Origin of the sequence: Streptomyces ochraceiscleroticus, from assembly GCF_000720485.1 — a bacterium.
GTDB lineage: Bacteria > Actinomycetota > Actinomycetes > Streptomycetales > Streptomycetaceae > Streptomyces > Streptomyces ochraceiscleroticus.
In genome coordinates this window covers 1-56,732 of record NZ_JOAX01000049.1, presented here as the reverse complement: position 1 = coordinate 56,732, position 56,732 = coordinate 1, and the positions used below count along the sequence as shown (strand labels likewise).

Genomic DNA, 56,732 nt, shown 5'->3' with positions numbered 1-56,732 from the left:
CGGGTCCAGGTGCTCGCCCTCGCCCTCGTCGCTGGGCATCCGGCTCTCGGAGCAGGTGCGGCACAGCAGGCGGACGGAGGAGGACCAGTCCTCGGCGGCGTACCCGGCGTCCGCTGCCAGTCGCTCCAGGGCGTCCCGGTCGGCCTCGCCGGCGGCCTCCAGGAGGACGACCCAGGTGGGCACCGGCGAGGGCGCCCACAGCTCGATCTCGTCGAAGACGGGGTAGGAGGGCCCGGCCGTGGTCGTGCGCTCGCCGTGCGGGACGCCGTCGTGGAGGACGACCTCGCCCCAGCGGCGCCCGGAGGACGGCAGCGGGATGGAGAGCACCTCGATGCGGGCGGGGTCCAGCCGGCGGCCCCAGACGACCTCGGCCTCGCCCTCGGGCGAGAGGCGGACCGCGGCGCTGCCGAGCTGCATGCCGCGCGGCTCCCCGGAGGGCGCGCCCTCGCCGGGCACGTGCAGGCCGTACGCCTGCCAGGCGCGGCGGGCCAGCGGCCAGTCCTGCAGGGCGGTGGCCGCGATGCCCACGTTCCACCAGTCGGGGGCCCCGGCCTCGCGCTCCAGCAGGGCGACGGCGCGCAGTCCGGCGGTGCGCGCCTGCTCCCAGTCGTGCCGGAATTTGTGCAGCAGGGCGAGGTTGAACCAGGACTCCGACAGCCACGGCTCCATGTCGGCGGCGCGGGTGAGCAGCGCTCCCGCGTCCTCGTAACGGCCGTCGCCGATCAGCGTGAAAGCGCGGTCGGTCGCCTGCCGCCACGAGGCGGAGGGCCGGTGCCGTACCTTGCCGAAGATCTTCACGATTCCCGCCTGCCGATTGCTTCCTTGGTGCCGTCCGGCGGACGGCCGAGGGCTCACTCGACAACCTGCCACAGTTTGCCGCCGGGCTCAGCCCGATGACCGGCGCCCCCTGCTGCTCCTTGCCTCGCGAAGCCCCCTGGGCCCCGCTCCCCGGGGCCTCCTTCGCATCCAACCATGCCCATATCCGAGGCCGCTCATTACCCATCGGTTCTTTGACCTTGAACCGGTACCCCGATACATGACGGCTACCCCTGTGGGCACCGCGCACACGGCGGGAAGGGCCGGTCAGGCCGGGCCGAGGGGCCGGGAGAGCACTCGGGCGAGGGCCTCCACCACACGGGGTTCGAAGTCCTGTGCGGTCGACAGGCGCAGCCTTTCCAGGGCGCGCAGCGTGCCTCCGGGGCCGCCGTCGCCGCCCGCGAGGTCGTCGTAGGCGTTCACGGTGCGCACGATGCGGGCGGGCAGCGGCTGCTCCCGGAAGGGATCGGCCTGCCGCTCGACGATCACGGCCACCTCGGCGGGTACCCCGGTCTGGCGGACGACGGCGCCGCCGAGCAGGGCGATCCTGCGCTGTTCGGCGGACGGCAGCCCTGCGGTGGCGCCGCCGGTCACCGGGTCGACCAGGGAGAGCTGTCCGATGTCGTGCATCAGGGCCGCGTACTCCAGGACGTTCAAGTCGGCCTCTCCGAGGCCCAGTTCCCGGCCGACGGCGCGGCTGAGGACGGCGACCCGGCGGGCGTGGCCGGGCGGGGTGTAGCCGGCGATCTCGGTGGCGCGGGCTAGGGAGGCGATGGTCTGCCGGTACGTGGCGCGGACGGCGGCGTAGCGACGGAAGGAGAACTGGGTGAGGAGGAGCGGCAGACAGAAGACGGGCAGTGCCCAGAGCCCGGCGACGGCCGTGGCCAGCGCGATGACCAGGCCCGATGCGCAGATCGCCGAGCCGATGCCCAGCAGTGAGCGCAGCTCGTCGCGGAGGAGGGGGCCGTACGGCCAGCCGGTACGGGCCCTGGCCAGGGCCGCGGCGAGCACGGCGTCGCACAGGGCGGTGAGCACGAGGATGCCGAGGAGGTAGCAGGTGTAGTACGTGCCGTCGCCGATCCAGGCGGCCAGCCGGCCGGTGTTGTACAGGGGCTGGAAGCAGGTCGCGGCGAAGCCGACGGTCAGGACGCGGCGGGCGATGTGGTCCAGGGCCGGGCCCCTGCCGAGCGCCACATGGGGAACGAGGCCGATGAGCCCTGCCGCGACGACGACGGCGACGGTCTGCAGGACGCCGTGCGAGGTGGGCCGCCCGGCGACCTCGCCGAGCAGGGCGTAGGCCAGAGCTCCGGCGACGCCGAGCGGGGCGCTCTCGCGGTCGCCGGGCAGCGCGCCGGCGCCGCCGCGCGCGGGCGGCCCCGCGCCCCAGCGGGCCAGCTCGCCGACCGCTATCAGGGCGCCGAAGGCGAGCGCGATGCCGGGGTCGGTGAGGCCGTGCCAGAGGGTGTGGCCCAGCGCGAGGCAGGCGAGGGCGCCGGCCGCGGCGTGGACCAGGGCGACGGCGCGGGGGGTGCCGGTGCGGTGCGGGACGGGGGGCGGGTCGGCGTGGTCCGCCGCGGCCGTCCGCGGCGCGGCGCCGCTCACCGCTCGCCCTTGGCGGCGCCGGGGTGCGGCGTCACGGCCGTTCCGGGCAGCGCTGTGGTACCGGGTGGGGGTACGGCAGCCGGGGCCGGGCGCCTGCGGAGGGGGACGCCCGCGCGCCGGGGCGGCGGCAGGGCGGGCCCGTCGGCGCCCGCGGTGACGACCTCGGGCTGCCAGCCGTGCCGGGCGAGCGCGGCGACCAGGGCGCGGACCATGCGCGGGTCGAGCTGGGCGCCCGCGCTGCGGCGCAGCTCGGCGACGGCGGCGGCGACCGGGCGGGCGCGGCGGTAGGAGCGGGTGGAGGTCATCGCGTCGAAGGCGTCGGCGACGGCGACCACCCGGGCGAATTCGGGGATCTCGCGCCCCCGGAGGCCGTAGGGGTAGCCCTTGCCGTCCATGCGTTCGTGGTGGTGCAGGATCGCGGCCCTGGCCTCGCCGAGGAAGCCGATGCCGCGGACGATTTCGTGGCCGTACTCCGGGTGCAGCTCGATGACGCGGCGCTCTTCGGAGGTGAGCGGGCCGTCCTTCCGGAGCAGCCGGGTGGGCACGCCGAGCTTGCCGACGTCGTGCAGGATGCCGGCGAAGCGCAGTACTTCGAGGCGGTCCTCGGCCATGCCCAGCTCGCGGGCGATCATCACCGAGGCGCGGCCGACGCGTTCGCTGTGGCCGCGGGTGTAGCGGTCCTTGAGGTCGACGGCCTGGACGAGGGCGCGGATGGTGGCCTGATGCGCCGCGCGCTCGCGGTGGTACTGCGCGAAGACCCAGCAGGAGATGTACATGGGCAGCAGGACGAGGAGAGCGGCGGCGGGCCCGTAGGAGCTGCGCCAGAGGACGGCCATCATCAGCCCGGCCAAACCGTGCACCAGGTGCGGGGCGAGCGAGCGGAGCAGCAGGCCGCGCCAGGCGGTGCGCGGCGCGTGCCGCTCGGCGGCGACCAGGACGCCGCCGTCCAGGACGGCCAGGACGGCGCAGAAGGCGGTGGTGGCGGCCGCGGCGGGCAGCAGCGCATAGGGGAATTCGGGGGCGAGGACGGCGCGGCTGCCGCCCGCGCCGAAGACCTGGGCGGCGGCCCAGGCGGCCAGGGCGAGTTCTGCGGCGTGCCAGACGCGGCGGGCAGCGGGCGAGCGCTCCGCGGTACCGGAGAGGAGCGCGCCCGGCAGAGCCACCAGGGCGGCAGCGGCGGGCGGCAGCAGGAAGACCCCGGCGAGCAGCACGGGGCAGCCCCATCGGGGCGGCATGCCGTCGCCGTGCGCCGGCGCGCCGCCGGCCGGGGCACGGCCGCCGGTCAGCGGGCAGTTGCGCATCCGCTCGCAGGCCGCGTAGAGCACGGCGAGCAGGGCCACGGTGGGCCAGGGGGTGCCCGCGGCGGGCAGGGCGGCGGGGGCGGCACAGCCGACCGCCGCCAGGACAGCACATCCGATGTACGCGTACGCGCCCATGGGCAGCTGCCGCATGGCGCCCTCCTCCCCGTACCGAGCGATGTCGCTTCAGGTGCGGTGAGCTTAGAAGGCGTGGGCGGCGCGTGCGGGCGCATCCGGGGATTGGGTGGGGCTCTTCAGCCTGCCCTCACCCGATGGAGTGACCCGGCGCGTTGTCGGGCGCGTTATTCGGCGCGCGCCGCCTCGGTGCGTGCATCGGTTTCGGTCGGTCCGGCCTGGTGCCCGGGGCCCTCGGCAGCGGCCGATTCCTGCGCCTGTTCGAGCACGCTCTTCTCGGGCACGGCCTCGCCGGACCGGATCAGCTCGATCCGCCCCATGACCTTCGAGCGCAGGTCGGTGGGGACGTCGTCGTGGCCGCAGCAGCGCTTGACGAGCTTCTTGACGGCCTGTTCGAGGCCGTACTTCTCCAGGCAGGGCGAGCACTCGTCGAAGTGCTCCTCGAACTTCGTGCACTCCCCGTCCGGCATCTCGCGGTCGAGATACTCGTACAGGTGGTCAAGGACCTCGGAGCAGTCCGTCTCGTGCGGGTCTCCGCAGCTCATGATGTGGAGCCTTTCCGATCGTGCGGCTGCTTTCCCGAAGCAGCCGCAGCACCCGCCCCGGCCGGGACCAGCCCGCGGTCACGGGCGTAGTCCTCGAGCATGCCGCGCAACTGGCGGCGGCCACGGTGCAGGCGGGACATCACCGTGCCGATGGGGGTTCCCATGATGTCGGCGATCTCCTTGTACGCAAACCCCTCCACGTCCGCGAGGTATACCGCTATACGGAATTCCTCGGGGATCGCCTGGAGGGCTTCCTTCACGTCCGAATCGGGCAGGTGGTCCAGCGCCTGCGACTCGGCGGAGCGCAGGCCCGTGGACATGTGCGACTCGGCGCGCGCGAGCTGCCAGTCCTCGATCTCCTCGGCCGCGCTGCGCTGCGGCTCCCGCTGCTTCTTGCGGTAGGAGTTGATGAAGGTGTTGGTCAGGATGCGGTACAGCCACGCCTTGAGGTTGGTGCCCTCGCGGAACTGGTGGAAGGACGCGTACGCCTTGGCGTACGTCTCCTGCACCAGGTCCTCCGCGTCCGCCGGATTACGCGTCATGCGCAGCGCGGCGGAGTACATCTGGTCCAGGAACGTGAGCGCGTCGCGCTCGAAGCGCGCATTGCGCTCGGCCTCCGACTCGCCCTTCGTCTCCGTGCGGGCAGCCTCCGGCTCGCCCTCGTTACGTGCTTGTGCCGTGCCGTCGGTCCCTGCGTCGGTACCGCTGACCGGACCCACCTCCTCCAACACCGTGCCGGATCCGGTTGCGGATCCGCTCGAATCGGAGAATAGACGACGATCCCGTACCACCGCCGCTCCAGCCGTGACGTGGTGCCCCGCGTGGAGCTGTGCCGGATCCGGCACCGTCCAGCCGGTGCCCTGCGGTCGGGCCGGGCATGCGATCCCCATGCGGTGGACTCCCATTCCTCGTGCGTACCAGTACGTACCTGCCTACGCACCGGACAACAGGGCGGGGGCGCCGCGCATTCCCGCGCCTCTTCAGAGGCAGCGCGCCGGCCTCTGCGGAGACGCCGCGCCGGTCAGTCGGGCAGCCCGACGAGCCACTCGGCGGCCGCCTCCACGATCAGCATCAGCGCCTCGTCCTGGCTGATCGGGGCCTTCTTCGGTACGGCGAAACCATGATCGGCGTGCGGTACCTCGACGATCCCGGTGCCCTCGGGGAACTCCTCGGGGCGCCCGAAGGGGTCGCGGCCGCCCTGGATCACCAGGGTGGGCACGCCGGCGCCGGTGAGCTCGTCGGCGCGGGACTTCTCCGGCTTGCCCGGCGGGTGCAGCGGGAAGCTGAGGGCGAGCACGGCGTGCGCGCCGAGCTCACGCGCCGTACGGCAGGCCACCCGCGCCCCCGCGCTGCGCCCGCCCGCGACGACCGGCAGCCCGGGCTTCCGCAGCGCGGGCCACAGCGCCGTCCAGCCCGTGTCCAGGGTCTTCGGCGCGGGCGCCAGCTTCTTGCCCGCCACCCGCCAGGGCTGCTCGACGAGCGCGACCGTGACGCCGCGCTCCGGGAGCGCCGCGGCCAGCGCCGCCAGGTCCCGTGCCTCGATGCCGCCGCCCGCGCCGTGGCTCACGGCGAGCACCGTGCGCGCCGTGCCCTGGGCATGGTGCCAGGTGATCCGGGCCTCGCCCGCCGGTGTGCCGACCGTCTCGCTCTCACTCATGGGGCCATCCTGCCCCCGGCGGCCGCGCCCACGGAGGCGGGGCACGGTCAGAAGAGCGTTTCCTCCTCCGGCGCCGCCAGCTCCTTCACCAGCTCGGGGCTGTTGTTGCGGACGTTGCTGACCTCCGTGGAGACGGGGTAGGCCCGCATCATTCCGGCGGGCGGCTGCGCGAGCAGCTCGCGCAGCTCCTCGATGTCCGTGGTGGCCGGGTCCAGCCAGGCGTCCCAGCGGTCCGGCGGGAGGACCAGCGGCATCCGGGGGTGGATGTCGGCGAGCGACTGCGGGCCCGCTTCACCGGAGGCGCCGGCCAGCGGCGTGGTCTCGGCGGCCGTGGTGACCACCGAGCAGGTCGCCCACCACGCCTGCGGGTGGTCCGGCGGCAGCGTGGGGTCGCGCCAGAACTCGTACAGCCCGGCCATCGCCATCACCGCGCCGTCGGCCGGCGTGACGAAGTACGGCTGCTTGCGGGGGCGCTTCTTCCGCCCCTGCTCCTCGAGCTGCCGCTCCCCCACGCCGGTCACCCACTCGAAATAGCCGTCGCCGGGGAGCAGGCAGCGGCGGGCGGCGAAGGGCTTCTTGAAGGACGGCTTCTCGTGGACCGTCTCCGCCCTGGCGTTGATCATCTTCACGCCGACGTCGGGTGATTTCGCCCACGACGGGACCAGGCCCCACTTCAGAGGCCGGAGCTGGCGAACCGGCCGCCGGTCCTCAGCGTCTTTGACGGGGCGTTCGAGCACCGCGTAGACGTTCTTGGTGGGGGCGACATTCCAGTCGGGTGCCAGGGTTTCCTCGGGCTCCCACTTCTCGACCTCGAAGATCCCCACCAGATCCTCGGGCCGCCTGCTCGCCGCATACCGTCCGCACATGTATGCCACAGTGCCATGGCACAGCAAGGGGAGAGATGGACACCGAGCACATCACCGACGTATGGGACCGGGTTTTCGCCACACAGCCCGATCCGTCGTTCTGGCTGGTCGTGGCTACGGCCGTGGTCGCACTGGCGGTGATGCTCCCCTACAGCGCCTGGCGGATATCCCGTAATGCCATCACGATCGCGCACGAGGGCGGGCACGGCCTCGTGGCCCTGCTGACCGGCCGGAAGCTGGACGGCATCCGTCTGCACTCGGACACCTCCGGGCTGACCGTGAGCCGCGGCAAGCCGCACGGCCTCGGCATGGTCCTGACCGCCGCGGCCGGCTACACCGCGCCCTCGCTGCTCGGCCTGGCCGGTGCCGCGCTGCTCGCCGCCGGCCACATCACGGCCCTGCTGTGGGGCGCGACGGCCCTGCTGCTCGCGATGCTGATCATGACGCGGAACGCATACGGCGTCCTCACCGTGGTACTCGCTGGTGCCGCGTTCTTCCTGGTCTCCTGGCTGACCACCGCGGAGGTGCAGGCGGCGTTCGCGTACGCGGTGGTGTGGTTCCTGCTGCTGGGCGGGGTCCGGCCGCCGTTCGAGATCCAGGGGAAGCGCAGACGCTCCGGAGGTCGGGTGGACTCCGACCCGGACCAGCTCGCCCGGCTGACGAACGTGCCGGCGGCGGTCTGGCTCGGCTTCTTCCACCTGGTGGCACTCTGCTCGCTGTTCGGCGGCGGCCGGTGGCTGCTGGAGCTGTGAGACATACGCGGCTCCGCTTTACCAGTGCCATGTTTCGTACAGGTTGCACCCCATTTGATCAAGATCCGCACCCCTGGTGAGCCATTAAAGTGAGCTACATGACCGAGAGCCCCGCACACTCCGCCCTCTGGCCGGCCCCCACCGCTTCCGGAGCGGTCGACGCGACCGTCACCGTGCCCGGCTCCAAGTCGGTCACCAACCGCGGCCTGGTCCTGGCCGCGCTCTCCTCCGAGCCCGGCTGGCTGCGCCGCCCGCTGCGCTCCCGCGACACCCTCCTGATGGCCCAGGCGCTGCGCACGATGGGCGTGGGCATCGAGGAGACCATCTCCTCCAACTCCTCCCCCGCCGGCGAGCCGGACGGCACCGGCGAGGCGTGGCGCGTGATCCCCGCCGGGCTGCACGGCCCCACCACCGTCGACGTCGGCAACGCCGGCACGGTCATGCGCTTCCTGCCGCCGGTCGCGGCGCTGGCCGACGGCCCGGTCCGCTTCGACGGCGACCCGCGGTCGTACGAGCGTCCGCTGGGCGGCGTCATCGAGGGGCTGCGCGCCCTCGGCGCCCGCATCGACGACGACAAGCGCGGCGCCCTCCCGATGACGGTGCACGGCAAGGGCGGCCTGGACGGCGGCCGGGTCGAGATCGACGCGTCCTCCTCCTCGCAGTTCGTCAGCGCCCTGCTGCTGTCCGCGCCGCGCTTCAACCAGGGCGTGGAGGTACGGCACGTGGGCGCCACGCTGCCGTCCATGCCGCACATCCGGATGACCGTGGACATGCTGCGAGCGGTCGGCGCCCAGGTGGACACCCCCGAGTCCGGCGGCGAGCCGAACGTCTGGCGGGTCACCCCGGGCGCGCTGCTCGGCCGCGACCTGGTCGTCGAGCCGGATCTGTCCAACGCGCAGCCGTTCCTGGCCGCCGCGCTGATCACCGGCGGCCGGGTCACGATCCCGGACTGGCCCGAGCACACCACTCAGCCGGGTGACGCGCTGCGCGAGATCTTCACCGAAATGGGCGGTTCCTGCGAGCTGACCGAGCAGGGGCTGACCTTCAAGGGCAGCGGCCGCGTGCACGGCATCGACATCGACCTGAGCGAGGTCGGCGAGCTGACCCCGGGCATCGCGGCGGTCGCGGCCCTCGCGGACTCCGAGTCCGTGCTGCGCGGCGTCGCCCACCTGCGGCTGCACGAGACCGACCGGCTCGCGGCGCTCACCAAGGAGATCAACGGCCTCGGTGGCGACGTCACCGAGACCGCCGACGGCCTGCACATCCGGCCGCGCCCGCTGCACGGCGGCGTCTTCCACACGTACGACGACCACCGCATGGCCACCGCCGGCGCGCTGCTCGGCCTGGCCGTCAAGGGTGTCGAGGTGGAGAACGTCGCGACCACGGCCAAGACCCTGCCCGACTTCCCCGAGATGTGGACGGACATGCTCAGCCCGGCGGCCCCCGCCCGGAGAGCTTGAGAGTCCGCCCCGATGCGCCGCTACGGCAAGAACCCCGACGAGGACGACGTCCGGGTCCGCCCGAACCGCAAGGGCAACCGTCCGCGTACGAACATCCGCCCGAAGCACGAGGACGCCAGCGAGGGCCTGGTCCTCACGGTCGACCGCGGCCGCATCACGTGCCTGATCGAGGACCGCACGGTCACCGCGATGAAGGCACGTGAGCTGGGCCGCAAGAGCGTGGTGGTCGGCGACCGGGTCATGGTCGTCGGCGACCTCACCGGCGCCAAGGACACCCTCGCCCGCATCGTGCGGGTCCAGCCGCGCACGTCCGTGCTGCGGCGCACGGCCGACGACGACGATCCGTTCGAGCGCGTGGTGGTCGCCAACGCCGACCAGCTCGCGATCGTCACCGCGCTCGCCGACCCCGAGCCGCGGCCCCGGCTGATCGACCGCTGCCTGGTCGCGGCGTACGACGCGGGCCTTACGCCGCTGCTCGTGCTCACCAAGTCGGACCTGGCGTCACCGGACACGCTGCTGGAGTCCTACGGCGCGCTGGGCGTCCCGTACGTCGTCACCAACCGCGACGAGCTGACCGACGGCGCCGCGGCCGACCGGGTGCGCGAGCGGCTGACCGACCGGATCACGGCCTTCGTCGGCCACTCCGGCGTGGGCAAGACCACGCTGGTCAACTCCCTGGTACCGGCGCGGAAGCGGGCCACCGGACACGTCAACGCGGTCACCGGGCGCGGCCGGCACACGACGACCTCGGCACTGGCCCTGCCGCTGCCGGACGACCGGGGCTGGGTGATCGACACGCCCGGCGTGCGGTCGTTCGGACTGCACCACGTCGATCCCTCGCGGGTCATCCAGGCCTTCCCCGACCTGGTACCGGGCACGGAAGGGTGCCCGCGCGCCTGCAGCCACGACGAGGCGGAGTGTGCGCTGGACCAATGGGTGGCCGACGGGCACGCCGACCCGGCCCGGCTCTACTCGCTGCGCCGGCTGCTGGCCACGCGGGAGCGGCGCGAGGGCGACTGACGGATCGAGGGAGCGGCGCGGGCGATGCACGAAGGTGGCTGCCGCGAGCCCTTGGTAACTGCATAATCACATCAGGACAGGGCGAAGCGGTCACCGAACCGACGGAGGCAAACTGATGGCGTGGCTGCTCGTCGTGGTGGCGGGACTTCTGGAGACGGGCTTCGCGGTGTGTCTGAAGCTCTCGCACGGCTTCACGCGGCTCTGGCCCACGATCGCCTTCTGCGCCTTCGCACTCGGCAGCTTCGGGCTGCTGACTCTTTCGCTGAAGAAGCTGGACGTGGGCCCGGCGTACGCGGTGTGGACCGGGCTCGGCGCGGCCGGCACGGCGGTGTACGGCATGGTCTTCCTCGGTGACGTGGTGTCGACCTTGAAGATCGTCTCGATCACGCTGGTCATCGCCGGCGCGATCGGACTCCAGTTCTCGGGCTCGGCGCACTGATTCCCGGCCCCGACGGCTACTTACCGGTCAATGCGCGGCCTGATGGCGCGGCAGGCCCGCGAACGCGCTGCGGACGAGCCGCCCGACCTCCTCGGGATCGGCGGGCGCGACCACGCAGGACAGCGTGAGCCGGACCGCCGTCGTGCACGCCGTGCCCAGCTCGGTCAGCTCCTCCTTGGGCCAGTCCGCCTCCAGCGCGGCCACCGCCCGGTCACTGAACCGGCCGACCAGCTCGCTCGGCCCGGGCAGCGGCGCCTCGACGGGCGGCGGCACCACGGGGAAGCCCGTGCGGGGTCCGGGCACCGGCAGCGGGAGCGACTGGTCGGCGGGCGAGGGCAGCCGCTCGTTCCAGCAGCCGGTCAGCACGGCCCGTACGAGGGGGTTGGCGCGGGCGGTACGCAGCGTCCAGTCGGCCGCCGCGGCCAGCCTGGCCTGGGCTTCTTCGGGCAGGGACGAGGGGCGCGCGGCCTCCTCGGCGGGCGGGCCGGCGGCGGGGGAACCGCCGGCGGGCCGGGCCAGGATGCGCTCCACGCCCGCCAGATAGCCCTCGGTCTCGCGGCGCACCAGGGCGCGCGCGAGCCCCTGTTTGCTGCCGAACTCGTTGTAGAGGGTCTGCCGGGAGACCCCTGCCGCGGCCGCGACATCGACCATCCGGACGCCTGCCCAGGGCCGTACTTCGAGCGCCGCGTAGGCGGCGTCCAGTAAGGAATCACGCGCTGCGGGCATCGTTGCCTCCCAGGCCGTAGTGCCCATATGGCCGGTGTGCGCACAGAATTGACGCCCCGCCAGGTGGTGTCAAGGGTCCGGACCAAAGGACTGCCGACGGGTGCGGAAGGGATTTCCGGAAGCCGCCACGTTCCGCGGCGACCGCGGGATTTTCCATGCTCAGGTACCGGGAAAGATAGTGTTCGCACATGGCCGACTACCACGATGATCTCCGTCTCGCCCACGTCCTCGCGGACGCCGCGGACGCCGCGACCATGGAACGGTTCAAGGCGCTCGACCTGAAGGTCGAGACCAAACCGGACATGACCCCGGTGAGCGAGGCGGACAAGGCGGCCGAAGAGCTCATCCGCGGCCACCTCGCACGTGCCCGGCCGCGGGACGCGGTGCTCGGCGAGGAGTTCGGCTCCGAAGGGTCGGGGCCGCGCCGCTGGATCGTCGACCCGATCGACGGCACGAAGAACTATGTGCGCGGGGTGCCCGTGTGGGCCACCCTGATCGCCCTGATGGAGCGCGGCGAGGGCGGGGACCGTCCGGTCGTCGGCGTGGTCTCCGCGCCCGCGCTGCACCGCCGCTGGTGGGCCGCAGAGGGGCTGGGCGCCTACACCGGCCGCAGCCTGACCTCAGCCCAGCGTCTCCAGGTGTCGAGCGTCGGGCGCATCCAGGACGCGTCGTTCGCCTACTCCTCGCTCACCGGCTGGGAGGAGCGCGGCACGCTGGGCGGCTTCCTGGACCTGTCACGGGAGGTCTGGCGGACCCGCGCGTACGGCGACTTCTGGCCCTACATGATGGTGGCCGAGGGCTCCGTGGACATCTGCGCCGAGCCGGAGCTGTCGCTGTGGGACATGGCGGCCTGCGCCGTCGTCGTACAGGAGGCCGGCGGGCGCTTCACGGGCCTGGACGGGGCCCCGGGCCCGCACAGCGGCAACGCGGCGGCCTCCAACGGCCTGCTGCACGAGGACCTGCTGACCTACCTTCGGGACTGAGCCCCGCCCCGCGATCACTCCCGCGAGTTTTCAAACGGCGCCTTGGGGCGCGTGACCGGGAGACCGGCCCTCACGCGCCCCTTGTCGCACGCCATGGGGCATGTGAACATGAGCATCCCCCCGCTTGTGCATTTGTGAAATTTTTCTCCAGGCGCTTCCGGCGCCGGGAATTCCCCTGCGGGGTCTCACCAAGGAGGTGGCTCCACTCCATGCCCATGTACGTCCGCGACGCCATGAGCACGGTGGTCCTCACCATCGGGCCCGCACATACTCTCCGGCAGGCAGCACACCTGATGGCGGCACGGCGCGTCGGCGCGGCCGTCGTCCTGGACGCCGACGCCGGCGGCCTCGGCATCCTCACCGAGCGCGACATCCTCAATTCCCTCGGCGCCGGGGAGAATCCCGACCGCGAGACCGCACAGACCCACACCACCACGGACGTGGTCTTCGCCGCGCCGGAGTGGACCCTGGACGAGGCCGCCACCGCGATGGTGCACGGCGGCTTCCGTCACTTGATCGTCCTGGACGACCGGGAGCCGGTGGGCGTGGTGTCCGTACGCGACATCATGCGCTGCCGCTCGGCGGCCCGGGAACGGGCGGCGACCGCCGTACCGGCCTGATCCGCGGCGGGCCGTTGCGCCGGCCCGCAGATACGCCGAGGAGGCCGGCCGCCCGAGGGCAGCCGGCCTCCTCTGTCCGGGGTGAAGGGGCCCCGGACGACGCGGTCCGTGCAGTGGTGACCGGTCAGCCGCGCAGGGCCTGGACCGCGGCCTCCAGTCGCTTGCCGTAGTCCGCGTCCGCCTTGCGGAAGTTCTCGATGGCGCGCTGCGCGATGTCATCGCGCGAGACCTTCGAGATGAAGCCCGCGAGGTTGTCGACCAGGCGGTCCTTCTCGTCCTCCGACATCAGGCGGTAGAGGTTGCCCGCCTGCACGAAGTCGTCGTCCTCGGCGTGCTGGGCCGCCTCGGCCTCACCGGTGGCACCGGAGACGGGCAGCGGCTGCCACAGCGCGCGGCCGGTCTCGGCCGGGCCGCCGAAGCTGTTCGGCTCGTAGTTCTTCTGGCCGCCGTGCCGGCCGTCGTACAGCGCGCCGTCCCGGCCGTGGCTGCGCGCCTCGGTGGCGTGCGGGCGGTTCACCGGCAGGTGGTCGGCGTTGATGCCGACGCGGTAGCGGTGGGCGTCGCCGTACGCGAAGAGACGGCCCTGCAGCATCTTGTCGGGCGAGGGGCCGATGCCCGGCACGAAGTGGTGCGGGGAGAAGATCGACTGCTCGACCTCGGCGAAGATGTTCTGCGGGTTGCGGTTCAGCTCCAGCTTGCCGATCTCGATGACCGGGTAGTCCGCCTTCGGCCAGACCTTGGTCAGGTCGAACGGGTTGAAGCGGTAGTTGGCGGCCTCGGCGGCGGGCATGATCTGCACGCCGACGGTCCAGCTCGGGAAGTCGCCGCGCTCGATGGACTCGCGCAGGTCCCGCTGGTGGCTGTCGGGGTCCTCACCGGCGAGCTTGTTGGCCTCGTCCGTGGTGAGGCACTTGATGCCCTGGTCGGTCTTGAAGTGGTACTTGACCCAGAAGACCTCGCCGGCCTCGTTGTTCCACTGGAACGTGTGCGAGCCGAAGCCGTCCATGTGGCGGTAGGACGCGGGGATGCCGCGGTCGCCGAACAGCCAGGTCACCTGGTGGGTCGACTCCGGGCTCAGACCCCAGAAGTCCCAGACGTTGTCCGCCTCCTGCGAGCCGGTGTACGGGTCGCGCTTCTGGGTGTGGATGAAGTCCGGGAACTTGATGGCGTCCTTGATGAAGAACACCGGGGTGTTGTTCCCGACGAGGTCGTAGTTGCCCTCTTCGGTGTAGAACTTCAGCGCGAAGCCGCGGGGGTCACGCACCGCGTCCGCCGCGCCGAGATTGCCCGCGACGGTCGAGAAGCGGAGGAAGGTCTCGGTCTGCTTGCCGACCTCGGAGAGGAACTTCGCGCGGGTGTACTTCGTCACGTCCGCGGTCACGGTGAACGTGCCGTACGCACCGGCGCCGCGGGCGTGCACGATCCGCTCCGGGATGCGCTCACGGTTGAAGTGCGCCAGCTTCTCGATCAGGAGCTGGTCCTGGATCAGGCCGGGGCCGCCGATGCCGGCCGTCTCGCTGTTCTGGTTGTCCGCGACCGGAGCACCGGTCTCCGTGGTCAGCGGTCCGGTGGTGCTCTCTACCGACACGTGCGCCTCCTGTGTAAATACCTGCCCTTGGCTTGCGCCGAACCCGATCCTACATTGGACAATGTCTAAGTCAAGAAGGATGAGAAATCCGTACCCGATCCGGTCATGGACCACCACTGGTACCCTGGCTCATATCTGACTGATGGGTGATTGGCATGAGTGACCTGCTCGAACGACTCCGGGGACGCGGCTGGCGGCTGACCGCGCAGCGCCGCGTCGTCGCCGAGGTCCTGGACGGGGACCACGTCCACTACACCGCCGACGAGGTGCACGCGCGGGCGTCCGAGCGCCTGCCGGAGATCTCCCGCGCCACGGTCTACAACACGCTCGGCGAGCTCGTCCTGCTCGGCGAGGTGCTGGAGGTCAGCACGGACGGCCGGGCGAAGCGGTACGACCCCAACGCCCACCACGACCATCACCACCTCGTCTGCTCGCAGTGCGGCACGATCCGTGACGTGCACATCTCGAGCGACCCGTTGAGCGCCCTGCCCGAGCCGGAACGATTCGGCTTCGAGGTCTCGGAGGTCTCGGTGACCTACCGCGGCACGTGCCCGAACTGCGCCCGCGCCTGATCCGCACGTCACCACGGCACCTCCCCGCCCCTCCGCTCCGCTTTGCCGATCATTGCAGCCCGCCGCGTTTCGCGGCGGGCTTTTCGGCAGCCGGGCGATCGGAGCGCGCTACTTCGGCATGTCGCGCACGCCTTTTCGGTACACTGCGCGCGCTTCTCCGGCGTACGGCGCATACCGCTTCCGGTTTTTGACGGCCCGTCATATCGCTTTTCGTGCCACGCCGCACGACTGCCGCTCGGTGATCATGTACCCGATGGGCCGTTCCTTGGCCCGGCACGGCGTCCGTACGGACTCCGCTCCTCGGACGTGCTGACCGCGCTGACCGGCGGCGGCGGTCAGCCACCGGCCATGACCCCACTCCGCACGCATGACGAAGGCCCGGATCCTCAAGGATCCGGGCCTTCGTCTTTTAGTAGCGGGGACAGGATTTGAACCTGCGACCTCTGGGTTATGAGCCCAGCGAGCTACCGAGCTGCTCCACCCCGCGCCGTTGTGTTCACAACTCTAACCCCAAGCCGACGACCAGCGCAAATCCGTGCCCGCGGCCCTGCGCACCGGCGTCCGGCCGGCCCCTCGGGGGCCGGCCGGAACTCATGCGCTCAGCTCCTCCTTGAGGGCGTCCCGCAGCCGGGCGGCACGCTGGGTGACCTCCGGCGGCCCCAGCTCCACCGCCCGCGTGCACCACCGCTCACTCTCTGCGAGCGCGCCCCGGCGGGCCGCCAGCAGCGCGAGGCGCAGCGCCGCGCGCCCGTGCCCGGCCTCGGCGGCGCGCGTCCACCACAGGGCGGCCTCCGGGAGGCTGCCCTCGCGGGCCAGCAGCAGCCCGAGGTTGAAGGCCGCGTTGCGGCTGCCGGCCTCGGCCGCCGCGCGGTACCAGTCGGCGGCCGCCACGGCGTCACCCTTGGACGCGGCGAGCATGCCCATCCGCACCTGGGCACCGCGGTGCCCCTGCCCGGCGGCACGCTCGTACCACTCCTCGCTCTCGCCGCCGGACTCCTCCGGGCCGCTGGCCTCGCGGTCCAGCAGCGCGGCGAGCCGGTAGGCCGCCTCGGTGCTGCCCCCTTCCGCCGCCGCGCGCAGATGCCGCTCGGCGTCCTGCCACTCGCCGTCCCGCAGCAGGGACAGGGCCGCCTGGAGTGCGGCCTCCGTGTGCCCGGCCTCGGCGGCCCGCTCGTACCACCTGCGGGAGGTGCGCTCGGCGCCCCGGCCCGCGTGCAGGATGCCGAGGTTGAACGCCGCGTCCACGCTGCCCGCTTCGGCCGCCTTGGAGAACCACGGCTCGGCACCGGACGCGTCGCCGCGCTGCAGCAGAAGGACAGCGAGCGCGTTGGACGCCTCCCGGTGGCCCGCGTAGGCGGCCCGGCGGTACCACTGCTCGCTGCGGCCGTCGCGGCCCTGCTGGGCGCAGAGCAGGCCGATGTTGTACGCGCCGTTGACGTCGCCGGCCTCCAGCGCGGCCCGGTACCAGCGCTCGGCGGTCTGCAGCTCGCCGCGGTCGGCGTGCAGCGCCCCGAGGGCGTTGGCGGCGTTGCCGTCGCCGTCCTGGGCCGCCCGGCGCCACCACTCCGCCGCGCTCTCCTCGTCGCCCGCGTCCTTCAGGAGGAAGCCGAGCGCGCACGCGGCGCGCGGCTCGCCGTCCTTGGCCGCAATGAGGTACCAGCGCCCGGCCTCCTTGAGCTCGCCGCGCTCCTCCAGGAGCGTGCCGAGGTGCAGCGCGGCCCGGCGGTGCCCGCGGGCCGCGGCCTGGCGGTACCACTGCTCGGCGGCGGCGCGCGGCTCCGCGTGCTCGCCGTACGCGGTGCCGTCGGCCTCCCGCTCGTCCAGGATGCGCGCGAGGCGGTACGCCGCCTCACGGTGGCCGCGCTCCGCGGCGGCCACGAACCACTGCTCGGCGCCCTCTTCGCCCCGGTGGTCGAGCAGGTCGGCCAGCGCGTAGGCGCCCAGGCAGTGGCCGGACTCGGCGGCCTGGCGCAGCCAGTACTCGGCGGCGGGCTCGTCGCCGCGCTCGCGGTAGTGCCGGCCCAGCGCGTGCGCCGCGGCGGCGGATCCGGCGACGGCGGCGATGCGCCACCAGCCGGCCGCCTCGTCGGCGTATCCGCGCTGGTGCAGCAGGACTCCGAGGTTGTTGGCGGCGGCCCGGTCGCCCGCGACGGTGGCGGCGCGCAGGCACGGTTCGGCGCCGTCCAGATCACCGCGGCGCAGCAGCATCGCGCCGAGCATGCTCGCTGCCGCCGGGTCGCCCGCGGCGGCGGCCTGTCGGTGGCCCACCTCGTCCATGGCCTCGGTCGCCTCGGGCGACTCCGTGGCGTCGGCCGCATCGGCCGCGTCCCGCGCGGGCGGCGGCAGCTCGGATTCGCGCCCGTCGTCGGGCGCATGCACAAACGGTCCTGTCTCCAACAACCTTGCCTTGTCCCCCATAAGGGCCATCGTCGCACCACCCGAAGCCCGGGTACACCTGGTATACCGCGCCAGTGAGGTCACTACAGCGTTTTGTCGACTTCCCGACACGACGACATGCCAAACGCTCAGGACACCAGTCTCCCCAATGCGGGTGGTTTAACGCGCACATATGTGACGCCACGCATGACGAAGGCCCGGATCCAAGAGGATCCGGGCCTTCACCTTGCAGTAGCGGGGACAGGATTTGAACCTGCGACCTCTGGGTTATGAGCCCAGCGAGCTACCGAGCTGCTCCACCCCGCGCCGTTGTGTATTTAAGGTACCACGGCGCGGAGGCGGAGCCATAATCCGCGGTCAGCCGCCCTGCTTGTCCCCCTCGCCGGCACCGCCCTTGTCCGATGAACCGGCCTTCTCCCCCGCCTTCTTCTCCGCGGCGGCGGCCCGGTCCAGCGCGGCCTTCAGCTTCTTCTGCGCCTCGCCGTAGCCGGCCCAGTCGCCGGACTCGCGGGCCTTCTCGCCGTCCTCGTACGCCTGCTGGGCGTCGTCCAGGGCCTCCTGGACGCTCTGGTCCGAGGGAGGTGTCGTACTGCCCGTGTCCGGCGGCGTGGTGGTGTCCTCGTCGCCGTCGCCGACGTTCGGTGCCTTCTTCCCGAACACCACGTCCAGCGCCTCGCCGAGGCTGTTCTCGAAGGCCGCCTTGTTGCCGTAGCTGACGAGCACCTTCTTCAGCAGCGGGTAGTTGGTGCCCGCGCCCCGCAGATAGACCGGCTCGACGTACAGCAGGCCGCCGTCCAGGGGGACGGTGAGCAGATTGCCGTACTCGATCTCCGAGTCACCCTTCTTGAGGATGTTCAGCGTCTTGGCGACCGTGTCGTCGGAGTTGAACTTCGACTGCACCTGCTGCGGTCCGGGGACCGTGGTCTCGGACGGGAGTTTGAGGATTCTGATCTTCCCGTAGTCCGGACTCTTGGCGTTGGCGTCGACCGCCATGAACGCCCCGAGGTTGTCCCGCTTGTTCGGCGTGAACGTCGTCGTCAGCGAGAACGTCTGGCTCTTCTGGTCCGGCATCTTCATGCTCAGGTAGTACGGCGGAACCGCAGTCGCCGACTTGGTCGTCGGATCGTTCGGGATCTGCCAGCGCTCGCTGCCGGTGTAGAAGGTGTTCGCGTCGGTGACGTGGTACGTCGTGAGGAGCTGGCGCTGCACCTTGAAGAGGTCCTGCGGGTACCGCAGGTGCTCCATCATCCCGTTGCTGATCTTCGACTTGGGCTCGACCGTGCCGGGGAACGCCTTCATCCAGGTCTTCAGGACCGGGTCGTTCTTGTCCCACTGGTAGAGCTTGACCGAGCCGTCGTACGCGTCGACCGTCGCCTTGACGGAGTTGCGGATGTAGTTGACCTGGTTCTGCTGGGCCACCACCGCGCGCTGGCCGTCGGTCAGCGAGTCCGCCGTGGTGTCCCCGAGCGTGGTCCGCGAGGAGTACGGATAGCCGTTGCTCGTGGTGTACGCGTCGACGATCCACTTGATGCGGCCGTCGACCACCGCCGGGTAGGCGTCGCCGTCGATGGTGAGCCACGGCGCGACCGACTCCACGCGCTCCTTGGGCGTGCGGTTGTACAGGACGCGAGAGCCTTCGCCGATGGCACCCGAGTACAGGATCTGCGGCTCGCCGAAGGCCACGGCGTACGCCGCGCGGTTGACCGGATTGGCGAGGTTCACCCCGCTCTTGCCCTTGTAGCTGTAGCTCTTCTCGCCGCTGTCGTCGGAGTAGTCCAGCTCCTGCTGCGGCCCGCCGACGATGGAGTACTGCGTGGTCTTCTCGCCGTAGTAGATGCGCTGCTCGTGCTGGGGGAGGTGGCCCTTGGCAGGCAGGTTCTTCTCGGTGTAGTCCGGCTCGCCCTCATTGACCGTGCCGGTCCCCTTGGCGGTGACCGCGCCGTACCCGTGGGTGTACTTGAAGTGGTCGTTGATCCAGTTGCGCTCGGGGATGCCGGCGATGTTCAGCTCGCGCAGGCCGATGACGGTGTCCTGCTCCTTGCCGTCGCTGCCCTTGTAGCGGTCGACGTCGAGGGTGGCGGGGAACTGGTAGTACCCGCGGACCTGTTGCTGCTGCTGGAAGGTGGGCGAGACGACGTTCGGATCCAGCAGGCGCATGCTCGCCGTGGTGTCCGCCGCGTCCCGCAGCCGCTCGTTGTCCGTCTCGTCCTTGGGCTTGTAGTCGCCCTTGTAGCCGGTGACCTTGGAGCCGTCGATGCCGTACGCGTCCCGCGTGGCCTTGATGTTCTCCTTGATGAACGGGGCTTCCTTGGCCTGCTCGTTGGGCTGGACCTGGAACTTCTGCACGATCGCCGGGTACAGCCCGCCGATGAGGACGGCCGAGAGCACCATCAGGCCGAAGCCGATGACCGGGAGCTGCCAGGTCCGCCGCCACAGGGTGGCGAAGAAGAGCACGGCACAGATGGCGGCGATGAAGAACAGGATCGTCTTCGCCGGGAGGTAGGCGTGCGCGTCGACGTACCGCAGGCCCGTCCAGCCCTCCGCGGACTTCAGGCCGCTGGACTTCACCGCGAGGCCGTACCGGTCGAGCCAGTACGCCATCGCCTTGAGCGACACGAAGATACCCAGCAGCACCGACAGATGGCCGGTGGCCGCCGCGGTGGCACGGGAACCGGGGCTCGTGACGCGCAGGCCGCCGTACAGGTAGTGCGTGAGCGCCGCGGCGATCAGGCACAGCACCACACAGGCGAAGCCGAAGCTCAGCAGGAAGCGGAACCACGGCAGGTCGAAGGCGTAGAAGGAGATGTCCTCATGGAACTGCGGATCCTTCTGGCCGAACGGCACGCCGTTGACCCACTGCAGCCAGGTGCGCCACTGGCTGGAGGCGGACGCGCCGGCGATCAGGCCGACCAGCGCGGTGACCGCGACCAGCACCCACTTCTTGTACGGCGCGATGCTCATCCGGTAGCGGTCCAGGCTCTGCTGCTCCAGCGACATGGCGCTGAGCGGCGGGCGGAGCCGGTGGGCCAGCCAGACGTTGACCCCGATGGCGGCCGCCATCAGCACGCCGAAGAAGAAGAACAGGCCGACCTTGGTCCACAGGGTCGTGGTGAAGACCGAGGAGTACTTCACCGAGCGGAACCACAGCCAGTCGGTCCAGAACCCGGAGAACATCACGAAGAGCATGGCCAGCACAGCCAGCACGCCCAGGGTCAGGAGCCCGGTCCGCATCCGCCGGGACGGGCGGCCCACTCTCGTCCGTGGCCCGGCGGGGCCTGAGCCGCGGTCCGGCATCTGGAAAGCCAAGGTGCGCACCTCGAAGTTCGCTGTCGTATGAAGCGGGCCCGGTGATAGTAGGACCCACTCTTGCAACTTACTAAGGCTTTACCCGGTTCCCGTTTTCCGGGAAGTTCAGGGCACGATATTCCACATGACCAACCTCCCCGTTGACGGCACCCCTCTCGCCGCCGACCCACTGACCCGCGCCGTACTGGAAATCGACGAGTACGCCGCCGGGATCGGCTGGGACCAGCCCGCCCGACTGTTCGCCCTCGTAGACACCGCGCGCCTGCGCAACGAAGAGCCCGCGCTCGCCGCCCAGCTGGGCATCGACGAGAACGCCGACGCCTCCCTGACCCCCGTGGAGCAGGACGAGGTCCCCCCGACCGTCGCGCTCGACGAGTTCCTCGGCACCATCGCCTGGCCCGACGCGGTGGCCGGCTGCGCCATGACCGTGGAGCGGCTGATGCTGCCGCCGTCCGCCGAGGAGTCCGTGCCGGCCGGCATGGACGAGGACGCGCTCGCCAAGTGGGTCGCCGAACACCCCGACCGCCAGGAGGTCCGGATGACCGTGGCGGTACTGCGCGACGGCCGGCGCGAGTCGGCGCTGCGGCTGCGCGAGAAGGACTCCCTCCTGACGGTGGTTCGGGGCGGCTCGGGGGCCCCCGCCCAGCCGCCCAGCCGCCCCGCAAGCGCGCCCGAAAACCCCCCCGAGCCCGCCCCGAACCACCGTCAGGAGTGCGCGGCAGGCGTGCAGCTCGGCAAGTGCGCCGTGTCGCCCTTGCGGATCTTCGTCAGGGCCTGCATCGCGTCGTGAATGGTGTTCACCTTGACGAGCCGGAGGCCGTCCGGGGTGTCCTTGGCCGCGGTCGCGCAGTTGTCCTTTGGAGTGAGGAAGTACTCGGCGCCCTTGTCGCGGGCCGCGACGATCTTCATGGAGATGCCGCCGATCGGCCCGACCTTGCCCTTGTCGTCGATCGTTCCCGTACCGGCGACGAAGTTCCCGCCCGTCAGATCCGCGGGCGTGAGCTTGTCGACGATTCCGAGGGCAAACATCAGGCCCGCACTCGGACCACCCACATCGGCGAGCTTGATGTCGATCTCGAACGGGAACGTGTGATCGAGGCCGGCCTGGATGCCGACGATGGCCCGGCCGTCCGTGGCCTTCTTGGTCGTCAGCGAGACCTGGCGGCCGCCGGAGGGCTGCCGACCCTTCTTCTCCGCCGCGGCCGCTTCCTTGGCCGGGACCAGCGTGAAGGTGACCTTCTCGCCCGCCTTGTGCTTCGTGACCAGCCGTGCGACGTCCGCGGGCTGCTTCACCGCCGTCCCGTCCACCGCCTTGATGACGTCACCGGCGTGCAGCGTGCCGTCGGCCGGGGTGTCCTTCATGACCGAGGCGACCACGACCTGTGAGTTCACCGGGATATGCAGCTCGTCCAGGGCCGCCACCTTGGCGCTCTCCTGGGACTGGCTGAACTCCTCGGCGTTCTCCTGGTCGGCCTGCTCGGCCGTCTGGTTGTCCGGGTAGAGCGTCTTGTGCGGCACCACTGCGCTGTCGTGCGCCAGCCAGCCGTACGCCGCCTCGAAGAGGTTCATGCGGTAGTCGGGACCGGTGACGCGGACCGTCGTCATGTTGAGATGACCGGACGTCGGATACGTCTTGCGGCCGTCGATCTGCAGCACCGGCTCGCCCGCGTGGTCGCCGAGGGTGTTGACCGTGGGCCCCGGCGTCATCTGCGCGTACGGCACGGGAATCAGCACCCCGGCGCACAACAGCGCGATCAGCATGAGGGTCGAAGCGAGGAGCGTCGCGGTCCGGCGTGGCATGGAACGACAGTACGGGACGGGTATGACAAGCGGCCCGCGGGGCCGTCCGTACGGGGCTCAGGCCGCGTCGGAACGGACCTCCGCGGGCGGCACGTCCTCGCGCTCCATGGCCTCCCGGAAACGGGCGTACCCGGCGAGCTCAGCGACGTCCCCTGCCTTGCGGTACCTCGTGGTCCACGTACTCCACACGACGGCAGCCAGTGCGGCGAGAACCGGAATCAGCAACCAGAGAAGCGCACCCATAGCGGCCTCCCGACCCCTTGTACACAACCGCAACGACGAATAAGCAGATTAACCATCCGACAGCTCAACGCTCAGGCCCGGGGGCGGGTTACGCAACCGGAGGATGACATCGGCTGTCCGGCTGATCACCGGGCGTCTGCGGTGGGGCGCCCGTAGGGAGCGCGTACCCAGTTACGGGCAGCTCACCGCTCCCGTGCGCCTCATGAATGCGTCCTACACGCTTTCTTTACGCCATGGGAGCGAACCGACCACTTCGCGCGGGGCCCGAGGGGCGGCACTTCTGCGCCGACCCGCCCTCCACCCCCAGAAGACGGCGCTACGCGCCGACCCATTCTTCGGTCCCGTCCGAAAACGTCTGGTGCTTCCAGATCGGGACCTCGTGCTTGAGGTCGTCGATGAGCCGTCTGCACGCCTCGAAGGCTTCGCCCCGGTGCGCGCAGGACACCGCGACGACGACCGCGAGGTCACCGATGCTCAGATCCCCCACCCGGTGGACCGCGGCCAGCGCCCGGACCGGGAAGTCCGCTGCCACCTTCTCCGCGACCCGGCGGAGCTCCGCCTCGGCCGTCGGGTGTGCGGAGTAGCCGAGCCCGTCGACGTCCGAGCCGCCGTCGTGCGAGCGGACGGTGCCGACGAACAGGGCGGTCCCGCCGGACGCAGCGTCCCCGACGGCCGTGAACACCTCGTCCACGGACAGCGGCGTGTCCCGGATGCCCAACAGCCGGATCGGATCCGCTGTCCCCTGCTCACCGGGGTGGTCGGGGCGCGGCGACGGGTGGTGGTTCGTACCAGACATGTGCCCATCGTGCCCCACGGACGCGGCGCGGGGGAATGGCTGTTTCACCTGGTGTACCGACCGCCTTATGGAGGGTCCTACCAGACCGTAGGGGGACTGCCGCCGCGTACGGACGACGCATTCCCGCCGTCCGGAGGGAGCCACCGGTTCCGTACGGTTCCCGGCATTCCTGTGGTGCGCGTGCCCCGAGAGGCGCCGCCGCGCTGCCTCAGAGGCGCCGCCGGGCCTTACGGGCACGGCGTACGAGCGCGGCGGTACCCAGCAGCGCGACGGTCGCGCCCGCCGCACCGGCGGCGGTGGCGTCCTTGCGGCCCAGCCGGCGCCCGGCCACCGTGTGCCGTCCCGCGACCTCCTCCAGGAGCTCGGCGAGCACCTCCTCATTGGTCCAGCGGGGCCGCCAGCCCGCGTCGTGCAGCCGGCTGCCGCTGACCACCCACGGGTGCATCGTGTACGCCAGGTCACCGGCGGGCGAGGGCGTGAGCCCGATGCGGTGCAGCCGGGCCGCGGCGCCGAGGGCCACCGAGGAGGGCAGCTCCATCCTGCGGATACCGGTGAGCTCCTCGACCTCCTCCTGCTCCAGCCAGCCGTCGCAGCCCACCGCGAGCTCGCCCTCGACCTTCTCCAGGGCGGCGTACTCCAGTGCGCTGACCAGGTCTTCCACGTGGCAGAACTGCCACGTGGGGCGGGAGCCCGCGACGACCAGGAGGCGCGGCGACTCGAAGTACCGGGTGAGCGCGGTGTCGGTGCCGCCCACGAGGACGGTGGGGCGCAGCACGGTGACGTTGAGTCCGGGGTGGGCGCGCGGCGCCCGGTGGGCCAGCCGCTCGATCTCCATGAGGTCGCCGACCCCGGTGGCGTCCGCGGTCGCGCGCAGTTCGGCGTCCTCGGAGAGCGGGACGTCGTTGTCGGGCAGCGCCCCGTAGACCATCGCGGAGGTGCACAGGACGACCCGGTGCACGCCGGCCGCGGCAGCCGCGGTCAGGACGGTCTGGGTGCCGCGCACGTTGTACGCGGTACGGGCGGCCGGGTCGGTCTCCAGGTCGAGGTCGAGCGCGAGGTGGACGACGACGTCGGCGCCCCGGAGCTTCTCGGCGATGGCGGGGTCGCGGACATCCAGTACGTGCCAGTCGGCGTCCTCCTCGTCCCCGCGCCGCTCATCGATGGCCACGACCCGCTTGACCTCGTCGGACTCCAGCAGGGCACGGGTCAGCAGCGCGCCGGTACCGGAAGCGGCGCCGGTGACCGCCACGACGGGGCGGTGCTGCGGCGCGGCTGCCCCGGGGACGGTCGTATCGGACGTCTTCTCGGGCCTGGCAGCACTGTTTCGCGCTGCGCGAACGGTCGGATCTGGGGAACTCACCGGGCGTCTCCAGCGGTTGTCTTCAGTACGTATGCGCACCGGCGCGTACGGACAGCGTGCGTCCATCCTGCCGCAGGCACCCCGACAGCCAAGCACCGAGCCCCGGAGCGGCGCGGGGTGTCACAGGGGACGTCGGCCCGTCTTCTCCGCGGCCGCGGAGAACGGCCGGACACCCTCTAGGCTGGAAGGGAATGTCGGGCAGCCGCCGTCGGCCCGGGGCCGGCGGCCCTACGAGCCGAGGAAACCCGTGAGTGACAACCCATTCGGATTCGGCCTTCCGCCGGAGGAGCCGGAGGACGGCGACAACGGCAAGCAGAAGGGCGGCCAGGGAGGTAACCAGGGCCCCGCGAATCCGTTCGGGTTCGGCGGCGGGAGCGGCGGCGCGGACAATCCGTTCGCGGCGCTCTTCGGCGGCATGGGCGGGCCCGGGGGCGAGATGAACCCTGGCGACCTCGGAGCCGCCTTCCAGAAGCTCGGCCAGATGCTCTCCTACGAGGGCGGCCCGGTGAACTGGGAGATGGCCAAGGACATCGCGCGCCAGACGGTGGCGCAGGGCGCCCAGGACGGCAGCAAGGACGCCAGCGTGGCCCCGGGCGAGCGAGCAGCGGCCGAGGAGGCCGTGCGCCTCGCCGACCTGTGGCTGGACGGCGTGACGTCGCTGCCCTCGGGCGCGAACACCGTCGTGGCCTGGAGCCGCGCCGAGTGGGTCGAGGAGACCCTCCCGGTGTGGCAGGAGCTGGTCGACCCGGTCGCCGAGCGCGTCGGCGCCGCGATGGGCGACGTGCTCCCCGAGGAGATGCAGGCCATGGCGGGCCCGCTGCTCGGGATGATGCGCTCCATGGGCGGCGCGATGTTCGGTACGCAGATCGGGCAGGCGCTCGGCACGCTGGCCGGCGAGGTCGTCGGCTCCACGGACGTCGGACTGCCGCTGGGCCCGGCCGGCAAGGCCGCCCTGCTGCCGGGCAACGTCGAGGCGCTCGGCTCCGGCCTGGGCGTGCCGCCCGAGGAGGTGCGGCTCTACCTGGCGCTGCGCGAGGCCGCCCACCAGCGTCTCTTCGCCCACGTACCGTGGCTGCGCTCGCACCTCTTCGGCGCGGTCGAGGGCTACGCACGCGGCATCAAGGTCGACACCAGCAAGCTGGAGGACGCGGTCGGCCAGCTCGACCCGGCGCATCCGGAGCAGCTGCAGGACGCGCTGCAGCAGGGCATGTTCCAGCCCGAGGACACCCCGGAGCAGAAGGCCGCGCTGGCCCGTCTGGAGACGGCGCTGGCGCTCGTCGAGGGCTGGGTGGACGCGGTGGTGCACGCCGCCGCTGCCCCGCACCTGCCGTCGGCCGACGCGCTGCGCGAAACGTTGCGGCGCCGCCGGGCGACCGGCGGTCCGGCCGAGCAGACCTTCGCCACGCTCATCGGCCTGGAGCTGCGTCCGCGGCGGCTGCGGGACGCCTCGCGGCTGTGGGCCTCGCTCACGGACGCGCGCGGCCTGGAGGGCCGGGACGCGCTGTGGTCGCACCCGGACATGCTGCCCACGGCGCAGGACCTGGACGACCCGGACGGCTTCGTGCACCGCGAGCAGCTGGACTTCTCCGAGCTGGACAAGATGCTCGGCGAAGCGGCGAGCGGCACGGCCGAGGGCGGCAAGCCGGACCTGACCAAGCGCGAGGGCGCCGAGGGCGAGCGCTCCGAGGGCGACGGTCCCGAGGGCAAGGACGGCGGCGAGGGCGACGGCACCAAGTGACCGTGAGCCTTCATGAGAACGCGGCGCGGGTCCTCAAGGAGTGGCCCGCGCCCGCTGCCGACCAGGAAGAGCTGCGGCTGGCGTACCTGGACCACCTGGCCGCCCACCCGGACGGCATGTGGAAGCCCTGCGGTGACGGGCACCTCACGGCGAGCGCCCTGGTGATCGACCCGTCGCGCGGCCGGGTGCTGCTCACGCTGCACAAGAAGCTGCGGATGTGGCTGCAGATGGGCGGCCACTGCGAGCCCGAGGACGCCACGCTGGCGGACGCGGCGCTGCGCGAGGCGCGTGAGGAGTCCGGCATCGCCCGGGGGCTGACGCTGCTGCCGGGTGGCCCAGTGCGCCTGGACCGCCATCACACGCCCTGCGCGTGGCACTTGGACGTGCAGTACGCCGCGCTGGCCCCGGAGGGCGCCACGGAGGCGATCAGCGACGAGTCACTGGACCTGCGCTGGTTCCCGTACGACGAGGTGCCGGACGTGGCCGACGAGTCGGTGGTGCGGCTCGTGGAGCGGACGAGGGCGCTGCTGTAGGACGGAACGAGCGGGCCCGGCACCTTCCGGTGCCGGGCCCGCTCGCGTGTCCCTGAGACGCGCCCGAAGGCGCCCTGCTCAGTTCGTGAAGATGTTGCCCTGGTTCTGCCCGTGGGCGCCGCGCTGCCCCATCCCGTACTGGGCGGCGAGGCCCTGCCCGATAACCGCGTTCTGCGGCGGCAGCAGCTCGCTGGGCTGGACGAGCGCGTAGCCCTGTCCGAGGAAGCTGAGCTCCCAGCCCTCGCCCGTGCTGCCGCGGCGCCGCCACACGCCCGAGGAATGCGTCTGCGCCTGCATCTGGACGCGCAGCGAGGTCGACCAGGCGACCACCGCGTCCGCGTCGGCGTTGACGTACTTGTCGGGCGTCACCTGCATCATCAGGGGTTGGCCCGAGGTCATCAGCGCGACCTTGCCCCGCCCCGAGATGTTGAGCTGGTACTTGCCGGTGCCCGAGATGCCGTACTGACTGTCCACGGAGATGACCTCCCAGTGGAGCGTGGAGTCCAACGCGAGCACGTAGTTGCTGTCGACGGTCAGCCCGTCGTGGTCGACGTCCACGAGATGGACGTGCTGGGCGAGGTTGGCCAGGTAGACCGTGCCCTGTCCGGAGACGCGCATCAGGTCCAGGCCCTCGCCGGCCCGGGCGCGCCGCCGCTGCTGGTTCGGGGTCTGGTACTCCCCGTCGAATTCGAGCAGCCCCTGATAGGCGACCATCGTGCCCTTACGGGCCAGCAGGTCCTCGTGGCCGGTCAGCGCGACCCGCAGCAACTGCGGGTTCTGCAGCGCGTACCGGTCCTGGGTCTGCGCCTCTGTGTAGGCGAAAAGCGGGCTCTGCATGGTTACGTAAGTCCTCCCCCTCAGCCCCGGGCCCGGAGCCGGTCGGCGCTGTCCTCGCTGGGCTGTACGACCACGAAGCCCTGGCCGGAGAAGCCGAGCTGGTACGCCTCGCCGCTGCCGCGCCCGATCATCGAGGACGCCTTGAAGCTGCGCTTGCCCTTCACGTTCAGGTTGGTCGACCAGGCCACGAGCGCGTCCGGGTCCACGTAGGTCTCGTCCTCGCCGCGGCCGCAGTCGACGACGATCGGAGTGCCGCGCGAGGTCAGCGCGACCCATCCGGTGCCCGCGATCCCCACGTTGAACAATCCCTGTCCCGCGAACTTCGCCATCCCCTTGACGCGCTGCACGCCCCACTGGAGGTGCGCGTCGAAGGCGAGCAGGTTGGTGCCGTTCACGGAGATCGCGTCGTCGTTGAGGTTCAGGCACACGACGTCGGCGCCGTAGTCGGCGAGGTAGAGAAGACCGTCGCCGCTGGCCTTCATCAGGGGCGCGCCCTCGCCGGTCAGCCACTGGGAGGCCATCTGGCGCACGGCCGGCGGGTTCGGCTCGTACTGGACGAAGCCTTCGTAGGCGACCATCGAGCCGGTGCGGCAGAAGACGTCCTGGCCGCTCTGCATGGCGATCTTCACCATCGCACTGCCGTGGTTCTCCATGCGGGCCGCGGGTGCGGTCGGGGTGTAGCCCGAAAGCTGCTGCTGAGTCATGACGGGCTCCCTCAGACCTCGTAGGGCTGGACGACAATGAAGTTGCCGGGAGCGCCCCGGAACTGGAGGTTCACGGTCTCCCCCGAGTGGCCGGGGTACGCGCTGCGGCGCAGTCGCACCTGGCTGGAGATGATCACCTGGGAGGCGGCGGACCACGCGACGATGGCGTTGGCGTCCGCGAAGGTGGTCGGCGTGACGGGCAGTACGACGGGGGTTCCCGCGGTCTTCACGGCCACCGTGCCGGTGCCCTGGAACTGCATGGTGAACAGCGCGCCTCCGGGGATGCCGTGCCCTTCGATGCGGCGCACCTCGTGCTGCAGCGACTCGTCGAAGGCCAGCACGCTCTCGGCGTTGACGCAGATCGCGTCGCCCTGCAGCTCGATGGGGTGCACATGGGCGCTGTTCTCCGCGAAGAAGACCTGGCCCTGGCCGGAGCAGCGCATGAGCTGCATCTCCTGGCCGGTGGCGTTGCCCACGATGCGGCCGCGGAAGCCGGCGCCCTTGTAGCTGAAGTCGACCTTGCCCTGGTAGAGCACCATGCTGCCCTGGCGGGCCAGCACCGGCTGTCCGTCGACGCCGAGGTCGACCCGGATCAGCTTCTCGCTCTGGGGCGTCCAGCGCTGACCTGTGGGGGCTTCCCGGTACTTCTGCAGCGATGCCTCCAGCCCCGGGCCGCCCTGCTGCGGCACGGCGTACTGCCCGCTGCCCTGCGGCGCAGGCTGCCCGTAGGCGGGCGGCTGCTGGCCGTACGGACCGGGCTGGGCGGGCGGCGGCACGGGCTGGCCCGGATGGGGCGCGGGCGCTCCATAGGGGGCCGCCGGGGCAGGGGCTCCGTAGGGAGCGGGCTGCCCCTGGGGCGAGCCGTCCTGCGGCGTACCGTACGGGGCCTGCGGCGGAGTGCCGGCCGGCGGCACCATGGGGGCGGCGATGGTCGGCGCCGCGTGCATCTGGGCCTGCTGGTCCTGCTGCGGGGCCATCGGCTGCTGGCCGACAGCGGGTTCCGGCTGCGAAGCGTACGGCTGCGCGGGCTCCGGGACCGTGGGCTGCTGCGGGGCACCGAAGCCGGGCGCCGGGGCGGGTGCCGGGGCAGAAGCGGGTGCCGGGGCCGGCTCGGCGGCCGCGGGCGGCGCGAAGCCGGGCGCGGGCTCCGCGGCGGCGGGCGGCGCGAAGCCGGGAACAGCGTCCGGCTGCGGCGCGGCCTCCGCCTCCTCGGCGACCTCGCCGCCGAAGTTCTTCAGCAGCGCCTCCAGTCCGCCGTCGAACCCCTGCCCGACAGCCGCGAAGCGCCACACGTCCTTCATGTAGAAGTCGCCGAGCATGACAGCACGCTCGGTACTGAACTCGGTCCCCGTGAAGGAGTACCGCGCGACTTCCTCTCCCCCGGCGACGATCCGGATGTACCCCGGACCGATCTGCGACATCTGGCCCGCACCGTCGATCGCCGCGGTGAAGGACAGCTTCTGTACGTGCTGCGGGATCCGGTCGAGCGTGACCCGGAAGGACTCGGTGTCACCGGCCTGCGCACCGAGCTGCTGGAGGGACTCCTCGGGCGATTTCGGCTGGTTGAAGAAGATGAAGTACCGGTCGTCGGACAGCTTTTCGTCGGCGTCGAGGCCGAAACAGCTGATGTCGAAGGTCAGACCGGGACCGGCGATCCGTACGCCCACGTACAGATCCGTCCCTGCGGTCAGGTCACTGATCCTGGCCTTGTGGCCCCGTTGGAATTCCCTGGCCATACGTAACGACCGTCCCCCATCCGAGCTTGATTGCGTTGCGCGTCAGGCTAACGGCTGGTAGGGATGCGGCACGATGCCGGGGCTCGACGGTTCTGTCACGAAAGTGGCGGACGTGGCGGTCCCGCCGTCATTCGCTGCGCGCTGCGGGCAGATGCGGCAGCCGGTCGGCGGCGACCACTCCTTCGAGGTAGCCGCGCGCCCGCTCCGTACGGGGGTACGCCGTCAAGAGCTCCCAGAAGCTGGGACCGTGTCCGGGCACGAGCAGATGGGCCAGCTCGTGCACGAGCACGTAGTCGATGACGTACTCCGGCATGCCCTGCAGCCGGTGCGAGAGCCGGATGCTGCCCTCAGCCGGCGTGCACGATCCCCAGCGGGTGTTCTGGTTGGTGACCCAGCGCACGGACGCGGGGCGGGCCCGGCCGCCCAGGTACTGCGCCGACAGCCGCTCGGCGCGCTCGGCCAGCTCGTCGTCGCCCAGCATTCGCTTGCTCTCCTGGGCGGCCAGCTTGTCCAGCATGACCGTCACCCAGCGGCGCTCCTCGGCCTCGGACATCCGGGCCGGGATCAGGACGACGGTACGGTCGCCCTCTCTGTACGCGGAGACCGTCCGCCGCCGCCGCGAGCTTCTGCGCACCTCGACCGCGCTGGTGGCGGACGCGCGGCTCTGCGGGCTCGCTACGGTCCTGCGCTGCGGGTCGGCGGCACGGTGCGGTGGGTCGGCGGGCACGCCCCGACGTTACCTTCTGGCGCCGGGCGAAGTCCCGTCTCCGAGCCGGGTCGCGGGCGAAACCCTCCATGCCGGGTACAGAGACGCTCAGCACTTGTACGACTAATCGCGCCTTCTGTGGATAACTTCAGGCACCGATCCGGCCTTTGCCGCATGCTCGAGCCGTACGCCAGATCCGGACCTCCGCGGACGGCCGGAAGACCACCGCGAAGCCCAAGATCACTGACCGGAAGTCCGTGACCATCCGACCCATCCAACGACACCACCGACCGGCACCGCAGCACCAACGGGGGACGACATGCCACACCCACAGCTGACCATCTCACCACCCACACCTTCCTCACCACCGAAACCGCGGAAATCCACCTCCCGTCCCCATCCCTCTCCTCTCCCCTCTCTCCCGTCACCTCCCCTTCCTTCCCCCCACCCGATGCTCAAGCCGGCTCTGCGGCGCGGCTGGCGGGACAGGGCCACCGTGCGCTTCGGCGTCGCCCCCGCCCACGCCGTGGTGGTGGGCCCCCTGGACAGTGCGACCGGCAGTCTGCTGAGCCTGATCGACGGCACCCGCAGCGTGGAGCAGCTGGAGCGCGAGGCGAAGGCGCTGCAACTCCCGCCGGGCCATGCCCGTGAAATCGTCGGCCGCCTGCACGCCGCCGGGCTGCTGGAGGCTCCGGCCCGCGGCACCCCGGCGACCGAAGCGCTCCAGACCGACCAACGCGCCTTCGACCGGTTACGCCCCGACCTCGCCGCCCTGTCGGTACGCCATCGCGACTCGGCGGGCGCCGACGAACGGCTGTGGGCGCGCCGCTCCGCGCGGGTGCTGGTGCGCGGCACGGGCCGGGTGGGCGCGGCGATCGCGGCACTGCTCTCCGCGGCGGGTGTCGGACAGGTGGACGTGTACGACAGAGGCCGGATCGAGCCCTGGGACGTACTGCCTGCCGGCTTTCCCGCCGACCGCGTCGGCGAGCGGCGCGATGTGACCGCCCGCCGCCTGGTCAGCGTCTCCTCTCCATGGAAGCGACGAACGGGCCGCCCCACCAGGACCAGCGGCGGCGCGTCCGCCCCGTCGGAGCAGCCACCGCTCGCCCTGACGGTGCTCGCCCCGCGGGACGGCCTGGCCGCCTACGCCCCCGACCCCACGCTCGCCGAGCCGTACCTCGCCTCCGGCATGCCCCATCTGTACGTCGGCGTGATCGAGGCCACGGGAGTGGTGGGTCCGCTGGTGCTCCCCGGCGACTCGGCCTGCGCCGGCTGCTGGGAGCTGCGCCGTACGGACGCCGAGCCGGCCTGGCCCCTGCTGCTGGCCCAGTGGCGTTCGGGCCGCGCCGCGCCGGTCGTGCCCGCCTGCGACGCGGCGCTGGCCACGACGGTGGCAGGACTCGCCGCGACACAGGTCCTGACGTTCCTCGACGGGCATCTGCCACCCTGTACGGGCGCACGGACAGAGCTTGCGCTCCCCTGTATGAGCTGGGACACCGATCGGATCGAGGCTCACCCGGAGTGCGCTTGTGGCGCGGCGCGCTCCCCCGCCACCGCAGCCGCCTCGGATCCTCGTCCCCGACACGCAACAATGACGGAGTAACCCCACCCGGGGCCAGCGCGAGTTGGAGGGGCGCATGCCGGCACAACCTCACCCAGCGGTCACCGATCCCGCGGACGCCACCCACGCCGTCCCGGCCGCCTCCGCCCACCCCGCCGGCGTCACCGACCTCGCCGGCCCGACCGCCCTCACCGTCCCGACCGGTCCGACGGCACCCTGCCTTCCAACTGAACCGGTCGTTCCAAATGCACCCTGTTTTCCAACTGAACCGGCTGTTCCAACTGAACCGGCTGCTCCAACCGATCCATCCGCTCTGATCGATCCGACCGCTCTGACTCACCTGACCTGTGGGAACAACGCTCCCGGCCGAGTCGGGACCTTGGGAGGACGCGCACATGTCTGATCTGCCGCGCAAGGCCGTCGTCCGGACCGCCAAGCTCGCCGCCCTCCCCTTGGGCTTCGCCGGACGCACCGCCCTCGGACTCGGCAAGCGCATCGGCGGGCGGCCGGCGGAGATGATCGCCACGGAGCTCCAGCAGCGCACGGCTGAGCAACTGTTCGCGACGCTGGGCCAGCTCAAGGGCGGCGCGATGAAGTTCGGGCAGGCGCTGTCCGTCTTCGAGTCGGCGCTGCCGGAGGAGATCGCCGGGCCCTACCGTGCCGCGCTGACCAAGCTGCAGGAGGCGGCGCCGCCGCTGCCCTCCGCCACCGTCCACGCGGTGCTCGCCCAGCGGCTGGGCGAGGACTGGCGGGAGCTGTTCGCGGAGTTCGACGACAAGCCGTCGGCGGCGGCCTCGATCGGACAGGTGCACCGGGCGGTGTGGCACGACGGCCGCGAGGTCGCGGTGAAGGTGCAGTACCCGGGTGCGGGCGAGGCGCTGCTCTCCGACCTCGCCCAACTGGGCAGGTTCGCGCGCCTGCTGGGCCCGCTCATCCCCGGGATGGACGTCAAACCGCTGATCACCGAGTTGCGCGACCGGGTCTCGGAGGAGCTGGACTACGGCCTGGAGGCGGCGGCTCAGCGCACGTTTGCCGCGGAGTTCGCCGACGACCCGGACGTCGTGGTGCCGGCCGTCGTCCACCAGGGCGACGAGGTGCTGGTCACGGAGTGGATGGAGGGGGTACCGCTCTCCGAGGTGATCTCGGGCGGCAGCCCGGAGGAGCGGGACCGCGCCGGACAGCTGCTGGCCCGCTTCCTCTTCTCCGGCACCGCCCGTACGGGCCTGCTGCACGCCGACCCGCACCCGGGCAACTTCCGCCTGCTGACCGGGCACGCACCGGACGGGCCGCCGGAGGAATGGCGGCTGGGCGTACTGGACTTCGGTACGGTCGACCGGTTGCCGGACGGGCTGCCGCCCACGATCGGCACCTCGCTGCGGATGACGCTGGACGGCCGAGCGGATGCGGTCTACGAGCTGCTGTGCGAGGAGGGCTTCATCAAGGACTCCGTCGACCTGGAGCCGGACGCGGTGCTGGACTATCTCCTGCCGATCATCGAGCCGGCGCAGGCGGAAGAGTTCACCTTCACCCGGGGCTGGATGCGCAACCAGGCCGCCCGGATCGCGGATCCCCGCTCCCCCGCCCACCAGCTTGGCAAGCAGCTGAACCTGCCGCCGGCGTATCTCCTGATACACCGCGTGACGCTGAGCACGATCGGCGTCCTGTGCCAGCTGGGCGCGACGGTCCGGCTCCGCGACGAACTCACCACATGGCTACCGGGCTTTGTCCAGCCCGCCCCCGCCGCCGAGCCCGCCCCTATCCCCACCCAATCCATCCGCGACGCCAGTCCCGACGCGGAGACCGGCACCGGTACGGGTTCCCCGATCGGCGCGGCTACAGACGAGGAGGACGCGGAAGAAACCTCCGCCTGACCTACTCCATCAAGTGGCCTACCCGGCCGGGGAGAACGAGGGTCTCGCGGACACCTGTAAGGCAGGCGTGGGAGGTTCGGCCGGCCCGCGGCCGCACGAGCTCCTGGAGGCCGCGCTCACCACCTGCATGACGATCACGGCGCGGATGGCGCTCGTCGATCTCGGCGTGGAGGGGATCGGCGAGACGGAGGGCGGGATGAGCGTTCAGGTGACGCTGGAAAGTGGGGAAACGGTCAAGTGATCACCACCAGGCGGAGTCCAGGCGGGATTCGATGGCGCGGAGGTGGGTGCGGGCACAGGTTTCGCAGAAGTAGCGGCGGGTGCCGTTCTCGACGGAACAGGTCCAGGTCGCCGGTGTGCCGTCGGCCACCGCGCCGCACCGGGCACACACCGTGCCCTCGCCGGTGCCGCCGGGCCCGCCGGTCTGGGCGGACCAGTCGGTCCGGTCGGTTTCGTCGGTCAACTCCGCCCGTTCATGCGTCTCATGGTCCACTGCCCGACGATATCTCCGCCGAGGCCGACAGTACGTGCACAGCGCACCAGTAAGACTGTGCGTGTCGGAGCACGGCCCCGGCATCCGGCGCACGGGCCCGCCGCCCCGGCGCACGGTCCGCTCACCGGGTGCACGCTCGATCACAACGGCGCACGAACTGATCGAGATATGACAACGCACGATCTGGATCCGGACGGTACGACGCACGAGTCGTCCGCGAGCCGCTGACCCGCCACGCACCACGCCCCCTGCCCCCACGCAGCGCGTAGCGCGCCGCACTGCCCGGGTGGGGCGTGGGGCGCGCTACGGGTTGGGCAGGCGACGGGCGGGCGTCACCGGTGTCACTGCATGACGGCCATGGCCAGGGCGCGGCGGGCGCGGAGGGAGACGCGTTCGGCGCGGCGCTGCATGCGCCGGGCCGCGGCGAGCCGGAGGGCTCTGCGTTCGGTCTCGGCCTCGCTCAAGCGCTGATGGATATGGGCCCTCGCCAGGGCTTCTGGGATGAGTTGCATTTCACGGGTCCTGTTCTGACGACGCTCGTTCGCGCCGGAGTTCGCGGGGGCGGGGGTGTCGGTGAAGGAGGGGGTCATCGTGGAGTCCTGCTTCTGGGGGTCCCGGGTGGCGGGACGGTCGATCGTTCCTGTGCCTGTGGTGTTCATGCCGCGACCGGGTTCTTGCGCGGACGGCCACGCGGGCGCTTCCGGGGGACGACGACGCCCTGGACGAAGAGCTCACCGCCCCAGACACCCCAGGGCTCACGGCGGTCCTTGGCGCCGGCCAGGCACGCCTCGCGCACGGGACAGGTCTGGCACAGCGACTTGGCGTACTCGACGTCGGCCGGGGACTCGGCGAAGAAGACCTCCGGGTCGTAGGTGCGGCACGGGACGGCGGCGCCGAGGCGGTCGATCTCGTCGTCGAGCTCGGTGAGGGGCAGCAAGGGGTTCTCCTGGAGGTCGGGCGGGGGAATCAGGTCGGTGGCGACGGACGGGGTGTGCGTCTGGAGTTGCACGGTGGTGTGTTCCTCGTCTGTTTTGCCCGGCTGGTGGCTGGGCTGTCGTGTGGCCCCCTCTGCCGGCTGCAGAGGGGCAAACAAAAGGGCCGCGGATCCCGGTGTGGGTTCCGCGGCCCTGGAAGGTGCCGACCTGATCTCGCCGATCAGGCTGGATCACTCCAGGGTTCGAGCCCGCGGAAGGCCCACATGCTGTTCTGCTGCGTGAGGTACTGAGTCGTGGCGTACTGAGTCCGGGATTCGGCACCATTGGCCGCCGCAAAGGCAAAAGCGTGCGCGTTTGCCGCTGCTGCTACCTCAGGTGCCTTGGTCGGTCGCTCGCTGCGCTCACGAATCGGAAGAATCGCGAGGGACGCAGGACGCACTGCCGCGACGCCGGACGGACGGACGGAACCGGACAGGCCGGCTCCGGACAGACCGGTGCCATGGAGCGAAGAGCCGAGCGGGCAGGTGGCGGCGACCGAGAGATCGGTCATTTTCTGGGTCTCGATGAAGCTGATCACTGGTCTCGCCTCCTTTCGGCGTCTTCGGGGACCGATGCGAACCGGTCCGGGTTGTTCAGTACAGCACGAATCCAACGGTTCTCGGAAGGCCCGTTGTCTCCGTGCTTCCGAAGGCTATGGGGATGCGCTCCGCGCGCGCAAACTATTTTTCCGACGACTTTTGCGCGTCGCAGAAACCGTTCCCCGGAAGCCCTCATTCCGTAGCGTCCTCGTCACCTCCGGCCTGGTCCGCCGCGAGTTCTCCACCAGGGAGTTCCTCTCCCGCGCACAGGGCCAGGACGTCGGCGCCGAATCTGCCGAGCTTGCGCCTCACTACTCCAGGGATGCTCGCCAGCTCCTGCTCGGTTCCCGGAACGGCCTCCGCTATCGCCATGAGTGTCTTGTCGGTGAAGACGCAGAATGCCGGCTGGCCCAGCGCGGCGGCCTGCGCCTCGCGCCAGTCCCGCAGCCGCTCGTACAGCCCCTCGTCGAGGTCGGAGGGGCAGTCCTCGCAGCGCATCAGCTTCATCTCGCCGCCGTCGTTGAGCACCCGGCCGCACACCCGGCAGCGGATCGGCCCGCGGCGCTTGCGGCGGACCGCGTTCCGCTCCCCGCCCGGACCGGCCGCTCCTCCGCCGCCGATGCCGCGCTCGATGCCGCCGCTCCCGCCGGGCGAGCGGTGTCCCGCGCCCCCGGAGCCCGGTCGCAGCCCTTTCAGGAACCGGCTGGCGCTTCGGTGGGCCCGGCCGCCGGGAGACCGCGAGAGGGACCACGAGAGGCTCAGGTGGCGGCGGGCGCGCGTGATGCCGACGTACAGCAGGCGGCGCTCCTCCTCCAGCTGCTCGTCCGTCTTGGCATACGTGATCGGCAGCATGCCGTCGGTGAGGCCGACGAGGAAGACCGCGTCCCACTCCAGGCCCTTGGCGGCGTGCAGCGAGGCGAGCGTCACACCGTCGACGGTCGGGGCGTGCTGCGCATTCGCCCGCTCGTCGAGCTCGGCGACCAGGTCGGCGAGGGTCGCCCCGGAGCGGGCCCGCGCGAAGTCCTCGGCGAGCCGGACCAGCGCTGCCAGCGACTCCCAGCGGTCTCGCACGGCGCCGGAGCCGGCCGGCGGCCGGTCGCCCCAGCCCATCTCGCTGAGCACGGCCCGCACCTCGGAGGGCAGGTCCATGGCGTCGTCCAGCAGGGCGTCGTTCCCGCCGAAGCGGGCCGCGGCGCGCAGCTTGTGCCCGGCCTCGCGGACCTCCGGACGCTCGAAGAACCGCTCGGCCCCGCGGAGCTGGTACGGCACGCCCGCGTCGGCCAGCGCCTGCTCGTACACCTCGGACTGGGCGTTGATGCGGAACAGGACAGCTATCTCGCCCGCGGGCACGCCCGAGGCGATGAGGTCCCTGATGCGGCGCGCTGTGCCCTCCGCCTCGGCGGGCTCGTCGCCGTACTCGGTGTGCACCGGCTCCGGGCCCGCCTCTCGCTGGGAGATCAGCTCCAGGCGGTGCTCGGCGGCGCGGCCGCGGGCCTGGGCGAGGAGGCCGTTGGCGAGATGGACGATCTGGGGGCTGGAGCGGTAGTCGCGGACCAGCTTCACGACGGTCGCGCCGGGGTGACGGGTGCGGAAGTTCAGCAGGTGATCGGGGGTGGCGCCGGTGAAGCTGTAGATCGTCTGGCTGGCGTCGCCGACCACGCAGAGGCTGTCGCGGTCGCCGAGCCACAGCTCCAGGAGGCGCTGCTGGAGGGGGCTGACGTCCTGGTACTCGTCGACGACGAAGTGCTGGTACTGGGCGCGGACCTGCTCGGCGATGTCCGGGCGCTCCTGCAGCACGCCGACTGTGAGCAGCAGCACGTCCTCGAAGTCGATGACGCCGCGGTCCCGCTTGAGGTCCTCGTACGTGCGGTAGATCTGGGCGATCTCGGCGGGGTCGCGGGGGGCCTCGCGGGTCGTCTTGGCCACGGCGGCGGGATAGTCGGCGGGCACCGTCTGGGTGACCTTGGACCACTCGATCTCGCTCGTGACGTCGCGCAGCTCCGTGCGGTCCAGCCGGATGCCGGAGCGGGTCCCGGCCTCGGCGACGAGCTGGACCTTGCGGTCCAGCAGCCGGGGGACCTCGCCGCCGACGGCCTTGGGCCAGAAGTACTGGAGCTGGCGCAGCGCGGCGGAGTGGAACGTACGGGCCTGGACGCCGCCGGCGCCGAGCTGGCGCAGCCGGCCGCGCATCTCGCCCGCCGCGCGGTTGGTGAACGTGACGGCCAGGACGGTGTTCGGCTGGAGGATGCCCGCGCGGACGCCGTAGGCGATGCGGTGGGTGATCGCGCGGGTCTTGCCCGTGCCCGCACCGGCCAGCACGCAGACGGGGCCGTGCAGCGCGGTGGCGACCTCGCGCTGCTCGGGGTCGAGCCCTTCCAGCACCGCGTCGGCGTCCGCCGGGGCGGCGGGGAAGTTCGTCGCCTGCGGTGCCTGCGGGAAGAGGGTGGGATCCGTTGCTGCTGTCACCCCGCCATGCTGCCAGGTCCACGGCGGCGGCCGGGAATGTTGTCCACAGCCGGGCCCTGCGGTCATATGAATACGCGCGTCCCGTAGACGGCCGGGAATGGCCGGGGGTGGTGGCGCGTTAAACCTTCCGGCCGCGGCAGTCGCCGCGGTCCCCAGCAGCAGAGCTGATCACAGCACACAGCTGACCAGCACGAAGGAGTACGGGACTCATGGCGGGCACTGTCACGATGTACAGCACCACGTGGTGCGGTTACTGCCGTCGGCTCAAGGGCCAGATGGACCGCGAGGGCATCGCGTACACCGAGGTCAACATCGAGCAGGACCCGGAGTCGGCGAAGTACGTGGAGGCCGTGAACGGCGGCAACCAGCTCGTGCCGACGGTCGTCGTGGTCCCCGAGAGCGGTGGCGAGCAGCACGCGATGGGCAACCCGCCGCTGGCGTGGATCAAGGAGAAGCTCGGCGCCTGAGGCCCGCGGCCGGATGCGCGGAGGGCCGGAACCCTTGGGGTTCCGGCCCTCACGCATGTCCGCGGCCGCTACGGCTTGGGCAGCGGCTTGCCGTACCAGAGCTCGATCAGGCGGGCCGCGATGGAGATGCCGTACGGCGGCAGCACCTCGCCCGATTCGAACGCCTCGCGCAGGTCCTCACGGGAGAACCAGCGGGCCTCCTCGATCTCCTCGCCGTCCACCTCGATCTCGGGCGAGGTGGCACGGGCCATGAAGCCGAGCATCAGGCTGGAGGGGAAGGGCCAGGGCTGGCTGGCGACGTACTCGACGTCCCCGACGACCACGCCGGCCTCTTCGAAGACCTCACGCCGCACCGACTGCTCGATGGACTCGCCGGGCTCGACGAAACCGGCGAGCGTGGAGAACCGGCCTTCGGGCCAGTGCACCTGGCGGCCGAGCAGCGCGCGGTCCTCCTCGTCGGTGACGAGCATGATCACGGCCGGGTCGGTACGCGGGTAGTGCTCGGCCCCGCAGGCCGGGCAGCGGCGGATGTGGCCGGCGGCCGCGATGACCGTGCGCTCGCCGCAGCGCGAGCAGAAGCGGTGCAGCCGCTGCCAGTTCTCCAGGGCGACGGCGTGCACAAGAAGGCCGGCGTCGCGCTCGGACAGCAGCAGGCCCGCCTCCCGCAGCCCCGCGGGGCGTGCGGACTGGTCCATGCGCCCCGGCAGCGAGTCCTTCTGCAGCGCGAAGTACCGGACGCCGTCCTCGTCCTGACCGAGGTAGTAACGGTGGGTCTCGGTCATCGGCGCCTCGAAGGAGGGCGTCATGACCAGTTCCGTGCGGCCGTCCGGGGTGTCGTCCACCAGCGCCTGACCGCCGGAGACCACGAAGACGCGCGTCGTCGGGTGGCTCCACGCCGCGGCGAGCCATGCCTCGTCGAGTCGGTGATGCGCGCTGCGGTCGATGCCGCTGTCGGCGCTGAAGGTGATGGGCCGGTCTGCGTGGTGATCGATCCGGGTGGTCACGGGTGTTTCCAACTCCCCCTATGCGAGAGGTGCGGGCTGCGTACGGTTGTGGGACGGCGGCACTACGAGGGGCCGCGACGGCGGACGGCCGGTCACGCCGGCCGCCAGTTCTCCGCCAGGTCGCCCCACAGATACGCCGTGGTCTCGACGCCCTTCATGAGCAGGTCCAGCTCGACCTTCTCGTTGGGCGCGTGCCAGCCGTCGGAGGGGACGGAGATGCCGAGGAAGAGCACGGGGGCGCCGAGCGCGTCCTGAAGGTCGGCGGCGGGTCCGGAGCCGCCCTCCCGGGTGAAGCGGATCTGCTGCCCGAAGGCCCGGCCCATCGCGCGGGCGACCGACTGCAGGGCGGGGTGGTCCAGCGGGGTCAGACAGGGCCGGGTGGCGCCCCAGAAGGTGATGTCGTGCCGGATGCCGACGGGCAGCCGCTCGGCGACCCAGGTGCGCACGGCCTTCTGGACGGCGTCCGCGTCCTGGCCCGCGACCAGCCGGAACGACAGCTTCAGCTGGGCACTGGACGGCACGATGGTCTTGCCGCCGGGGCCCTGGTAGCCGCCGCCGATGCCGTTGACCTCGGCGGTGGGGCGGGCCCAGATGCGCTCCAGGACGGAGTAGCCCGCCTCCCCGAGGGCGGCGTGCGAATGGGCCGTACGCAGCCACTGGTCCTCGTCGAAGGGCAGCTCGGCGAAGAGCTCCCGCTCGCGCTCCGTGAGCTCGATCACGCCGTCGTAGAAGCCGGGGATCGCGACCCTGCGGTCCGTGTCGTGCAGCGCGGCGGCCAGCCGGGCCGCCTCGGTGGCCGGGTTCGGCACGGCGCCGCCGAAGGAACCGGAGTGGATGTCCTGGTCGGGGCCGTACAGGTCGATCTGGCAGTCGGTGAGGCCGCGCATGCCCGTGCACACCGTCGGGGTGTCCTTGGCCCACATGCCGGTGTCGGAGACGATCACCGCGTCGCACGCGAGGCGGTGCGCGTGCTTCGTGATCAGCGCGGGGAAGTTCGGCGAGCCGGACTCCTCCTCGCCCTCGATGAGCAGCTTGAGGTTGACGGCGGGGGCGGTGCGGCCGGTCGCTTCGAGGTGCGCCCGCACCCCGAGGGTGTGGAAGAACACCTGGCCCTTGTCGTCGGCGGCGCCGCGTGCGTACAGCTTGCCGTCGGTGGTGTGCGGCTCGAAGGGCTCCGTGTGCCAGCCGTCCTCACGGGCGGCGGGCTGCACATCGTGGTGGCCGTAGACCAGCACGGTCGGGGCCTGCGGGTCGCCGGACGGCCACTCGGCGAACACCGCGGGCAGGCCCTCGGTCTCCCAGACCTCGGCGGTCGGGAAGCCGGTCTCGGTGAGCTTCGCGGCGAGCCATTCGGCGCTGCGGCGTACATCGGGGGCGTGGCCGGGGTCGGCCGACACGGAGGGGATGCGCAGCCAGGCGCCGAGGTCGTCGAGGAAGGCGTCACGTCGGCTGCTGATGTACGTGCGGACAGCGCTGTCCGGGGTGCTGCTCATACCCCTGAGCCTATCGGCCCGTGTGGGTCGCACGGTCGCCGGTCTCACCTCCGTGACCGGGCACGTACGCCCGGTCACCGTCGTGCGCCTCCGCCGCGCCGTCCGGGGTCTCGCCCAGCAGGATGCGCTCCAGCTCGCGGCGGCCGGGGAGCCGGGCGGGGCGGACGACCTCGCCGCTGCGGACGTACACGAAGGCGGCGCGCACGGCGGACAGCGGGACGCCGCGCTGCTCGGCCCACCCGAGGCGGTACAGGGCCAACTGCAGCGGGTCGGCGTCCTGGCCGCGGCCGGTCTTCCAGTCGACGATCTCGTAGGTGGGGCCGGCGTAGCCGTCCGCCGCCTCCGGATCGGGGTCCTGGCGGTACACCGCGTCGATGCGGCCCCGGATGAGCCGGCCCGCGAGGGTGAGCTGGACCGGCGCCTCCACTCGGTACGGGGTGCGCTGCGCATACGGGGTGCGCGCGAACGCCTCCTTCAGTAGGGCGAGGTCCCGCTCGTCGGCGATGCCGTCCCCGTCCGGCTCGTCGTCGGCCGCGCCGGGCAGCTCCTCGGGGCCGAGCATGGGCAGCGTCAGCTCCTCGAAGCGGGACTCGACCCAGGCGTGGAAGCGGGTGCCGCGGCGCGCGGCGGGCTGCGGGGGGCGCGGCATCGGGCGGGCCAGCTCCCGCGCGAAGCCGTCCGGGTCGGCGGCCAGCCGCATCATCTGCGAGGCGCTGAGCGAGGCCGGCAGCGGCACGTCCTGGACGCGCGCCCGGGACCTGCGCAGCTCGCCCGCCAGCGCGTCGAGGTCCCGGTCCCAGGAGGCGATCGCCCGCCGCTCCTCGGGGGCGAGCGTGACCGCGGCGTCGGCCGCGTCGCCGTCCCGGGCGGCGGGGACGGTGGGGGCGGTGGGGACGGCGCCATCGGAGTACTCGGGAGAGCCCGGGTGAGCGGGGTCGGGCGCGGGTGCGGGGATCTCGGCCTCCGGGGCATCGATCCCTTCGGAGGCACCGTCGGCGGGGACGTCCGCGGCCGCTTCGAGGTGCCGCAGGCGCTCCAGTACCGCTTCCGCCACCCCTCGGCGCCGGGTCATCGCCTCCGGGTCCAGCGGGAGCGGCCACTCCCCCGTGCCGTCGTCGGCCGCCGCCACGAGGGCCGGGTTCTCCGCTTCCTCCTCGGGGGGCTCGGCCCACTCCTCGACCTCGCCGTGGCCCGCCTCGCAGTGCGCCCGCAGCGCTTCCAGGAAGGCCGACGGGCCGCGCGGCTTCTTCTGGTCGGGGCCCCACCAGTGGCCGGAGCCGAGCAGCAGGGAGCGCGGGCGGGTGAACGTGACGTACCCGAGACGCAGCTCCTCGGTGGACTGGTGGTCCTTCATCGCCTCCTTGAACGCCTTCAGGCCGCGGCTGTCCCACTGCTGCACGTCGGGCAGGGTGTCGGCGTCGCCCCGCAGGCCGTGCGGCAGCACCTTGGCCTGGCTGGTCCAGGACTCGCGGGCCCGGCTGCTGGGGAACTGCTTGTCGACCAGCCCGGGGACCGCGACCACGTCCCACTCCAGGCCCTTGGACTTGTGCGCGGTCAGGACCTTGACCGTGTTCTCGCCGCCCGGGAGGGAGCTGTCCAGGCCCTTCTCGTGCTGCACGGCCGTACGGAGGAAGCCTAGGAAGGCGAGCAGCGTGGCCTCGCCGTCCAGGGCCGCGAAGCCGGCGGCGATGTCCAGGAAGGAGCCCAGGGTCTCCCGGCGGCGGGCAGCCAGGGCGTGCGGGGAGGCGGACAGCTCGACGTCGAGCCCCGTGGTGGCCAGGACGCGGTGCAGGACGTCCATCAGGGGGTCGCCGAGGGAGCGGCGCAGGTCGCGCAGCTCGGCGGCGAGGTGGGCGAAGCGGACCCTGGCGTCGGCCGAGAAGGGCAGCCCGGCGCCCGGCCCGTCGCCCTCGGGAGCGGCACCGTCCGTCCCGAGGAACGTGTCCAGCGCGTCGGCGAGGGAGATCACCTCGGCCGGGTCGGTGCCCTCGACGGCCTCGGCGAGGCGCCGCTCGGGGTCGTCGGAGGGCCCGTCGCGGTGCACGAGCGTACGAGCGAGGCGACCGAGCAGGGCGAGGTCCCGGGGGCCGATCCGCCAGCGCGGCCCGACAAGGAGGCGGACCAGGGCGGCATTGGCGGTGGGGTCCTGCAGCACCTCACAGACGGCGACCAGATCGGCGACCTCGGGGAGGTGCAGCAGCCCGGAGAGGCCGACGACCTCCACCGGGATGTCGCGGGCGACCAGCTCGCCCTGGATGCGGGCGAAGTCGCCGGCCGTGCGGCACAGGACGGCGATCTCGCCGGGCGGCGTGCCCGTACGGACGAGGTGCGCGAGGGAGTCGGCCAGCCAGCGCATCTCGTCGGCGTGGGTGGGCAGCAGAGCGCAGCGCACGATGCCGTCGCGCTCCGCGCCCGGTGCCGGGCGCAGCGCCTCGACGCCTTCGTGGCGCTCGCGCAGCGGGGCTGCCAGGCCGTTGGCGAGATCCAGGAGGCGGCCGCCGCTGCGGCGGTTCTCGCTGAGCGCGAAGCGGCGCGCGGGGCTGCCGTCGGCGAACGGGAAGTGCCGGGGGAAGTCGTCGAGGTTGGCCACGGAGGCGCCGCGCCAGCCGTAGATGGCCTGGCAGGGGTCGCCGACGGCGGTGACGGCGTGGCCGGTGCCCCCGCCGAAGAGCCCGGAGAGCAGCAGGCGCTGGGCGACCGAGGTGTCCTGGTACTCGTCCAGGAGGACGACGGCGAACTCCTCGCGCAGCAGGCGGCCCACTTCGGCGCGGGTGGTGGCGAGCGTGGCGGACAGGGCGATCTGGTCGCCGAAGTCGAGGAGGTCGCGGCGGCGCTTCTCGCTGCGGTACGCGCCGACCAGCTCGAGCAGCTCCAGGCGGCCGCGCACCGCCTCGGGGACCTGGCGCAGCTCGGCGTTGCTGAGCTTGGCGGCGTCCAGCTCGGCGAGCAGCCGGGTGTCGTACGCGCGCAGCTCTTCGGGGGTGACGAGGTGCTCGGCGAGCTCGCCGTCGAGGGCAAGGAGGTCCTCGACGAGGGTGGGCAGCGAGGTGGTGAGCGCGGGATACGGGCCCGGCGCCGCGCGCAGCACCCGGGCGGCGAGCTGGAAGCGGGTGGCGTCGGCGAGCAGCCGGGCGCTGGGCTCGACACCGATGCGCAGCCCGTGGTCCTTCAGGAGCTGCCCGGCGAAGGCGTGGTACGTGGAGATGCGCGGCTCTCCGGGGGCGTCGTCGGCGCCGCCCTGCCCGGTCGGCACCGGATCGGGGTCGGTCACGCCGGCCGCGAGCAGGGCCGTGCGGACGCGCTCGGCCAGCTCGCCCGCCGCCTTGTTCGTGAACGTCAGGCCGAGGACCTGCTCGGGGGCGACCTGCCCCGTGCCCACCAGCCACACCACCCGGGCGGCCATGACCGTCGTCTTGCCGGAGCCGGCGCCGGCCACGATGACCTGCGGGGCGGGCGGCGCCGTGATGCAGGCCGTCTGCTCCGGGGTGAACGGGATGCCCAGCAGCTCTTTGAGCTGCTCGGGGTCGGTGATGCGTGCGGACACGTCCGAGACGGTAGCGGGCGGCACTGACAACGGAGGAAAAGAGCCGGTCAGTGGGGCGGACCGTCACTCGACGACGTGCTGTCCCTCAGGCCGGGCCGAGCAGGAGCTCTTGAACGCGCAATGGGCGCAGTGCTTACCGGTCGAGGGGACGAAGCGCTCCTCCAGGACCCGCCCGGCGGCGGTGGCCAGCAGGTCGCCCACCCAGTCACCGTCCAGCGGCTGCTGCGCCTGCACCACGGGGAGCGCGTCGCCGCCGTCCTTCTTGGGCGCGCCCTGGCGCAGGTGGACGAGCTCGGCACCGCCTGCTTCCGGGGTGCGCCCCTCGAAGACCTCGTCGACCGCGCCCTCGCGCACCGCGAGCTGGTACACGGCGAGCTGCGGGTGTCGGGCCACCTCGGGCCCGGTCGGCTTGCTCTTGCCCGTCTTGAAGTCCACGACGTACGCACGGCCGTCCGCGTCGGCCTCGACGCGGTCCATGCTGCCGCGGATGCGGACGGCGTACTCGCCCGCAGCGCCGGCCTGGAGCGTGACATCGAAGCCGTGCTCGGTGGCGACCGTGGTGCGGCCGAGCGCCTCGCGCTCCATCACGTGCCAGCGCAGGAAGCGCTCCAGGGCGGCGCGCGCGCTGTCCTTCTCCTGGCGCGACTTCCACGGCGCATCGAAGGCGAGCGCGTCCCATACGGAGTCCAGCCGCTCCATCAGGACGGCGAGGTCGGCGGGCGTGCGTCCGGAGGCGACCTCGTCGGCCAGGACGTGGACCACGTTGCCGAAGCCCTGCGCGGCGGTCGCGGGCGCGTCCGCCCTGACCTCCCGGCCCAGGAACCACTGGAGCGCACAGGCGTTCGCGAGCTGGTCGAGCGCGCTGCCCGAGAGCGTCACGGGGGTGTCGCGGTCGCGCAGCGGTACGGAGCTGTGCGTCGGCTCGTACAGGCCCCACCAGCGGTACGGGTGCGCGGCGGGCACCAGGGGGCGGCCCTCGTCGTCCCGGAGGGCGGCCAGCCTGGCGAGCCGCTCGGTGGCGGCGGCGCGCAGCGCTTCGGAGGCGTCGGGGTCGACGGTCGTGGCGCGCAGCTCGGCGACGAGCGCGGCCACCGAGAGCGGGCGGCGCGGGCGTCCGGTGACGTCCACCGGGTCGACGCCGAGCTCGCTGAGGAAGCGGGAGGGCTGGTCGCCGTCGTCGGCCGCGGCCTTCACGGCGGTGACGACCAGGCGCTCGCGGGCGCGGGTCGCCGCCACGTAGAACAGCCGGCGCTCCTCGGCGAGCAGCGCGCCCGGGGTGAGCGGTTCGGCGAGGCCGTCCCGGCCGATCCGGTCGGCCTCCAGGAGGGAGCCGCGGCGGCGCAGGTCGGGCCAGAGCCCTTCCTGTACGCCGGCGACCACCACGAGGCGCCACTCCAGGCCCTTTGCCCGGTGTGCCGTCATCAGGCGGACCGCGTCGGGCCGTACCGTGCGGCGGGTCAGCGTGTCCGCGGCGATGTCCTGGTTGTCGAGCTCCTCCAGGAAGTTCAGTGCGCCGCGGCCGCCGGTGCGCTCCTCGGCGCGGGCCGCGGTCTCGAAGAGCGCGACGACGGCGTCCAGGTCGCGGTCGGCGTTGCGGCCCGCCGCGCCGCCGCGCCGGGCCGTCCGCTCCAGCCGCCCCGGCCACGGCGTGCCGTCCCACAGCTCCCACAGCGCCTGCTCGGCGGTGCCGCCGCCGGCGAGCAGCTCGCGCGCCTTGCGCAGCAGCAGGCCGAGCCGCTGGGCGCCTCGCGCGTACGCCGGGTCGTGCGCCACGAGGCGCTCCGGCTCGTCCAGCGCCTCGGCGATGAGCACGTCCGAGGGGCGCGGCACGGTCCGCCCGGCGGCCCGCTCCTCCTCCCGGAGCGCGCGCCCGAGCCGCCGCAGGTCGGCGGCGTCCATCCCGCCGAGCGGGGACGTCAGCAGTTCCATGGCCACCTCGGGCGCGATGCGCGTGGCCTCCGCGGGCGCCGTCCCGGCTCCGTCCGGTTCCCCCTCCAGCGCCTCCACGGCCCCGTCGGGCTCCCCTGCGGCCTCCTCACCGCCCGTCGGCTCCGCCAACGGCTCCTCGCCGCTCTCCGGCGCCTCCAGCGGCTCCTCGGGCCCCTCCGGCCCGCCGGCCGGCTCCCCGTACGGCTCCTCGCGCAGCTCCCCGTCCAGTACCTCGTCGTCCCCATCCGCCCCCGGCGCGTCCGTCGCCGCCACCCGCAGGGCCAGCAGCAGCGGCGCGACCGCGGGCTCGTGGCGCAGCGGGAGGTCGTCGCCGTCGATGTCGAGGGGGACGCCGGCGGAGGTGAGCGCACGGCGTACGGACGGGATAGAACGGCCGCCGGCGCGTACGAGGACGGCCATGTCCTGCCACGGGACGCCGTCCTCCAGGTGAGCCCGGCGCAGGATGTCGGCGATGTTGTCCAGCTCGGCGCCTGCCGTGGGGTACGTGTACGCCTCGACCCGCCCGCCGTCCCGTACCGGTGTCGGCTCGCGGTGCTCCCGGACCTGGCGGGCGGGCAGCCGGTTGAGCGGCATCCGGCGGGTGAGCAGCCGGGTGGCCGCGACCAGGGCGGCCCCGGAGCGCCGGGCGGTGCGCAGCACCTGTACGGGCGCCGGTGCGCCGTCCGCGCGTCGGAAGGTCTCCGGGAATTCGAGGATGCCGTTGACGTCGGCGCCGCGGAAGGCGTAGATCGACTGGTCCGGGTCGCCGAACGCGATCAGGGTGCGGCCGCCGCGGCCCTCTTCGGGGCGCGCGGGCCCCCGGTTCCCGGCCAGCGCGTGCAACAGCCTGACCTGCGCGGCGTCGGTGTCCTGGTACTCGTCGACGAACACCGCGTCGTAGCGGCGCGCCAGCTCGGCCGCCACCTCGCGGCGCTCGGCGAGCAGCACCGCGCGGTGCACCAGCTCGGCGTAGTCCAGCACCCCCTGGGCGTCCAGGACGTCGAGGTACTCGGCGAGGAAGCCGGCCGCCGCGCCCCAGTCGGGCCGTCCCGTGCGGCGCGCGAAGTCGCCCAGCGCGTCCGGGCCGAGCCCCAGCTCCCGGCTGCGCGCGAGCACGGCCCGCACCTCGTCGGCGAAGCCGCGGGTGGTCAGGCACGCCCGCAGCTCGTCCGGCCAGCCGACCGGTGCGCGGTGCTCACGGGCCAGCTCGGCCTGGCCGGCCAGCAGCTCACGGACCACGAGGTCCTGCTCGGGGCCGGACAACAGGCGCAGCGGGTCGGCGAAGAGGTCGGCGTCCTGGTGGGCGCGGACCAGCGCGTAACAGAAGGAGTGGAAGGTGGTGGCCTGCGGGCTGCCCGCCCGGCGCACGGGCTCGTGCACCGGCGCCCTGCCGGCGCCACGCGCCGCCTCTCCTTGGCCGGACGCCTCGCCGCCTCCGAAGGCGGCGTCCCCGGCCCCCGTCTCATGGCTCAGCCGTGCCGCCATCCTGTCGCGCAGCTCCACGGCGGCCTTGCGGCTGAAGGTGAGGACGAGGATCCGCTCGGGGTCGGTGCCCTCCCGTACGCGCCGGGTGACCGCCTCGACGAGCGTCGTGGTCTTGCCCGTACCGGGCCCCGCGAGCACGAGCAGCGGGCCGTCCTCATGGTCAACCACCGCGCGCTGGCGTGCGTCCAAGGCAGGAGGGCGCACCGCGTCCGGCCGGGTGCGCACCAGGCGGTACGCGCCGGGGGCATCCCGCCGCGCCGGCTGCGGGTGCGGCCGGGCCTGCGGAATCGCCGAGGGGGAGGAACTCACGTGGATCGCCTGTGCCGGGGTCTGAGGTGCGGTTGCGGTGGTACTGGGGGCCTGGTGTGCGGATGCGGTGGAGACGGGGAGCCGGTGAATGATGCCGGACGTCCCGTCTGCGGTGATGCTGGTGAGACGAGGTAATGCTGTCGATGCGTGTGGTGTGGGAGTGCGGGATGGTTCGGGTGCTGATGTCCGCCGCGTGGGCTGCGCCCGACGCTACGCCAGGCGGCGCACGAGCCGCAGCGCGTCCCAGAACCACGCGCCGGAAGCGGTCCGCCCCCTCAGTCGTGCATGGCCCGTTCCGGCCCCTCCCGGCCGTCCCAGCGCGCCCGCCGCATGTCCAGGCGCGGCATCGTCCGGTCCCCCTGCGCGCCCTCCGTACGCCGCGCCTCACGCAGCGGCGTGCCCTCGGCGCGGTACTGCTGCAGCACGTGCCGCTCCTTGCCGGGAAGGAACACGCCGTCCGCGCGCACCACGCGCCACCACGGCACGGCGCCGCCGTACAGCGCCATCACCCGGCCCACCTGTCGCGGGCCGCCCTCGCCCAGGTACTCGGCGACGTCTCCGTACGTCATCACGCGGCCCGGCGGAATCCTCTCGGCCACCCCGAGCACCAGGTCCGCGTACTCCGGGAGCTCACCGTCAGGGGCGTCACTCCCGTGCTCTTCGGTCCCACTCATTCGCCCCATCCTGCCGCATGCCACCGACAGCGCCTGCCGTTCCCCGCCACGGCGGTGACGACGCGTGCACGGAGGGCTGCCGCGGCGTACGCTGCGCATCCCGCGCCCCCGAAATGCACCCTGATGCCCCCCTCCGCACCGGGGCCGTGCCACCATCTTCCGGGCGGTGACTGGTGATACGAGATCAAGAAGAGAAGGCCGAGCAGGCTCAGGGCGCGGCGCCTCCGGAGGAGGCGGGCGCCTCTGAGGCGTTGGCCGGATCCGACCGCCACACCGAGGATCACCGCACGACCGACGACCACCGCTCCACGGACACCGACGGCACGACCACGAGGAAGCCGGAGCAGCCGGACCAGCCGGAGAGAGAACCGGGACAGCCGCTACAACGGGGAAGGGCTTCCACCACCGACATGGCACGTACCACCGAGCAGGCCGGGCGGACCGACGCGCCCGAAGGGGCGGGCGCAGCCGGCGGCCGCACCCCGAAGGACGAGCGTCCACCACCGGGCGCGGCGCGCGACGCCGCCCCGGGGCAGGAGGCCGACAGACCCGGCACCGACCGGCCGCGTCTCATGAAGGCGCCCCGTACGGACCGCGCCGACCGCCCCGCCCCCGAAGGCGTCGGCAGCGAGTTCCACGTGGACCACATCTCCGGCGACGAGCCGCTGCTGCCCGCACGTGTGCACCGCCCCTTCGACCTGATGCGTTTCCTGCTCGGTGTGGTGGGGATCGGGATCGTCCTGGCGCTGGCGACGTTCGCGCACGGCACCACGCAGGGCCTGGAGAACGACATCGGCAAGGGCGCGGGACAGGCGCCCCAGCTACTGATCACCTTCGCCGGGCTGACCGCGAGCATCGCCGTACTGATCGTTCCGGTCGCCTTCGCGATCGAACGGCTGATCAAACGGGACGGGCTGCGGATCGCGGACGGCGTGCTCGCGGCCGTGCTGGCCCACGGGGTGTCGCTCGCGACGGACCTGTGGGTGGCCGAGGCCGCTCCGCAGTCCATCCGGGACGCGCTCACCCAGCCGCTCGCCAACGGGGCGATCACCGCACCCGTGCACAGCTACCTGGCGCCGGTCATCGCCTACATGACGGCCGTCGGCATGTCCCGTAGGCCGCGCTGGCGCGTGGCCATGTGGTGCGTGCTGCTCCTGGACGCCTTCGCGGTGCTGGTCGGCCGGTACACCACGCCGTTCGCCATCGTCACGACCGTGCTGATCGGGTACACGGTGGCCTTCGGCACGCTGTACGCGGTCGGCTCCCCGAACGTCCGGCCCACCGGCCAGAACCTCCTCGCGGGCCTGCGCCGGGTCGGCTTCCACCCGGTCAGCGCGCTGCGTGCGGAGGACACCGCGTACCCGGAGCACTCCGACCGCGGCCGCCGGTACATCGTCACGCTGGAGGACGGCCCGCCCATCGACGTCACCGTCGTGGACCGCGAGCAGCAGGCGCAGGGCTTCTTCTACCGCGTGTGGCGGCGGCTGTCGCTGCGCGGCATCAACCAGCGCCGCAGCCTGCAGTCGCTGCGCCAGGCGCTGGAGCAGGAGGCGCTCCTGGCGTACGCGGCGATCGCCGCCGGCGCGAACGCCCCAAGGCTGATCGCCACCTCCGAGCTGGGCCCGGACGCCGTGATGCTCGTGTACGAGCACGTCGGGGGCCGCACTCTGGACGCGCTCGCGGACGACGAGATCACCGACGAGCTGATGCACAACGCCTGGCAGCAGGTCGACGCGCTGCAGTCGCGGCGCATCGCGCATCGGCGGCTGGTCGGTGACGCGCTTCTGGTGGATCGTTCCGGCACTGTCGTCCTCACGGATCTGCGCGGCGGTGAGATCGCCTCCGGCGACGTGGTGCTGCGGATGGACGTCGCCCAGCTCCTGACCACGCTCGGCCTGCGCGTCGGCGCCGAGCGCAGCGTGCAGGCGGCCGTGGAGGTGCTCGGCCCGGACGCGGTGGCGGACAGCCTGCCGCTGCTGCAGCCGATCGCGCTCAGCCGGACGACCCGGGCGACCCTGCGCCACCTGGCGAGGGAACGGGCCAAGCGGGAGCGCGAGGCGGTGCTGGCGGCCTCCCAGGCCGCCAAGGCGGCCAAGGCGACGGAGGGCAAGGCCGACCGCAAGACGCTGCGGGCCGAGAAGAACGCCGAGAAGCGGGCGCTGGACGAGGCGATGGAGGAGGCCCGCGAGGAGGATCTGCTCACCCAGATCCGCCGCCAGGTGCTGCTGATCCGCCCGACCGCGCCGGTGGAGCCGGCCAAGCTGGAGCGGATCAGCCCGCGCACGCTGGTGAGCTGGATCGCGGGCGCGTTCGCCGCGTACTTCCTGCTCTCGCAGCTCACGCACGTGAAGTTCGGCCAGGTGATCGGGGAGGCGAACTGGGGCTGGGTGGCGGCCGCGATGTTCTTCTCCGCGCTGACCTACATCGCGGCGGCGCTCAGCCTGCTGGGCTTCGTACCCGAGAAGGTCGCCTTCGTACGGACGGTGATCGCGCAGATCGCGGGCAACTTCGTGAAGCTGGTCGCGCCGGCCGCGGTCGGCGGCGTGGCGCTCAACGCGCGCTTCCTGCAGCGGGCCGGCATCCGGCCCGGCCTCGCGGTGGCGAGCGTCGGCGCGTCCCAGTTGTTCGGCCTCGGCAGCCACATCCTGCTGCTGCTGACCTTCGGCTATCTGACCGGCACCGAGCGCACACCCTCGCTCTCGCCCTCCCGTACGGTCATCGCCGGCCTGCTGACGGCGGCGGTGCTGGCCCTGGTCGTCACGGCGATCCCGGCACTGCGCAAGTTTGTGGTCACACGGGTGCGGTCGCTGTTCGCCGGCGTCGTGCCGCGCATGCTGGACGTGCTGCAGCGGCCGAAGAAGCTGGTCGCGGGCATCGGCGGAATGCTGCTGCTGACGGCGGCGAACGTGATGTGCCTCGACGCCTCGATCCGCGCCTTCGGGGGCGGCGACCAGATCTCGTACGCGAGCATCGCCGTCGTCTTCCTCGCGGGCAACGCGCTGGGCTCTGCGGCTCCCACGCCGGGCGGTGTCGGCGCCGTCGAGCTGGCTCTGACCGGTCTGCTGACCGCGGCGGGGCTGGGCAGTGACACGGCCCTGTCGGCCGTGCTGCTGTTCCGGCTGATGACGTTCTGGCTGCCGGTCCTGCCGGGCTGGCTGTCGTTCACGTTCCTGACGCGCAAGGGAGCGCTGTGACACGCGGCGTACGGAGGGGACGCGGCCCGCGTCTCCTCCGTACGCCGCGCGCCGCGCGCCTCGTAGTACTCAGTCGTCCCAGAACGGCCGCGCCCGGGCCGCGGCCGCCGCGATCTCCGCGCCGTCCAGCGGCGTGAAGGTCAGCCCCACGCCCAGCAGCGGCCACTCCACCGCCAGTTCGAAGAGCTGCGGCGGGGGCAGTGGCCAGAGCCAGAGCGCGTACTCGCTGTCGATGTTCTCGCCGGAGCTGCCGCCGCCCTCCTCGTTCAGGGTCAGCACCGGCAGCTCCGGGCGCGGCCCGGGCCACTCGTCCGCGTCCTCGCGCTCGTCGACGGTGGTGACCACGCAGCCGTCCGCGAAGCGCACACCAAAGCGCAGCAGCTCGTCCGGATGCCGGCCCTGCTCGGCCGCCGCCTCCGCCGCCGCCAGCTGCCACGGATCGTCGTCGTAGCCCCACACGCCGCGGGAGACCCGCGCCCAGTCCTCGCGGCTCATGCCGGGACGGCGCCGGGCGCGCATCCGCAGCCGGATCTCCACGCCGTCCTCGTAGGCCACGGCCTGGGTCGCGACGATCGCCAGGTGGTCATTGCGGGCCAGCACCCGCTCCAGGGGCACGACGCCGCCGATGACGTCCTCGGGCGCGCTCTCCCAGGGCACCCGCGTGAACTCCGGCTCCTCGCCGGGCTCTTCGTCCCTCGGCCGGGGCGGCGGAAAGAAGTCCATACGGCAACGGTACGGCGGTGCCGTCCGGCGGCGGTACCGGTTTTACCGCACCGTCCGGGCGCACGGCGTCCGGCATGCGGAAGGCCCGTCCGCATCGCGGACGGGCCTTCCTGCAAGCGCTGTGTGCGGCGCGGACGGTCGGCAGACCGTCAGTAGACCGGCTTCTCCGGCTCGATCTGGTTGACCCAGCCGATGACGCCGCCGCCGACGTGCACCGCGTCCGAGAAGCCCGCGGACTTCAGGACCGCGAGGACCTCGGCGGAGCGGACGCCCGTCTTGCAGTGCAGGACGATCTTCTTGTCCTGCGGCAGGTCCTGGAGGGCGTTGCCCATCAGGAACTCGTTCTTCGGGATCAGCTTGGCGCCGGGGATCGAGACGATCTCGTACTCGTTCGGCTCGCGGACGTCGATGATCTCGATCTTCTCGTCGCCGTCGATCATCTCCTTGAGCTGCTTCGGAGTGATCGTCGAGCCGAGCGCCGCCTCCTGGGCCTCGTCCGACACGACGCCGCAGAAGGCTTCGTAGTCGATGAGCTCGGTGACGGTGGCGTTCGGGCCGCAGACGGCGCAGTTCGGGTCCTTGCGGACCTTGACCTGGCGGTACGTCATCTCCAGCGCGTCGTAGATCATCAGGCGGCCGACCAGCGGGTCACCGATGCCGGCGAGCAGCTTGATGGCCTCGTTGACCTGGATGGAGCCGATCGAGGCGCACAGCACACCGAGGACGCCACCCTCGGCGCAGGAGGGCACCATGCCGGGCGGCGGGGGCTCCGGGTACAGGCAGCGGTAGCAGGGGCCGTGCTCGGACCAGAACACCGACGCCTGGCCGTCGAAGCGGTAGATCGAACCCCACACGTACGGCTTGTTCAGCAGCACGCAGGCGTCGTTGACCAGGTAACGGGTGGCGAAGTTGTCCGTACCGTCGACGATCAGGTCGTACTCGGCGAAGAGCTCCATGACGTTGGAGGAGTCGAGGCGCTCTTTGTGCAGGTTGACCGTGGTGTACGGGTTGATGCCGAGGACGGTGTCCTTGGCGGACTCGGCCTTGGAGCGGCCGATGTCCGCCTGGCTGTGAATGATCTGGCGCTGCAGGTTCGACTCGTCGACCTCGTCGAACTCCACGATGCCGAGCGTGCCCACGCCCGCCGCGGCCAGGTACATCAGCGCGGGCGAGCCCAGGCCACCGGCGCCGACACACAGCACCTTGGCGTTCTTCAGCCGCTTCTGCCCGTCCATCCCGACATCCGGGATGATCAGGTGGCGGGAGTACCTGCGGACCTCATCGACGGTGAGCTCCGAAGCGGGCTCGACCAGGGGTGGCAGCGACACGGGGACTCCGTTGGTCGGTAATTCATTACGTTGGTTCTCCCCGTAACACTGCCACGCCCTTCTTCATTCCGAGACACCAGGTCCGATGCGCGAGACGGATTCGTCCCAGTAACCGGGCAGGGCCTGCCGGGCCTCCTCGGAGCCGCGGTCCCTGCCGTCCCGGCCGATCTCGGCGCAGTGTGTCCGCTCTGTGGGACAGCCGTCCAGAACGAAGCCGTCCATGCCGTACCGGGCCGTACCGGTCAGATACGACATGCGGCCTCCATCCAGATGTCCGCGAGCGACTCCTCCAGTCCGATGCGCGGGCGCCAGCCGAGCCGGTCGCGGGCGGTACGGACGTCGGCCTGCTGCCAGCTCCCGCAGCCGTCCGGGTACGGATACGCGGGCAGCCCGCCGCCGGGGTGCTCGCCGGCCGGGCCCGGGATCGCGACCCGGCCGGGCGCGTGGCCGCCCGGCGCGTACCCGGGCGGCGCGTCCAGCTCGTGCAGCGCACCGCCGAACCCGGCGACTCTGGCGAGCACGGCGGCGGCCTCACGCAGTCGTACGGCCTTGCCCGTGCCGATGTTCACCACCCCCTGGGCGGCGGACAGCGAGGCGGCGTGCACGGCGCGCGCCACGTCGCGTACGTCCACGAAGTCGCGCTGCACACCGAGCCCGCCGAGCTTCAGCTCGCCCTCGCCGGACTGGAGGGCGCGGCGCATGGCCTCGGCGAGCCGGCCCAGCGGGGACCCGGCCGGCGTACCCGGACCGACCGGCGAGAAGACCCGCAGGACCACCGCGTCCAGGCCGGAGCCCAGCACCAGCTCGGTCGCCGCGAGCTTGCTGACGCCGTACGGGCCTCCGGGGCGCGGCACGGCGTCCTCGGCGGTGGACGAGCCGGGCTGGGAGGGCCCGTACTCGGAGGCGCAGCCGAGGTGCACCAGGCGGGCGCCGCAGCCGCTGCGGCGCAGCGACTCGCAGATCGTGGCGACCGCGACGGTGTTGTGCCGGGTCAGGTCACGGGCGCCGCCACGGGTCGCGCCCGCGCAGTTGATCACGACACCCGGATGCACCGCGTCCAGGAACCGGGTCAGCGCGCCGGGGCTGCCGGAGGCCAGGTCGAAGCGGACGTCGGCGTCGTCGCCGCGGCCGAGCGCGGTGAGCTGGACGGCGGGGTCGGCGAGCAGCCGGTCGGCGACGTGCCGGCCGAGGTATCCGTTGGCACCGACGAGCAGAACCCTCATCGCGCGGCCCCCAGTTCTCGGACGGCCGGAACGACCGGCAGCACCGGAACGGCCGGAGCGGCCGCGGCCTGCTCCCGTACGGCCGGTTCACGTACGAGCGGCTCTCGTACGAGCGGTTCTCGTACGGCGTGGTGGACGGTCATGTGCGAGGGCTCCTCAGAGGCTGTCTCTTATACACATCTCCGAGCCCACGAGACTCCTGAGCATCTCGTATGCCGTC

General features: G+C 72.2%; 48 protein-coding genes, 2 tRNA genes and 1 pseudogene (1 of these 51 running past the window's edge). 15 read left to right on the top strand and 36 right to left on the bottom strand.

The features are described 5' to 3' along the window. The 7 genes from IG84_RS0136345 to IG84_RS0136315 form a co-directional block, all read right to left on the bottom strand. A protein-coding gene (locus tag IG84_RS0136345) for a tetratricopeptide repeat protein (protein ID WP_031067431.1) crosses the window boundary here: on the bottom strand, positions 1-798 show its 5' portion. It extends 189 nt beyond the left edge of the window; the window shows 798 of its 987 coding nt (coding positions 1-798); it begins with the start codon at positions 796-798; the stop codon falls past the left edge of the window. Between the two features lie 285 nt (positions 799-1,083). Continuing rightward, on the bottom strand, positions 1,084-2,328 hold the full coding sequence (locus tag IG84_RS0136340; protein ID WP_037801371.1) for an HD-GYP domain-containing protein: 1,245 nt from the start codon (positions 2,326-2,328) through the stop codon (positions 1,084-1,086). A gap of 86 nt (positions 2,329-2,414) precedes the next feature. Then, entirely contained in the window at positions 2,415-3,869 is a 1,455-nt protein-coding gene (locus tag IG84_RS0136335) for an HD-GYP domain-containing protein (RefSeq protein ID WP_051862844.1), read from the bottom strand. A 149-nt stretch (positions 3,870-4,018) separates the two neighbouring features. Next, positions 4,019-4,396: a mycothiol system anti-sigma-R factor gene (gene rsrA, locus IG84_RS0136330; RefSeq protein WP_030264255.1), complete on the bottom strand. Its 378-nt coding sequence runs from the start codon at positions 4,394-4,396 to the stop codon at positions 4,019-4,021. Beyond that, a complete protein-coding gene (locus IG84_RS0136325; RefSeq protein WP_031067415.1) occupies positions 4,393-5,115 on the bottom strand; it encodes a sigma-70 family RNA polymerase sigma factor in 723 nt (240 codons plus the stop codon). The genes rsrA and IG84_RS0136325 overlap by 4 nt, the downstream gene beginning before the upstream one ends. Before the next feature lie 302 nt (positions 5,116-5,417). Further along, a complete protein-coding gene (locus tag IG84_RS0136320) occupies positions 5,418-6,053 on the bottom strand; it encodes an alpha/beta hydrolase family protein (RefSeq protein WP_031067412.1) in 636 nt (211 codons plus the stop codon). A gap of 47 nt (positions 6,054-6,100) precedes the next feature. Next, positions 6,101-6,919 (bottom strand): SOS response-associated peptidase, encoded by an 819-nt coding sequence (locus tag IG84_RS0136315; RefSeq protein ID WP_031067410.1) that lies wholly within the window; start codon positions 6,917-6,919, stop codon positions 6,101-6,103. A 35-nt stretch (positions 6,920-6,954) separates the two neighbouring features. On the opposite strand from IG84_RS0136315, the gene IG84_RS0136310 reads away from it, so the two are divergent. The 4 genes from IG84_RS0136310 (at position 6,955) to IG84_RS0136295 (ending at position 10,590) form a co-directional block, all read left to right on the top strand. Continuing rightward, a complete protein-coding gene (locus IG84_RS0136310; protein ID WP_031067408.1) occupies positions 6,955-7,671 on the top strand; it encodes a M50 family metallopeptidase in 717 nt (238 codons plus the stop codon). A gap of 98 nt (positions 7,672-7,769) precedes the next feature. Then, on the top strand, positions 7,770-9,131 hold the full coding sequence (aroA, locus tag IG84_RS0136305; RefSeq protein WP_031067405.1) for a 3-phosphoshikimate 1-carboxyvinyltransferase: 1,362 nt from the start codon (positions 7,770-7,772) through the stop codon (positions 9,129-9,131). 12 nt (positions 9,132-9,143) lie between these two features. Beyond that, positions 9,144-10,151 carry a ribosome small subunit-dependent GTPase A gene (gene rsgA, locus IG84_RS0136300; RefSeq protein WP_031067403.1) on the top strand — a complete coding sequence of 336 codons (1,008 nt, stop codon included), beginning with the start codon at positions 9,144-9,146 and terminating at the stop codon, positions 10,149-10,151. Positions 10,152-10,266: 115 nt separating this feature from the next. Then, entirely contained in the window at positions 10,267-10,590 is a 324-nt protein-coding gene (locus tag IG84_RS0136295; RefSeq protein WP_031067401.1) for a DMT family transporter, read from the top strand. 27 nt (positions 10,591-10,617) lie between these two features. Here the strand turns inward: IG84_RS0136295 and IG84_RS0136290 are convergent, their stop codons facing one another. Then, positions 10,618-11,316: a TetR/AcrR family transcriptional regulator gene (locus tag IG84_RS0136290; protein ID WP_031067398.1), complete on the bottom strand. Its 699-nt coding sequence runs from the start codon at positions 11,314-11,316 to the stop codon at positions 10,618-10,620. Positions 11,317-11,504: 188 nt separating this feature from the next. On the opposite strand from IG84_RS0136290, the gene hisN reads away from it, so the two are divergent. Next, complete coding sequence (gene hisN, locus IG84_RS0136285; RefSeq protein ID WP_031067395.1) at positions 11,505-12,299, top strand: histidinol-phosphatase; 795 nt, start codon at positions 11,505-11,507, stop codon at positions 12,297-12,299. 215 nt (positions 12,300-12,514) lie between these two features. Next, positions 12,515-12,919: a CBS domain-containing protein gene (locus tag IG84_RS0136280; RefSeq protein WP_031067391.1), complete on the top strand. Its 405-nt coding sequence runs from the start codon at positions 12,515-12,517 to the stop codon at positions 12,917-12,919. A gap of 124 nt (positions 12,920-13,043) precedes the next feature. On the opposite strand, the gene IG84_RS0136275 is transcribed toward IG84_RS0136280, so the two are convergent. Continuing rightward, complete coding sequence (locus IG84_RS0136275; RefSeq protein WP_031067389.1) at positions 13,044-14,507, bottom strand: catalase; 1,464 nt, start codon at positions 14,505-14,507, stop codon at positions 13,044-13,046. A gap of 155 nt (positions 14,508-14,662) precedes the next feature. On the opposite strand from IG84_RS0136275, the gene IG84_RS0136270 reads away from it, so the two are divergent. Beyond that, a complete protein-coding gene (locus IG84_RS0136270; protein ID WP_031067387.1) occupies positions 14,663-15,079 on the top strand; it encodes a Fur family transcriptional regulator in 417 nt (138 codons plus the stop codon). A gap of 413 nt (positions 15,080-15,492) precedes the next feature. Here IG84_RS0136270 and IG84_RS0136265 read toward each other — a convergent pair. The 4 genes from IG84_RS0136265 to IG84_RS0136250 form a co-directional block, all read right to left on the bottom strand. Continuing rightward, positions 15,493-15,566: transfer RNA gene (locus IG84_RS0136265), tRNA-Met, on the bottom strand. Between the two features lie 104 nt (positions 15,567-15,670). After that, on the bottom strand, positions 15,671-17,506 hold the full coding sequence (locus IG84_RS0136260) for a tetratricopeptide repeat protein (protein WP_211266562.1): 1,836 nt from the start codon (positions 17,504-17,506) through the stop codon (positions 15,671-15,673). Between the two features lie 202 nt (positions 17,507-17,708). Next, positions 17,709-17,782: transfer RNA gene (locus tag IG84_RS0136255), tRNA-Met, on the bottom strand. A gap of 51 nt (positions 17,783-17,833) precedes the next feature. After that, positions 17,834-20,770, bottom strand: a complete 2,937-nt coding sequence (locus tag IG84_RS0136250) for a UPF0182 family membrane protein (RefSeq protein WP_078649884.1) — start codon at positions 20,768-20,770, stop codon at positions 17,834-17,836. Between the two features lie 136 nt (positions 20,771-20,906). Between IG84_RS0136250 and IG84_RS0136245 the strand changes: the two are divergent. Beyond that, positions 20,907-21,422, top strand: a pseudogene (locus IG84_RS0136245) (PPA1309 family protein); the annotation flags it as partial. Positions 21,423-21,487: 65 nt separating this feature from the next. Here IG84_RS0136245 and IG84_RS0136240 read toward each other — a convergent pair. The 4 genes from IG84_RS0136240 to IG84_RS0136225 all read right to left on the bottom strand — a co-directional run bounded on the left by IG84_RS0136240 (position 21,488) and on the right by IG84_RS0136225 (position 24,981). Next, positions 21,488-22,582: a YlbL family protein gene (locus IG84_RS0136240; protein ID WP_031067375.1), complete on the bottom strand. Its 1,095-nt coding sequence runs from the start codon at positions 22,580-22,582 to the stop codon at positions 21,488-21,490. A 57-nt stretch (positions 22,583-22,639) separates the two neighbouring features. After that, entirely contained in the window at positions 22,640-22,825 is a 186-nt protein-coding gene (locus tag IG84_RS0136235) for a hypothetical protein (RefSeq protein ID WP_031067374.1), read from the bottom strand. A gap of 316 nt (positions 22,826-23,141) precedes the next feature. After that, positions 23,142-23,621: a molybdenum cofactor biosynthesis protein MoaE gene (locus tag IG84_RS0136230; protein ID WP_031067372.1), complete on the bottom strand. Its 480-nt coding sequence runs from the start codon at positions 23,619-23,621 to the stop codon at positions 23,142-23,144. Positions 23,622-23,829: 208 nt separating this feature from the next. Then, positions 23,830-24,981 (bottom strand): SDR family oxidoreductase, encoded by a 1,152-nt coding sequence (locus IG84_RS0136225; RefSeq protein WP_031067369.1) that lies wholly within the window; start codon positions 24,979-24,981, stop codon positions 23,830-23,832. Positions 24,982-25,228: 247 nt separating this feature from the next. Here IG84_RS0136225 and IG84_RS0136220 point away from each other — a divergent pair, with 247 nt between their 5' ends. Together IG84_RS0136220 and IG84_RS0136215 are read left to right on the top strand one after the other, a co-directional pair. Next, positions 25,229-26,719 carry a zinc-dependent metalloprotease gene (locus IG84_RS0136220; protein ID WP_031067366.1) on the top strand — a complete coding sequence of 497 codons (1,491 nt, stop codon included), beginning with the start codon at positions 25,229-25,231 and terminating at the stop codon, positions 26,717-26,719. Between the two features lie 2 nt (positions 26,720-26,721). Then, on the top strand, positions 26,722-27,252 hold the full coding sequence (locus IG84_RS0136215; RefSeq protein WP_031067364.1) for an NUDIX hydrolase: 531 nt from the start codon (positions 26,722-26,724) through the stop codon (positions 27,250-27,252). Positions 27,253-27,330: 78 nt separating this feature from the next. Here IG84_RS0136215 and IG84_RS0136210 read toward each other — a convergent pair whose 3' ends face one another. From IG84_RS0136210 to IG84_RS0136195, 4 genes are all read right to left on the bottom strand, one after another. Further along, entirely contained in the window at positions 27,331-28,089 is a 759-nt protein-coding gene (locus tag IG84_RS0136210; RefSeq protein ID WP_031067362.1) for an AIM24 family protein, read from the bottom strand. 20 nt (positions 28,090-28,109) lie between these two features. Next, positions 28,110-28,793, bottom strand: coding sequence for an AIM24 family protein (locus IG84_RS0136205; protein WP_031067359.1), 684 nt, complete (start codon positions 28,791-28,793; stop codon positions 28,110-28,112). Positions 28,794-28,804: 11 nt separating this feature from the next. Beyond that, positions 28,805-30,529 carry a TerD family protein gene (locus tag IG84_RS0136200; protein WP_031067356.1) on the bottom strand — a complete coding sequence of 575 codons (1,725 nt, stop codon included), beginning with the start codon at positions 30,527-30,529 and terminating at the stop codon, positions 28,805-28,807. Positions 30,530-30,656: 127 nt separating this feature from the next. Next, entirely contained in the window at positions 30,657-31,256 is a 600-nt protein-coding gene (locus tag IG84_RS0136195; RefSeq protein ID WP_031067354.1) for a M48 metallopeptidase family protein, read from the bottom strand. Between the two features lie 430 nt (positions 31,257-31,686). Here IG84_RS0136195 and IG84_RS0136190 point away from each other — a divergent pair, with 430 nt between their 5' ends. The 3 genes from IG84_RS0136190 to IG84_RS0136180 all read left to right on the top strand — a co-directional run bounded on the left by IG84_RS0136190 (position 31,687) and on the right by IG84_RS0136180 (position 34,908). Continuing rightward, the gene (locus tag IG84_RS0136190; RefSeq protein ID WP_031067353.1) at positions 31,687-32,838 is read left to right on the top strand and encodes a TOMM precursor leader peptide-binding protein; all 1,152 of its coding nucleotides are present in this window, start codon (positions 31,687-31,689) and stop codon (positions 32,836-32,838) included. 353 nt (positions 32,839-33,191) lie between these two features. Beyond that, positions 33,192-34,667, top strand: a complete 1,476-nt coding sequence (locus tag IG84_RS0136185) for an ABC1 kinase family protein (RefSeq protein ID WP_031067352.1) — start codon at positions 33,192-33,194, stop codon at positions 34,665-34,667. Positions 34,668-34,680: 13 nt separating this feature from the next. Then, positions 34,681-34,908, top strand: coding sequence for an OsmC family protein (locus IG84_RS0136180; RefSeq protein WP_031067350.1), 228 nt, complete (start codon positions 34,681-34,683; stop codon positions 34,906-34,908). On the opposite strand, the gene IG84_RS38485 is transcribed toward IG84_RS0136180, so the two are convergent. The 5 genes from IG84_RS38485 to IG84_RS0136160 all read right to left on the bottom strand — a co-directional run bounded on the left by IG84_RS38485 (position 34,909) and on the right by IG84_RS0136160 (position 39,205). Further along, on the bottom strand, positions 34,909-35,160 hold the full coding sequence (locus IG84_RS38485; RefSeq protein WP_037801365.1) for a hypothetical protein: 252 nt from the start codon (positions 35,158-35,160) through the stop codon (positions 34,909-34,911). A gap of 341 nt (positions 35,161-35,501) precedes the next feature. Beyond that, a complete protein-coding gene (locus IG84_RS0136170) occupies positions 35,502-35,819 on the bottom strand; it encodes a hypothetical protein (RefSeq protein ID WP_031067346.1) in 318 nt (105 codons plus the stop codon). Further along, on the bottom strand, positions 35,816-36,169 hold the full coding sequence (locus IG84_RS0136165; protein WP_030264188.1) for a WhiB family transcriptional regulator: 354 nt from the start codon (positions 36,167-36,169) through the stop codon (positions 35,816-35,818). The genes IG84_RS0136170 and IG84_RS0136165 overlap by 4 nt, the downstream gene beginning before the upstream one ends. 146 nt (positions 36,170-36,315) lie before the next feature. Further along, positions 36,316-36,672, bottom strand: coding sequence for a hypothetical protein (locus IG84_RS40355; protein WP_078649882.1), 357 nt, complete (start codon positions 36,670-36,672; stop codon positions 36,316-36,318). A gap of 193 nt (positions 36,673-36,865) precedes the next feature. Then, positions 36,866-39,205, bottom strand: a complete 2,340-nt coding sequence (locus tag IG84_RS0136160) for an ATP-dependent DNA helicase UvrD2 (RefSeq protein ID WP_051862843.1) — start codon at positions 39,203-39,205, stop codon at positions 36,866-36,868. Positions 39,206-39,348: 143 nt separating this feature from the next. Between IG84_RS0136160 and IG84_RS0136155 the strand changes: the two genes are divergently transcribed. Then, positions 39,349-39,606 (top strand): glutaredoxin domain-containing protein, encoded by a 258-nt coding sequence (locus tag IG84_RS0136155; RefSeq protein WP_031067339.1) that lies wholly within the window; start codon positions 39,349-39,351, stop codon positions 39,604-39,606. 68 nt (positions 39,607-39,674) lie between these two features. Here IG84_RS0136155 and nudC read toward each other — a convergent pair whose 3' ends face one another. From nudC to IG84_RS0136130, 5 genes are all read right to left on the bottom strand, one after another. Continuing rightward, entirely contained in the window at positions 39,675-40,610 is a 936-nt protein-coding gene (nudC, locus tag IG84_RS0136150; protein WP_031067335.1) for an NAD(+) diphosphatase, read from the bottom strand. A gap of 92 nt (positions 40,611-40,702) precedes the next feature. Further along, positions 40,703-42,103: a dipeptidase gene (locus IG84_RS0136145; RefSeq protein WP_031067331.1), complete on the bottom strand. Its 1,401-nt coding sequence runs from the start codon at positions 42,101-42,103 to the stop codon at positions 40,703-40,705. A gap of 10 nt (positions 42,104-42,113) precedes the next feature. Next, a complete protein-coding gene (locus tag IG84_RS0136140; protein WP_078649879.1) occupies positions 42,114-45,647 on the bottom strand; it encodes an ATP-dependent helicase in 3,534 nt (1,177 codons plus the stop codon). A 63-nt stretch (positions 45,648-45,710) separates the two neighbouring features. Beyond that, positions 45,711-49,370: an ATP-dependent helicase gene (locus IG84_RS0136135; RefSeq protein WP_051862842.1), complete on the bottom strand. Its 3,660-nt coding sequence runs from the start codon at positions 49,368-49,370 to the stop codon at positions 45,711-45,713. Between the two features lie 275 nt (positions 49,371-49,645). Next, positions 49,646-50,044 (bottom strand): MGMT family protein, encoded by a 399-nt coding sequence (locus IG84_RS0136130; RefSeq protein WP_031067322.1) that lies wholly within the window; start codon positions 50,042-50,044, stop codon positions 49,646-49,648. 572 nt (positions 50,045-50,616) lie between these two features. On the opposite strand from IG84_RS0136130, the gene IG84_RS0136125 reads away from it, so the two are divergent. Next, positions 50,617-53,238, top strand: coding sequence for a lysylphosphatidylglycerol synthase domain-containing protein (locus IG84_RS0136125; protein ID WP_382467320.1), 2,622 nt, complete (start codon positions 50,617-50,619; stop codon positions 53,236-53,238). A gap of 69 nt (positions 53,239-53,307) precedes the next feature. Here IG84_RS0136125 and IG84_RS39190 read toward each other — a convergent pair whose 3' ends face one another. The 5 genes from IG84_RS39190 to IG84_RS41415 form a co-directional block, all read right to left on the bottom strand. Continuing rightward, positions 53,308-53,961 carry a hypothetical protein gene (locus IG84_RS39190; protein ID WP_051862841.1) on the bottom strand — a complete coding sequence of 218 codons (654 nt, stop codon included), beginning with the start codon at positions 53,959-53,961 and terminating at the stop codon, positions 53,308-53,310. A 149-nt stretch (positions 53,962-54,110) separates the two neighbouring features. Next, entirely contained in the window at positions 54,111-55,289 is a 1,179-nt protein-coding gene (moeZ, locus tag IG84_RS0136115; protein WP_031067315.1) for an adenylyltransferase/sulfurtransferase MoeZ, read from the bottom strand. 63 nt (positions 55,290-55,352) lie between these two features. After that, positions 55,353-55,544, bottom strand: coding sequence for a hypothetical protein (locus IG84_RS0136110; protein ID WP_031067312.1), 192 nt, complete (start codon positions 55,542-55,544; stop codon positions 55,353-55,355). Further along, positions 55,532-56,512, bottom strand: coding sequence for an NAD-dependent epimerase/dehydratase family protein (locus tag IG84_RS0136105; protein WP_031067309.1), 981 nt, complete (start codon positions 56,510-56,512; stop codon positions 55,532-55,534). The genes IG84_RS0136110 and IG84_RS0136105 overlap by 13 nt, the downstream gene beginning before the upstream one ends. Next, positions 56,509-56,655: a hypothetical protein gene (locus IG84_RS41415; RefSeq protein WP_157849007.1), complete on the bottom strand. Its 147-nt coding sequence runs from the start codon at positions 56,653-56,655 to the stop codon at positions 56,509-56,511. The genes IG84_RS0136105 and IG84_RS41415 overlap by 4 nt, the downstream gene beginning before the upstream one ends. Positions 56,656-56,732: the final 77 nt, after the last annotated feature.

Coding starts and splice junctions, on each gene's coding strand:
- IG84_RS0136335 (WP_051862844.1), bottom strand. CDS start 3,869: ATGCGGCAGCTGCCCATGGGCGCGTACGCGTACATCGGATGTGCTGTC.
- rsrA (WP_030264255.1), bottom strand. CDS start 4,396: ATGAGCTGCGGAGACCCGCACGAGACGGACTGCTCCGAGGTCCTTGAC.
- IG84_RS0136320 (WP_031067412.1), bottom strand. CDS start 6,053: ATGAGTGAGAGCGAGACGGTCGGCACACCGGCGGGCGAGGCCCGGATC.
- IG84_RS0136315 (WP_031067410.1), bottom strand. CDS start 6,919: ATGTGCGGACGGTATGCGGCGAGCAGGCGGCCCGAGGATCTGGTGGGG.
- IG84_RS0136310 (WP_031067408.1), top strand. CDS start 6,955: ATGGACACCGAGCACATCACCGACGTATGGGACCGGGTTTTCGCCACA.
- aroA (WP_031067405.1), top strand. CDS start 7,770: ATGACCGAGAGCCCCGCACACTCCGCCCTCTGGCCGGCCCCCACCGCT.
- rsgA (WP_031067403.1), top strand. CDS start 9,144: ATGCGCCGCTACGGCAAGAACCCCGACGAGGACGACGTCCGGGTCCGC.
- IG84_RS0136295 (WP_031067401.1), top strand. CDS start 10,267: ATGGCGTGGCTGCTCGTCGTGGTGGCGGGACTTCTGGAGACGGGCTTC.
- IG84_RS0136290 (WP_031067398.1), bottom strand. CDS start 11,316: ATGCCCGCAGCGCGTGATTCCTTACTGGACGCCGCCTACGCGGCGCTC.
- hisN (WP_031067395.1), top strand. CDS start 11,505: ATGGCCGACTACCACGATGATCTCCGTCTCGCCCACGTCCTCGCGGAC.
- IG84_RS0136280 (WP_031067391.1), top strand. CDS start 12,515: ATGTACGTCCGCGACGCCATGAGCACGGTGGTCCTCACCATCGGGCCC.
- IG84_RS0136270 (WP_031067387.1), top strand. CDS start 14,663: ATGAGTGACCTGCTCGAACGACTCCGGGGACGCGGCTGGCGGCTGACC.
- IG84_RS0136260 (WP_211266562.1), bottom strand. CDS start 17,506: ATGGCCCTTATGGGGGACAAGGCAAGGTTGTTGGAGACAGGACCGTTT.
- IG84_RS0136250 (WP_078649884.1), bottom strand. CDS start 20,770: ATGCCGGACCGCGGCTCAGGCCCCGCCGGGCCACGGACGAGAGTGGGC.
- IG84_RS0136240 (WP_031067375.1), bottom strand. CDS start 22,582: ATGCCACGCCGGACCGCGACGCTCCTCGCTTCGACCCTCATGCTGATC.
- IG84_RS0136235 (WP_031067374.1), bottom strand. CDS start 22,825: ATGGGTGCGCTTCTCTGGTTGCTGATTCCGGTTCTCGCCGCACTGGCT.
- IG84_RS0136230 (WP_031067372.1), bottom strand. CDS start 23,621: ATGTCTGGTACGAACCACCACCCGTCGCCGCGCCCCGACCACCCCGGT.
- IG84_RS0136210 (WP_031067362.1), bottom strand. CDS start 28,089: ATGCAGAGCCCGCTTTTCGCCTACACAGAGGCGCAGACCCAGGACCGG.
- IG84_RS0136205 (WP_031067359.1), bottom strand. CDS start 28,793: ATGACTCAGCAGCAGCTTTCGGGCTACACCCCGACCGCACCCGCGGCC.
- IG84_RS0136200 (WP_031067356.1), bottom strand. CDS start 30,529: ATGGCCAGGGAATTCCAACGGGGCCACAAGGCCAGGATCAGTGACCTG.
- IG84_RS0136190 (WP_031067353.1), top strand. CDS start 31,687: ATGCTCAAGCCGGCTCTGCGGCGCGGCTGGCGGGACAGGGCCACCGTG.
- IG84_RS0136185 (WP_031067352.1), top strand. CDS start 33,192: ATGTCTGATCTGCCGCGCAAGGCCGTCGTCCGGACCGCCAAGCTCGCC.
- IG84_RS0136170 (WP_031067346.1), bottom strand. CDS start 35,819: ATGAACACCACAGGCACAGGAACGATCGACCGTCCCGCCACCCGGGAC.
- IG84_RS0136160 (WP_051862843.1), bottom strand. CDS start 39,205: ATGACCGCAGGGCCCGGCTGTGGACAACATTCCCGGCCGCCGCCGTGG.
- IG84_RS0136155 (WP_031067339.1), top strand. CDS start 39,349: ATGGCGGGCACTGTCACGATGTACAGCACCACGTGGTGCGGTTACTGC.
- IG84_RS0136145 (WP_031067331.1), bottom strand. CDS start 42,103: ATGAGCAGCACCCCGGACAGCGCTGTCCGCACGTACATCAGCAGCCGA.
- IG84_RS0136130 (WP_031067322.1), bottom strand. CDS start 50,044: ATGAGTGGGACCGAAGAGCACGGGAGTGACGCCCCTGACGGTGAGCTC.
- IG84_RS0136125 (WP_382467320.1), top strand. CDS start 50,617: ATGAAGGCGCCCCGTACGGACCGCGCCGACCGCCCCGCCCCCGAAGGC.
- IG84_RS39190 (WP_051862841.1), bottom strand. CDS start 53,961: ATGGACTTCTTTCCGCCGCCCCGGCCGAGGGACGAAGAGCCCGGCGAG.
- IG84_RS0136110 (WP_031067312.1), bottom strand. CDS start 55,544: ATGTCGTATCTGACCGGTACGGCCCGGTACGGCATGGACGGCTTCGTT.
- IG84_RS0136105 (WP_031067309.1), bottom strand. CDS start 56,512: ATGAGGGTTCTGCTCGTCGGTGCCAACGGATACCTCGGCCGGCACGTC.
- IG84_RS41415 (WP_157849007.1), bottom strand. CDS start 56,655: ATGACCGTCCACCACGCCGTACGAGAACCGCTCGTACGAGAGCCGCTC.